Source organism: Pseudomonas sp. DCB_BI (assembly GCF_026240995.1).
In the GTDB taxonomy this organism is placed as follows: domain Bacteria; phylum Pseudomonadota; class Gammaproteobacteria; order Pseudomonadales; family Pseudomonadaceae; genus Aquipseudomonas.
The window spans coordinates 1-57,671 of the sequence record NZ_JAPFCG010000011.1; the positions used below are offsets into that span (position 1 = coordinate 1).

The 57,671-nt window shown below is 57.4% G+C and carries 51 protein-coding genes and 2 pseudogenes (1 of these 53 running past the window's edge); 20 read left to right on the plus strand and 33 right to left on the minus strand.

The window, feature by feature from the left end; all coding sequences use genetic code 11:
- The 3 genes from OO258_RS13350 to OO258_RS13360 all read left to right on the plus strand — a co-directional run.
- Positions 1-732: MFS transporter (locus OO258_RS13350; RefSeq protein WP_266024392.1), on the plus strand; the 732-nt coding region annotated here is incomplete at its 5' end.
- Positions 714-1,394, plus strand: a complete 681-nt coding sequence (locus tag OO258_RS13355; protein WP_103469100.1) for a type 1 glutamine amidotransferase — start codon at positions 714-716, stop codon at positions 1,392-1,394. The genes OO258_RS13350 and OO258_RS13355, both read left to right, overlap by 19 nt.
- A 142-nt stretch (positions 1,395-1,536) precedes the next feature.
- Positions 1,537-2,889, plus strand: coding sequence for an OprD family outer membrane porin (locus OO258_RS13360; protein WP_103469101.1), 1,353 nt, complete (start codon positions 1,537-1,539; stop codon positions 2,887-2,889).
- A 2,012-nt stretch (positions 2,890-4,901) separates the two neighbouring features.
- Here the strand turns inward: OO258_RS13360 and OO258_RS13365 are convergent.
- The 9 genes from OO258_RS13365 to OO258_RS13400 form a co-directional block, all read right to left on the minus strand.
- The gene (locus OO258_RS13365) at positions 4,902-5,357 is read right to left on the minus strand and encodes an Lrp/AsnC family transcriptional regulator (RefSeq protein WP_103469103.1); all 456 of its coding nucleotides are present in this window, start codon (positions 5,355-5,357) and stop codon (positions 4,902-4,904) included.
- A 10-nt stretch (positions 5,358-5,367) separates the two neighbouring features.
- Positions 5,368-6,882 carry an aldehyde dehydrogenase gene (locus OO258_RS13370; protein WP_103469104.1) on the minus strand — a complete coding sequence of 505 codons (1,515 nt, stop codon included), beginning with the start codon at positions 6,880-6,882 and terminating at the stop codon, positions 5,368-5,370.
- Positions 6,883-6,951: 69 nt separating this feature from the next.
- The gene (locus OO258_RS13375) at positions 6,952-8,403 is read right to left on the minus strand and encodes an APC family permease (RefSeq protein ID WP_103469105.1); all 1,452 of its coding nucleotides are present in this window, start codon (positions 8,401-8,403) and stop codon (positions 6,952-6,954) included.
- Positions 8,404-8,472: 69 nt separating this feature from the next.
- On the minus strand, positions 8,473-9,210 hold the full coding sequence (locus OO258_RS13380) for a glutamine amidotransferase-related protein (protein WP_158664648.1): 738 nt from the start codon (positions 9,208-9,210) through the stop codon (positions 8,473-8,475).
- 147 nt (positions 9,211-9,357) lie between these two features.
- Positions 9,358-9,552, minus strand: coding sequence for a ferredoxin (locus tag OO258_RS13385; protein WP_103469107.1), 195 nt, complete (start codon positions 9,550-9,552; stop codon positions 9,358-9,360).
- Positions 9,553-9,565: 13 nt separating this feature from the next.
- Positions 9,566-10,726, minus strand: coding sequence for a cytochrome P450 (locus OO258_RS13390; RefSeq protein ID WP_103469108.1), 1,161 nt, complete (start codon positions 10,724-10,726; stop codon positions 9,566-9,568).
- Positions 10,727-10,788: 62 nt separating this feature from the next.
- On the minus strand, positions 10,789-12,168 hold the full coding sequence (locus OO258_RS13395; RefSeq protein ID WP_103469109.1) for a glutamine synthetase family protein: 1,380 nt from the start codon (positions 12,166-12,168) through the stop codon (positions 10,789-10,791).
- 62 nt (positions 12,169-12,230) lie between these two features.
- Positions 12,231-12,551 (minus strand): 4Fe-4S dicluster domain-containing protein, encoded by a 321-nt coding sequence (locus OO258_RS27690; RefSeq protein ID WP_103469110.1) that lies wholly within the window; start codon positions 12,549-12,551, stop codon positions 12,231-12,233.
- Positions 12,552-13,535, minus strand: a complete 984-nt coding sequence (locus OO258_RS13400) for an NAD(P)/FAD-dependent oxidoreductase (RefSeq protein WP_265978410.1) — start codon at positions 13,533-13,535, stop codon at positions 12,552-12,554.
- A 359-nt stretch (positions 13,536-13,894) separates the two neighbouring features.
- Between OO258_RS13400 and OO258_RS13405 the strand changes: the two genes are divergently transcribed.
- Positions 13,895-14,647, plus strand: a complete 753-nt coding sequence (locus OO258_RS13405) for an SDR family NAD(P)-dependent oxidoreductase (protein ID WP_103469473.1) — start codon at positions 13,895-13,897, stop codon at positions 14,645-14,647.
- A gap of 328 nt (positions 14,648-14,975) precedes the next feature.
- A complete protein-coding gene (locus tag OO258_RS13410) occupies positions 14,976-15,521 on the plus strand; it encodes a helix-turn-helix domain-containing protein (protein ID WP_103469112.1) in 546 nt (181 codons plus the stop codon).
- A gap of 84 nt (positions 15,522-15,605) precedes the next feature.
- Here the strand turns inward: OO258_RS13410 and OO258_RS13415 are convergent, their stop codons facing one another.
- From OO258_RS13415 to OO258_RS13425, 3 genes are all read right to left on the minus strand, one after another.
- Positions 15,606-16,382: an N-formylglutamate amidohydrolase gene (locus OO258_RS13415; protein ID WP_103469113.1), complete on the minus strand. Its 777-nt coding sequence runs from the start codon at positions 16,380-16,382 to the stop codon at positions 15,606-15,608.
- Positions 16,379-17,761: an aldehyde dehydrogenase family protein gene (locus tag OO258_RS13420; protein WP_103469114.1), complete on the minus strand. Its 1,383-nt coding sequence runs from the start codon at positions 17,759-17,761 to the stop codon at positions 16,379-16,381. The genes OO258_RS13415 and OO258_RS13420 overlap by 4 nt, the downstream gene beginning before the upstream one ends.
- A gap of 94 nt (positions 17,762-17,855) precedes the next feature.
- Positions 17,856-18,758 carry a type 1 glutamine amidotransferase gene (locus tag OO258_RS13425; RefSeq protein ID WP_103469115.1) on the minus strand — a complete coding sequence of 301 codons (903 nt, stop codon included), beginning with the start codon at positions 18,756-18,758 and terminating at the stop codon, positions 17,856-17,858.
- Between the two features lie 344 nt (positions 18,759-19,102).
- Here OO258_RS13425 and tnpA point away from each other — a divergent pair, with 344 nt between their 5' ends.
- From tnpA to tnpC, 3 genes and pseudogenes are all read left to right on the plus strand, one after another.
- On the plus strand, positions 19,103-19,423 hold the full coding sequence (gene tnpA / locus OO258_RS13430) for an IS66-like element accessory protein TnpA (RefSeq protein ID WP_103469116.1): 321 nt from the start codon (positions 19,103-19,105) through the stop codon (positions 19,421-19,423).
- On the plus strand, positions 19,420-19,752 hold the full coding sequence (gene tnpB / locus OO258_RS13435) for an IS66 family insertion sequence element accessory protein TnpB (RefSeq protein ID WP_146050472.1): 333 nt from the start codon (positions 19,420-19,422) through the stop codon (positions 19,750-19,752). Before tnpA ends, tnpB begins: the two co-directional genes overlap by 4 nt.
- A gap of 57 nt (positions 19,753-19,809) precedes the next feature.
- Positions 19,810-21,270: pseudogene (gene tnpC / locus OO258_RS13440) on the plus strand (IS66 family transposase); the annotation flags it as partial.
- A 295-nt stretch (positions 21,271-21,565) separates the two neighbouring features.
- Here tnpC and OO258_RS13445 read toward each other — a convergent pair.
- From OO258_RS13445 to OO258_RS13465, 5 genes are all read right to left on the minus strand, one after another.
- Positions 21,566-22,891, minus strand: a complete 1,326-nt coding sequence (locus tag OO258_RS13445) for a carbohydrate porin (RefSeq protein ID WP_232099759.1) — start codon at positions 22,889-22,891, stop codon at positions 21,566-21,568.
- A 111-nt stretch (positions 22,892-23,002) separates the two neighbouring features.
- Complete coding sequence (locus OO258_RS13450) at positions 23,003-24,322, minus strand: cytochrome c (RefSeq protein WP_103469118.1); 1,320 nt, start codon at positions 24,320-24,322, stop codon at positions 23,003-23,005.
- Positions 24,323-24,330: 8 nt separating this feature from the next.
- A complete protein-coding gene (locus OO258_RS13455; RefSeq protein ID WP_103469119.1) occupies positions 24,331-26,097 on the minus strand; it encodes a GMC family oxidoreductase in 1,767 nt (588 codons plus the stop codon).
- Positions 26,098-26,114: 17 nt separating this feature from the next.
- Positions 26,115-26,837 (minus strand): gluconate 2-dehydrogenase subunit 3 family protein, encoded by a 723-nt coding sequence (locus OO258_RS13460; protein WP_103469120.1) that lies wholly within the window; start codon positions 26,835-26,837, stop codon positions 26,115-26,117.
- Between the two features lie 241 nt (positions 26,838-27,078).
- Positions 27,079-28,107 (minus strand): LacI family DNA-binding transcriptional regulator, encoded by a 1,029-nt coding sequence (locus OO258_RS13465; protein WP_103469121.1) that lies wholly within the window; start codon positions 28,105-28,107, stop codon positions 27,079-27,081.
- 102 nt (positions 28,108-28,209) lie between these two features.
- Between OO258_RS13465 and OO258_RS13470 the strand changes: the two genes are divergently transcribed.
- Positions 28,210-28,542, plus strand: a complete 333-nt coding sequence (locus OO258_RS13470) for a heme-binding protein (RefSeq protein ID WP_103469122.1) — start codon at positions 28,210-28,212, stop codon at positions 28,540-28,542.
- 109 nt (positions 28,543-28,651) lie between these two features.
- On the opposite strand, the gene OO258_RS13475 is transcribed toward OO258_RS13470, so the two are convergent.
- Positions 28,652-29,425 (minus strand): IclR family transcriptional regulator, encoded by a 774-nt coding sequence (locus OO258_RS13475; RefSeq protein ID WP_103469123.1) that lies wholly within the window; start codon positions 29,423-29,425, stop codon positions 28,652-28,654.
- Positions 29,426-29,520: 95 nt separating this feature from the next.
- Between OO258_RS13475 and OO258_RS13480 the strand changes: the two genes are divergently transcribed.
- Genes OO258_RS13480 through OO258_RS13490 form a run of 3 tightly spaced genes read left to right on the plus strand, consistent with a single transcriptional unit; the run spans position 29,521 to position 32,377 of the window.
- Entirely contained in the window at positions 29,521-29,730 is a 210-nt protein-coding gene (locus OO258_RS13480) for a DUF1656 domain-containing protein (protein ID WP_103469124.1), read from the plus strand.
- Positions 29,727-30,608, plus strand: coding sequence for an HlyD family secretion protein (locus OO258_RS13485; protein WP_103469125.1), 882 nt, complete (start codon positions 29,727-29,729; stop codon positions 30,606-30,608). The genes OO258_RS13480 and OO258_RS13485 overlap by 4 nt, the downstream gene beginning before the upstream one ends.
- Positions 30,605-32,377 carry an FUSC family protein gene (locus tag OO258_RS13490; RefSeq protein WP_103469126.1) on the plus strand — a complete coding sequence of 591 codons (1,773 nt, stop codon included), beginning with the start codon at positions 30,605-30,607 and terminating at the stop codon, positions 32,375-32,377. Before OO258_RS13485 ends, OO258_RS13490 begins: the two co-directional genes overlap by 4 nt.
- An 11-nt stretch (positions 32,378-32,388) precedes the next feature.
- Here OO258_RS13490 and OO258_RS13495 read toward each other — a convergent pair whose 3' ends face one another.
- Positions 32,389-33,444, minus strand: a complete 1,056-nt coding sequence (locus tag OO258_RS13495) for an AraC family transcriptional regulator (RefSeq protein ID WP_103469127.1) — start codon at positions 33,442-33,444, stop codon at positions 32,389-32,391.
- 292 nt (positions 33,445-33,736) lie between these two features.
- Here OO258_RS13495 and OO258_RS13500 point away from each other — a divergent pair, with 292 nt between their 5' ends.
- From OO258_RS13500 to OO258_RS13515, 4 genes and pseudogenes are all read left to right on the plus strand, one after another.
- The gene (locus tag OO258_RS13500) at positions 33,737-35,164 is read left to right on the plus strand and encodes an APC family permease (protein WP_103469128.1); all 1,428 of its coding nucleotides are present in this window, start codon (positions 33,737-33,739) and stop codon (positions 35,162-35,164) included.
- Positions 35,165-35,200: 36 nt separating this feature from the next.
- On the plus strand, positions 35,201-36,082 hold the full coding sequence (locus tag OO258_RS13505) for a phytanoyl-CoA dioxygenase family protein (RefSeq protein WP_103469129.1): 882 nt from the start codon (positions 35,201-35,203) through the stop codon (positions 36,080-36,082).
- A 23-nt stretch (positions 36,083-36,105) separates the two neighbouring features.
- Positions 36,106-36,522 (plus strand): ester cyclase, encoded by a 417-nt coding sequence (locus OO258_RS13510; protein ID WP_177410017.1) that lies wholly within the window; start codon positions 36,106-36,108, stop codon positions 36,520-36,522.
- A 94-nt stretch (positions 36,523-36,616) separates the two neighbouring features.
- Positions 36,617-37,108 (plus strand): annotated as a pseudogene (locus tag OO258_RS13515) (flavin reductase family protein); the annotation flags it as partial.
- Positions 37,109-37,250: 142 nt separating this feature from the next.
- Here OO258_RS13515 and OO258_RS13520 read toward each other — a convergent pair.
- The 8 genes from OO258_RS13520 to OO258_RS13555 form a co-directional block, all read right to left on the minus strand.
- The gene (locus tag OO258_RS13520; RefSeq protein WP_197862837.1) at positions 37,251-37,475 is read right to left on the minus strand and encodes a helix-turn-helix domain-containing protein; all 225 of its coding nucleotides are present in this window, start codon (positions 37,473-37,475) and stop codon (positions 37,251-37,253) included.
- Between the two features lie 74 nt (positions 37,476-37,549).
- Positions 37,550-38,452 (minus strand): DoxX family protein, encoded by a 903-nt coding sequence (locus tag OO258_RS13525; protein ID WP_103469131.1) that lies wholly within the window; start codon positions 38,450-38,452, stop codon positions 37,550-37,552.
- A 12-nt stretch (positions 38,453-38,464) separates the two neighbouring features.
- Positions 38,465-38,977 (minus strand): GlcG/HbpS family heme-binding protein, encoded by a 513-nt coding sequence (locus OO258_RS13530; RefSeq protein WP_103469132.1) that lies wholly within the window; start codon positions 38,975-38,977, stop codon positions 38,465-38,467.
- A 64-nt stretch (positions 38,978-39,041) separates the two neighbouring features.
- The gene (locus tag OO258_RS13535) at positions 39,042-39,527 is read right to left on the minus strand and encodes a GlcG/HbpS family heme-binding protein (RefSeq protein WP_232099724.1); all 486 of its coding nucleotides are present in this window, start codon (positions 39,525-39,527) and stop codon (positions 39,042-39,044) included.
- 128 nt (positions 39,528-39,655) lie between these two features.
- Positions 39,656-40,843: an L-dopachrome tautomerase-related protein gene (locus tag OO258_RS13540; RefSeq protein WP_103469134.1), complete on the minus strand. Its 1,188-nt coding sequence runs from the start codon at positions 40,841-40,843 to the stop codon at positions 39,656-39,658.
- A 26-nt stretch (positions 40,844-40,869) separates the two neighbouring features.
- Positions 40,870-42,258 (minus strand): MFS transporter, encoded by a 1,389-nt coding sequence (locus OO258_RS13545; RefSeq protein ID WP_103469135.1) that lies wholly within the window; start codon positions 42,256-42,258, stop codon positions 40,870-40,872.
- A 61-nt stretch (positions 42,259-42,319) separates the two neighbouring features.
- Positions 42,320-43,522 (minus strand): mandelate racemase/muconate lactonizing enzyme family protein, encoded by a 1,203-nt coding sequence (locus tag OO258_RS13550; RefSeq protein ID WP_103469136.1) that lies wholly within the window; start codon positions 43,520-43,522, stop codon positions 42,320-42,322.
- A gap of 127 nt (positions 43,523-43,649) precedes the next feature.
- Positions 43,650-44,693 carry a LacI family DNA-binding transcriptional regulator gene (locus OO258_RS13555; RefSeq protein WP_103469137.1) on the minus strand — a complete coding sequence of 348 codons (1,044 nt, stop codon included), beginning with the start codon at positions 44,691-44,693 and terminating at the stop codon, positions 43,650-43,652.
- Positions 44,694-44,899: 206 nt separating this feature from the next.
- Here OO258_RS13555 and OO258_RS13560 point away from each other — a divergent pair, with 206 nt between their 5' ends.
- The 3 genes from OO258_RS13560 (at position 44,900) to OO258_RS13570 (ending at position 48,785) form a co-directional block, all read left to right on the plus strand.
- The gene (locus OO258_RS13560; protein WP_103469138.1) at positions 44,900-45,604 is read left to right on the plus strand and encodes a gluconate 2-dehydrogenase subunit 3 family protein; all 705 of its coding nucleotides are present in this window, start codon (positions 44,900-44,902) and stop codon (positions 45,602-45,604) included.
- Between the two features lie 86 nt (positions 45,605-45,690).
- Positions 45,691-47,466, plus strand: coding sequence for a GMC family oxidoreductase (locus tag OO258_RS13565; protein ID WP_103469139.1), 1,776 nt, complete (start codon positions 45,691-45,693; stop codon positions 47,464-47,466).
- 11 nt (positions 47,467-47,477) lie between these two features.
- Positions 47,478-48,785: a c-type cytochrome gene (locus OO258_RS13570; protein ID WP_103469140.1), complete on the plus strand. Its 1,308-nt coding sequence runs from the start codon at positions 47,478-47,480 to the stop codon at positions 48,783-48,785.
- 88 nt (positions 48,786-48,873) lie between these two features.
- On the opposite strand, the gene OO258_RS13575 is transcribed toward OO258_RS13570, so the two are convergent.
- The 4 genes from OO258_RS13575 to OO258_RS13590 form a co-directional block, all read right to left on the minus strand.
- On the minus strand, positions 48,874-50,118 hold the full coding sequence (locus OO258_RS13575) for an OprD family porin (RefSeq protein ID WP_103469141.1): 1,245 nt from the start codon (positions 50,116-50,118) through the stop codon (positions 48,874-48,876).
- Between the two features lie 153 nt (positions 50,119-50,271).
- Entirely contained in the window at positions 50,272-51,804 is a 1,533-nt protein-coding gene (locus OO258_RS13580; protein ID WP_103469142.1) for a UxaA family hydrolase, read from the minus strand.
- Between the two features lie 65 nt (positions 51,805-51,869).
- A complete protein-coding gene (locus OO258_RS13585) occupies positions 51,870-53,057 on the minus strand; it encodes an L-talarate/galactarate dehydratase (RefSeq protein ID WP_103469143.1) in 1,188 nt (395 codons plus the stop codon).
- A gap of 16 nt (positions 53,058-53,073) precedes the next feature.
- Positions 53,074-54,459 carry an MFS transporter gene (locus OO258_RS13590; RefSeq protein WP_103469144.1) on the minus strand — a complete coding sequence of 462 codons (1,386 nt, stop codon included), beginning with the start codon at positions 54,457-54,459 and terminating at the stop codon, positions 53,074-53,076.
- Positions 54,460-54,740: 281 nt separating this feature from the next.
- Here OO258_RS13590 and OO258_RS13595 point away from each other — a divergent pair, with 281 nt between their 5' ends.
- Entirely contained in the window at positions 54,741-55,778 is a 1,038-nt protein-coding gene (locus tag OO258_RS13595) for a LacI family DNA-binding transcriptional regulator (protein ID WP_103469145.1), read from the plus strand.
- Positions 55,779-55,790: 12 nt separating this feature from the next.
- Here OO258_RS13595 and OO258_RS13600 read toward each other — a convergent pair whose 3' ends face one another.
- Entirely contained in the window at positions 55,791-56,720 is a 930-nt protein-coding gene (locus tag OO258_RS13600; RefSeq protein ID WP_265978407.1) for an alpha/beta hydrolase, read from the minus strand.
- A gap of 15 nt (positions 56,721-56,735) precedes the next feature.
- Positions 56,736-57,671, minus strand: the 3' portion of a protein-coding gene (locus OO258_RS13605; RefSeq protein WP_265978406.1) for an OprD family porin. It continues 345 nt past the right edge of the window; 936 of the gene's 1,281 nt are visible here — the last part of the coding sequence; its start codon lies beyond the right edge, outside the window; its stop codon occupies positions 56,736-56,738.

Here is a 57,671-nt window from a genome sequence, read left to right on the forward strand (position 1 = left end):
GCGCTGGCTCATGCCACGCAGCAGACTGACCTGGATATCGGAGCGTTCTTCAACGCTGAGTTCGTGATAAGACATGGCAACACCCTACCGGAAAGGTCAGGTGTTGCACTCAGTTTTTGCCGCCGCCGTGCTTTCACCCACCCTACTGTCTGGTATCTGTCGGCCCTGTACTTTTTTTACATCAGCGGAACGCTTGGATTGATGTACTTTCTACCACAAATAGTTAAGCAACTATCAGGTACAGCTTCGGCAACTCAGGTAGGCTTGATCTCTGCAATACCCTACATCGTGGGCGGCGTATTTATGAACGCGTGGGCGAGACGTTCCGATCGCAAAAGTGAGCGCTACGCACATGCGGCGGCCCCATTGCTGTTAGTGATCTTGGCTTACGCAGCGATGATCAGCGGGCAACTTACAAGTACCGTAAGCATGTTGGGAGCACTGATCGTTGCGATCGTTGGAGTTTTTGCATTCAACGGGCCATTCTGGTCTATTCCTAGCCAGTTACTACCGAGAAAAAGTTCTGCAGCCGGAATAGCCATTATCAACTCATGCGGTGGTCTAGGTGGATTCGCCGGCCCATACCTCATGGGTTATTTGTCTAAAATAAGCGGCAGCAACCAACTTGGGCTTTCCATTTTGTGTGGTTTTCTAGTGGCAAGCACCATCATGCTGTTAGCGCTCAAAAAAAACAAACGATTGGGAGGCATCAAATGCGAGTCCATTTCCTAGCTCATATGCCAAGAGCTGGCATCGGCAACATCGAGTATTGGGCGCGTGAGCGAAGCCACACTTTAACTGGCACAAACTTGCACGAACAAATCATTTGGCCCAAACTATCTAGCTTTGACCTATTGGTGGTATTAGGAGGAAACCCAGAGGAATGCGAGGCCTGGCTCCAGGACGAGATCGAATTTATCAAGGAATCCATTCTAGCCGGCAAAAAAGTCCTAGGTATTTGCCTCGGTTCACAACTACTCGCTGAGGCACTAGGAGGGAAGCTGGTTCCTCATACGCACTCTGAATCAGGCTGGTTGCCCGTCTTGCTGAATGACGCTGGAACTCAGAGCAGGCTATTGAAAGGCGTGGCTAATAAAACACCTCTTTATTTTTTTCACCGGAATACCTTCATCCTTCCGGAAACATGTATTCTGCTTGGTTCAACAGAGGCATGTCGCAACCAGATTTTCTCGTGGAATGACCAGGTTCTGGGATTCCAAGCCCACCCAGAAATGCTACCGGAGACGATGGAATATCTCTGGAAACATAAGTCAACAGCATTACCAACTGGCGAACACAATAAAATGTCCGAAAAGGACTCTGAGGAACTGATGAAAATCATAGTCGCTCGTCAATTCATGTTCAGAGTTCTAGACAATCTCGTTAACGCCTAATCAACCCTCTTAAATACCCAGTAACGACAACTTCAGCTCTGCCAAAAACCATCCTTGGGCGAATAGTAAGGTGACCATCTTACACGACCAGCTAGCCTACGTTCGCCCAACATCATAAAAAGCAGGATATAGGGCTTGAAACATGCCATCTCGATATTCTCTACTCACAATATTTTCACTGTGCGCACCATTTGTTCAAGTTGCACTCGCTGCACCGAGTGCTGACAGTGAGGGTTTCTTGGAAGGGTCAAGACTCTCGTTGAACCTTCGTAATTTTTACGCAGTTCAACGTACATCGGGTACCACGCTGCTTAGTGTAAAGAAACCGTGGGGTGCCGAGACCACCCGTGATCGAACGACCTGGGTCCAGGCAGCGATGCTGAATTATTCTTCTGGATATACACTTGGGAAGATAGGATTTGGTTTGGATGCCAGCATGTTCAGTGCAGTAACCCTCGAGCGGGGTCATGGCGCGATTGCTAACGGTGCCGACCGAGTTCTCGTGGATAGCGACGGCGATGCGATTCCGACGTGGAGCCGCCTAGCTGTTGCGGACGTAAAATTCAAAGCCTCGAAAACGGAGATCAAAGTGGGCCGGATGATGGTCGACAATCCCATGCTACGCCCAAAAGACAACCGCGCCCTTCCATCCAGCTTTCAAGGCACTGCTATTTCGAGTAACGAATGGGATTGGTTGAAGATACAGGCAGGCAGCTTCGATAAAGCGATTCTGCGTACGGGCAGCAGATCCGAAGACCTTGCCTCATATTATGGCAACAGGGCGATCAAGGGTGATCGCCTGAATTACCTTGGAGCAACAGCCCGAGTTTACCCGAACCTTGACGTCAGCTTATTTGGCTCCAGGTTTGAGAATATGTGGGATCAAGGTTATCTCGGCATCACCCACAAGCTCGTCTCCAACGAAGGTTATTCCCTCAAGACTGCCTTCAGCTACTACCACACCCAAGACCAAGGCGAGATGCGGCTCGGGTACATAAAGAATGACGCATATAGCTTGGCCGTCACAGGAAGCCATGCTGGCCATAGCCTGACGCTCGCTTGGCAGCAGGTGATGGGCGACGAATATTTCGATTACGTGTTCGAGTCGACCAGCAACTACCTCGCTAACGCCCTGTTTTCGGATTACAACGGCCCCAACGAAAAATCTTGGCAGCTTCGATACGACTTAGATTTCGCCGTGTTTGGCGTACCTGGCCTGGCTCTGACCCTCTGGCATGCTAAGGGTTGGGACATCGACGGAACGCATTACAATGGCGATCGAAATGGACATGCCACAGGTTACAACGTCAGAGGCCTTGACGGCGCCACCCATGATGAGAACGGCTTACTCTTATCTTACGTGGTGCAATCAGGGCCATTGCAGGCATGGAATTTCAAGACGATTGTTTACAACCACCGTGGCTCCCCGGGACAGATTGATGGCAGCTACGACGAATTCCGCCTAGTAACCACGATCCCCATCAAGATTTTCTAACCTCCCTACAGGTTTGGCCGGGCCGCATCAAAAAGCCAGGCCAAACCTGCTTTTCTAAGGCTGCATATGATTTAGGCTAATGAGTCGTAAGCGTTCGGCCATGACTTGCCGTGGCGCTCACCTAAAACACTCGAGCCCGCAGTGGTGCCTCGATCAGCGTTTCGCAATGACGGCAGGCCCAATCGCCACGCTCGTGTTGCTCGATGGTTACCATATGCAGCTTCTAGTTCAGCTTCTCAAAGATGTCTTCGCCGATGCGCTGGACTTGGCTATCGCGAGCGCATTAGGCGATTCTCGGTTAGTTGCGAGCTACCGTGCGGGGAAGCTGCGGCGATTGAGACACACGCGGGCTGCTGGTAAGACTCAACTGGCGTGACAGGTGGTTTAACCGCCTTCAGTTCTGCTTCTGTAGCGGCAAATGCCCAATGCCTGGTCAATGGAACTTACCTTGGTTTACGCGCAGGGTCGCAAGCCGAACACCCATTCCTTCACGCCTCAGGACTTTCATTCGGCTCGCTCAGAACGTAGTGAGCGGAGAAACGCTGTGCGATTTGAACACACAAACGCAGCAATCAGCCGAACTTATGCTGCCTCGGTGCTGGCACGTACTTCCATCGGTGCGGTAGCGAGCCAAAACGCAACGATGCGTCTCACCCCGGATAACGTGGGCATAGCTGCTGGATCTGAGGTTGACCATGATCGATGCCCCGCCGATGGACAACTCGATCATCGCCGAGGCTCGGCTTAGTCGCTTAGGTGTTGCATTCAACCGAAACCAGCCGTTAGCGTATGTGTGTACCGCTCTCGATAAGGTGGCAGCGATCTGCGAATGACTTTGGGCAACGTGTTCAATATCATGCGAAGGGCTTTAGGCGAGCACTGGTCACCGCTAGATGTGCACTTCACCATGGCCGACCAGAGTGCGGGCACGATTATCAGAAAGCTTTTCATACCGAAGTTCGATTTTAACAGAACTCCAACGCCTTGATTTTGAACGCTTCGGATCCCCAGGTCCTTCTCATCGCTGAACAAAGCTTCAGTGTGTTGCGACTATCCAACTCGGTGCTCTTTACCGTGGACGTATGAGTCCGATTCGAAATCGTAGAGTTCATCCATACTGAAGTGCCACGCATCGAGCAGGTGACGAACCGCTTAGGGCTCAAGATCTGGACATTGACCCGTCAACTCAAAGATGAAGGGCATACCTTCTCCAGCCTATTCGACTCAGTACGCAAAAAGCTCGCTTGTTACTACATAGAAAACCCCAATGAGTATCTCAAGACACGTCGAGATTCTTGGCTATACAGAGAGTTCGAGCTTTACTAATGCTTTGAAACGATGGGCTGGGATTTCTCCAAAGCGTTGGATAGAGCGGGCCAGTGGCTTGCCATATATCGAAGGGCAACAGCCCTAAAAGCCATATACCCTCCATTGCAACTACACAAAGCATGATTGCCCTTACCGGTGAAGCAATAGCCATTATCACCAGAAACAGCCAACCTTTGATTGCATAAATAAGGGAGACAGTTCAGAAAATAGGCATACTATGTATTCTGGAAGATTGTCGCTCATGGTCAGGCATCGCCTAGTAATCGGTCGATAGCTGTAAGGCAGCACCAAGTTTGAGACAACTCAATGTGCGGAATCACAGTTCGTACGGTGGCTGGGCTCCCAGGAAACTGAACGACGCAGAACAACTCCGCAAACTATTTGAAACACGAGATGGAGACCGAGATCTCGATCGCCTGTTTGAAAAGACTCGACACGATCTCAATGAAGCAGTCCTGACCTGTCTACGATGGAGGAGAACTCTTGGTAGCGCCATTACGACCGCAGTCGCAATCGACTCGATTTATATCTCTTGGCGGTATCAATTCCCATACCGATCTTACAAATTAAGAAAAATCGAAAAGCATCGGAACCACATCGTAGCAAACGAGGGCTGTCTAAATAAATCGACTATGAATGCGACTGAGCCAAGAACAATTCCCAGCCTACGCAACTAATCACCACTATAAAAGCCCTTGGATACGCGAACTGAATGGCGAAGTAATCACCACATCAACATTTACGTAGGCATATTTTTTAATACTATCAAGTCTATTATCCAACTCTTCCAAGCTGGCTGCGCACGCACGACAATGGAACGGATAGTCACCGCCAACTGTATCAAAATGCGTAACATTCTTCATCTGCACTAGCATATTATAAACATTTTCCCTCTCACCTGCTTCTGGACGGATTCGTAAGATGGCTTCAACACCGAACCCCAGTGCCGCAATAGAAACATCCAGTGAAAACCTCCTAACCACACCATTAGTCAAAAGCCTACTTACTCTATTCTTACACGCATGTGATGATAACCCAACAATTTTGGAAAGCGCTTTGAGCTTAACATTACTATCAACAGACAGAGCCTTTATGATTAGCCGATCAATGGAGTCGACAGCAGCAGGTGAATTACTCATTGACAGCTGCTCAATTTTTAATATCCATTAGAGTCGTCTTAACTGAAGTGCACTCATCAAAAGCACGCATAGATTTATCTCGACCATGCCCTGACTGTTTTATACCGCCAAAAGGCGTCGTTAAATCGCATGTATTGTAGCAGTTAACATATACAACTCCAGCCCGCAATTTTTTTGCAATCTGATGAGCTTCAGAAAGCTTATCACACCAAACTCCTGCCCCGAGACCATAGGACGTATCATTGGCGACAGCGACCGCTTCAGTGGCACTGTCTACAGTTATTATTGATAAGACAGGCCCAAAAACTTCCTCCCTAACTATCTCCATGTCGTTCGATACATTGTCAAAAATCGTTGGCACAATATAAGATCCGCCAGTTTCCACAAATGCACGCTGCCCCCCTGTGATAAGTTGAGCACCACTTGTAACAGCCCGTTCTATGTAACCCATCACTCGATCAGCGTGGCGAGCATCAACCACTGCTCCTACACGAGTGGCAGGTGACAGCGGGTCCGCTGGCTGCATCATTTCGGCAACCTTCATCACTGCATCAACAACTCGCGAATGTACAGAACGCTCCACGATCAATCTTGAGGGTGCGATGCAAGTTTGCACCTGATTGCTGAACATCCTTTCTGCAACTATTGAAGCCGCCTTCTCGATATCCGAGTACGACGAAAGAATAATTGATGGACTCTTTCCACCCAACTCCAAGCTAACTTTCTTAAGATTACTTCTGGCGGAATACTCCATCAACAAACGGCCAGTTGCCGTAGATCCTGTAAAGAGTATTCCGTCAACATCATTATGCAAGGCTAGAGCTTTTCCCGCAGTACGCCCTAACCCCGGCACCACATTCAAGACCCCTTTAGGAACCCCGGCTTCAATCGCTAATTGAGCCAATCGAATGGCTGTCAGTGGTGACTGTTCAGCAGGCTTAAGGATTACCGAATTTCCCATTGCTAATGCTGGAGCGACTTTCCAAGCAGCCGTAAGTAAAGGGTAATTCCAGGGCACAATGGCCCCGACAACGCCTAGAGGCTCCCTCGTAATCATTCCCAAGTGTCCATCTGAGGTAGGTGCGATGTCCTCGTAGAGTTTGTCTATGGCTTCTGCGTACCATTGGAAGCACTGCGCGACGGCGGGGATATCAACGTTCCATGAAGAAGAAATTGGTTTTCCCATATCCATGGTTTCTAAAAGGGCTAGCTCGTCTTTGCGGGCAAGCACCAGATTCGCCAGTTTGTTTAAAATCTGTTTACGCATGATGAGAGGCATTCCGGCCCATCGCCTGTCTTCAAATGCAGTTCTAGCGCTTGCAACTGCAAGATCTACGTCCGCAGATTTCCCTGACGCGATACGGGCCAAAAACCGCCCATCAATAGGTGAGTAACAATCGAAAACCCCTCCGTCAAGGGCTTCAACAAACCTACCATTTATGAAACAACGACCTTCATACGGCTGCTGTCGCGCCTTATCATGCCAATACTGTGCATAAATCGGATGCCTAGCAAGTGCGTCCATGGTTTTCCCTTAATGGAGAGGAGCTGGATACGCCACCGAAGCCGTGGCTAACGGTGGCGCAGGCACAAGTCAACGCATAGCATCCAAAATCGCATCAAACCGTTTCGGTGCCTTTATTTTCATAACTATCCCACCAAGACTTCCTATAAGAAACGCAACTGCCAGGGCTACAATAATCAGTGTGTTTACCAAGCTCCCTTCCGAACCTGTGAGGGCTGACAAGTTCATCAGGGCTATATAAAGAAAGCCGCTAAGCGCCACAAATGCGAGACCTGGCGCAAATTTTGTTTTCCAAGCGCTTCCCAAGCCCTGGTGCCGTGCGAAATACAGAATTACCGACAAGCAAGCCAACACAACGATCATCATATAACCGAGCGTGCCAGCTGCGGCGCCAGTAGCATAGACTTCGGTTGCTGGGTCAAGACCGAGTAAAACTGCCGCTGCAATCAGAATAATTGACACGATAGTTTGAACAGCCGAGGCAACATATGGAGAGCAATGCACATCATGGACCCTAGCTAACTGTGCCATAAGAACACCACAAGAGCCCAACACGTACTTGTAGCGCGCTACGATGTTATGAATTGATATCACGACGGCAAAAAGACTTGTAATCAGGAGGAGTTGAGCTGCGTCCTTTGCGACATGACCTAAGTAAGTGGACACCAAATCAAGATACATGCCTTCAGGATTATGCGTCGCCACATCAACTACTTTATCCAGACCAATACCCGTTACAACACAGTAAAAGGAGACGCAATAGAGCAATGAGATAAACCCCACAGCGATATAGGTTGCTTTCGGAATAGAGCGCTCTGGATCAACCGCCTCCTCTCTATAAACAACTGTTGACTCAAACCCAATGAATCCGAAAATTGTAAATAGCAAGCCAAGGCCAGGTGATCCGGACAGTACCTCAGACACAGAAAATGGCTCGATCGAAAAACCACCGTGTGCCGTATTAATAATTACGGACAAATCGACAAACATAATAACTAAAATCTCCAACACCAAAGCCACACCAAGAACTTTGGCACTGAGCTCCACATTCCTATAGCCAAGAAACCCAACAAAACCGATGACCATTACAGTGAAGACCCACCATGGAACATGCATATCAGTCAACGATGAAAATGTATTGCTAAGTACGATCCCCAGATAGGCTTCAAGCGCTATCAAAACGAGTGTATATGAAAATACAGCCAGAGAAGCTGCACCCAAGCCAAATACTCGCCCCATTCCTTTCAGAATGTAAGCATAAAAAGCTCCTGCATTGTCGATGTATTTAGACATCGCAACGAATCCAACCGAAAACAGCAGCATGACAAAACCAACTGTTAAGGCATCAACCGGAGCCGCAATACCATTACCAAAACTAATAACGAGAGGACTTATACCAGCCATTACCGTTAGTGGTGCTGCAGTGGCAACCACCATCATTGCGATTCCGATAGGCCCCAAGTTCCCTTTCAGCTGTTTATTTCCGGGATCTTCAGAGCGCTCAACATTTGGTGAAGTCATTTCTTATTCTCCGTTAACGATATACGTAACATTCTTCACACATTTACGGAATTGTGAGTTGAGGCATCCTTACCCAATAGCGCGGTCGCTCGCGGCCCGAGGAATCACAAGGTGCTGCAGCCAGTTTATTAATTCAAGCGGCCGGTACTCAAACAGTGTCATGTCAACTCCGCAGCAAAGCTGATTCAAGCGAGGAGAATCTAATTCATGATTATAGCCTTCAATTAATGCTGCAATTTCCTCAACATTTTTAAGACTATCGAACGTCCCATCTGCAACTAGCGACTTTGCGCTTTCACGAAGGTATCCAGCTTGGTCCCTTCCCAAAAGTTCAGGATGGTATTGAACACCCCAGAATATCGACTTATCGAACTTGATTTCAGCAGCTTGTATGAACTTTCCATTTCGAGCCGTAACAACTGCACCTTGAGGCAACTCAATCACCTCATCGGAATGAAAGGAAAACTCATCGAATCGCAGGTTACGGCTCTTATGCATTGGGTGTTTCGTTCCGGCATCCGTGAGCTGGATACCAGCAGCGAATGGCGTCTCACATATCCCATAGTCTGCCCGGTTAGGACCCACCCGGCCTCCAGCAGCTGCAGCGGCGAGTTGTAACCCCCAACAAATACCGAAAAGCGGTACGCCGGACGCGAAAGCTTTACGCGCAAAATCCAACTGCCTGGCAGTACTCGGCTGCCCATCATAAATGTGTGAATTTGATCCGGTGAAGAGTATGCCGTCGTACAAATGCAAAGGGAGCGTTCGCACAGGATCAGGGTCCGCCGGAAATACGATTTCGATCACTATGTCATTGTCCATAGCCAAGAGCAGCCCAGCTATATGCTCGCTTGGGGTACACCCGGTGTACTCAGTGAACGACGCCCTATCTTCCCTGGTATTACCGTCACAAATCAAAACTCGGATAATCACCACGAACCCTGCCCCTCACTGTCAGGAAATTTTGATGGCCAATTCGGGACAGTTAGCGCAGGCTTTCTTTACGCTATCCTGTAGCTCTGACGGGACATCTTCAAAACCAGGCTTTACTTTTGCATAACCCTCGTCATCGATTTCAAATACTTCCGGAGCAAAATAAACACAACGTGCATGACCTTGGCAGCGAGCTTCATCAACTTGAACTTTCATAGTTAACCCCTCATCAAAAAGCGAGTTTCAGCGGACCGACCCCATGCCATTTTTCACTAGGGTCTGCAGGGCGAAACTCAGGTACGGCTCGCAGGAACTCTTCGATCCCTACAACGAGCTCACGACGGCCCAGGTTTGAACCCAGGCAACGATGGATACCACCGCCAAAAGCCAAATGACGATTTTCTTGGCGCCCGATATCAATCTTGTCTGGATCCGGGAAGATTTCTTCGTCACGATTGCCCGCGCCAAAGACCAACATGACGCGGTCACCTTCCTTGATCTCTTGACCTCTGATCACGGTGTCCTTCAGGCAGGTTCGCCCCATCACTTGAACTGGAGACAATGTACGGAGAAACTCTTCACAGGCCATGGGGATCAACTCGGGATTTTCACGAAGTTTGCGCTGATCCTCAACGTTATTTGCGAGGTGCCACAAACCGGCTCGAATGGACCATGCCGTAGTATCGAGTCCTGCCAGGAAAAGCAGATAACAATAGCGAAGAAGTTCGTCGCGGGTCAGTGGACGCCCATCCAACTTAGCCTTGCAGAGATAGTCCATCAGGGTCTGATTTTCACCTGGATCTTCCCATTTATCGAGAAGGTCCCCGAAGTATGCAAAGACATCTCTGCATGCTTGCTGAGCAACTTCAGGTTTTTCTACCCGCTCATAAATAATGTCATCGACCCATTTATCGAACTTTGGCCAGTCACTTTCTGGATAGCCAGCTAGACGACTAAAGATGATAGTCGGCAATGGTCGAGAATATTGATACGAGGCGTCAGCACCGCTACCTTTCTTAGCAAATTCTTCAGCCAAGCTTCGAGCAGTATCTCGAATTGGTTGCTCTAGTTTTTTGAGTTCTTGTGGAGTAAACAAAGGCAGCAAGATTCGCCGATAGGCTGTATGTTCTGGCGGATCAATGTCGATTGGAGGCAGCTGAATTCCTTCAGATACGGAAGGGACCATCATCGACGGGGCAACAGAGAATGCCTGAGGATCTTGCTCTGCGGCAAAGATATCGTCACTTTTGGTCAAAAACCAGAAACCGCCATAGTGCTTGCTGCGTCCAACTGGGCAACCGTTACGCAACGCTGCGTACGTATCAAAAATATTGTCTAGTGCTTCGCCATGAAAATCAAAATTTTCAGCAATTTTATTTACGTCGCTCATCCCATCATTCCTCGCTACTCTTTAGCCGCCGCCCAGATCGACGACGGCAGATATTTCCTAACTTAAATAATGCTCAGATACCGCTTAAGCTCCCAGTCAGTAATAAACGCCGCGTTCTGCCTGAGCTCCCATTTCTTCATTTGTACATAGTGATCAACAAATTCCGGGGTAAACATCTCACGTGCCGTCTCGCTCTGACTAAAGAGCCGCGCCGCCTCTTCCAGAGAAGTCGCAAGTGGATCTGCTTTCTCAGCGCTGACGTGATAAGCATTACCTAGGATCGGTTCATTCGGGTTTAGCTGTTTCTGTATGCCTTCCAGACCCGATAAAAGAATTGCCGCAACCACCAGGTGCGGATTTGTGTCAGCTCCTGGAATGCGGTTTTCGACACGTGCTGCACTACCTGCAGAAGTGATTGCGCGATGTGAGACGGTTCGATTATCGAACCCCCATGAAGCATTTCCGCCCGCCCAAGATGCACCCGCAGTACGCTTATAAGAATTGAGGGTGGGAAGAAAAATGGCGGACATTTCTCTTGCATGGCTGACCATGCCTGCCAAGAAATGCTTCCCAAGAGCCGAAAGTTGGCCTGGATCTTCTGGGTTTGCAAACAGCGACTCGCCGTTACCGTCTGCCAGGCTCATATGTACATGGCCTGAAGACCCTGCCCATTCTGCATTTGGCTTTGCCATGAAGGTAGCAACCAAGCCATGCTTAGCTGCAATCTCTTTGATGCCGTTTTTCACGAAAATCGCATCATCGGCTGCTTGGAGTGCATCGCCATATTTGATGTTGACTTCGTATTGTCCTGGTCCATGCTCGCTGTTTGTTGCCTCCAGCTGTATGCCCGCTTCGCGCATAAACTGGCGAACTTCACCCATGACATCGGAAGAACTCGAGTAATGAAGCATACTATAGCAGTGCCCACTTTTTCGGGCTGGCGCGATATTTTGCCAATTATTATCTGCAATATCATCAGCGCTGCCTTCAATTAGATAAAACTCAAACTCATAAGCCGCAAAGCACTGGTAGCCCATGTTTTTTGCTTTAGCAATCGAACGCTTTAAAATGCCCCGCGGGCAGAGAAATAACGGCTTGCCGGCAGTTGTATAAAAATCACAAATCACTGAAGCAGTTCTAGCCTGCCAAGGCACAAGAGATAGGGTACTGAGGTCTGGAATAAAACAAATATCAGGATAGCCTGAGTCCCACCCTGTATAAGACAGGCCATCAACCAACGTGTCAGTTACATCCCATCCAAACAATACGTTTGAAGCCTGAGTTCCGGTAACGGCGACTCGTTCCAGAAAATACTCAGCTCCAACTTGCTTACCTCGCCAGACACCATCAATATCAACGGCTCCAACCCGAATCGTATCGATGTTATTTCGTTCAATAAACTCACGGACTTTCAGGAGATCTTTATTGTTGTCTTTGTTCATTTTGCATGTCCTGTTCAGATTCCGACTGAGCACTAGCACAACTCAGCTATTAGTTTTCTACCTCAACCATGATGCCTTGGGTGATCACTCAGGATTTTTCCAATCTTTTGCGACCCCTTCGGGCTACCTATCACTTCCCCTCTACCAGGTAGAGGTTCTTCAAAGAACTGTCGAGCTTCAATCAGATCTGAACTATCACTCGACATATCCACGTAGTGAATTGCCTCTACCGGACATACGGACTCGCAAGCCCCGCATTCAGTACATTCGTCCGGCTGAATCCATAGCCGGCTGTTCGCTTCATAGATGCAATCTACTGGACATACGTCGACGCAAGCTTGATCACGACTTTGTATACAAGCATCTGTAATTACATAAGGCATTTAGCTCACCTCATTTGTACTATGGCCAGGTAAAACCGACATTTCAGGAGAAATCGCAGCTGCAGCATGGTTCACAGCGATAGCTGCCTCTCCAAACCCAACAGCAATCAACCGAACCTTGCCTGGATACTCACTTACATCGCCAACAGCGTATATGCATGGCATATTGGTTTCCATATCCTCTTTAACAGGAATCCTGAAACCATCGATATTGATTTTCCACTCAGCAATTGGGCCCAGATCCGAATGAAACCCAAGCGCAACAATAAACTTGTCAAAAGAAATAATTTCTTTACTTTCATTGTTAGCACCCGTGATTTCCAAGAACTCGAGTCCTTGCTCCTCGTGGTAAGCGACAACCTCGCCTGGGGCGATGACTCGCACACCTTTTTTGTACATCTCCTTGACACTCGCCTCGTGAGCTCGGAAGCGTGCGCGACGATGTATAACGGTGACTGACTTAGCTCTTTCTGCCGCCGCATTTGCCCAGTCGACAGCACTATCACCACCGCCCGCGATGACTACGTGTTTGTTGTCTAACGCTGAGAGCTCTGAAATGAAATGCATTACGTTTGAAGAGTGAACACCCTCCAATGCAGGTAGAGAGCGCGGCGTGCATTTTCCTAGTCCGGCGGCAAGTACAACTGCCTTTGTATGGTAAGTCTCACCGAGGTCGGTCTGGAGTACATAGCCATCACCTTCCGCTACCAGATCGACAACCAGTTCACCGAGATGCAGTTCATATTCTTGCCGCCGCGACTGCTCAAGCAGATTCGAAATGAAATCACTGCCTTTGATGGCAGGGAAACCCGCTACATCATGGATCAGCTTTTCAGGGTACATGGTTGCCACCTGCCCACCAACCTGGGGCAACCCGTCGAACAAGGCCGTTTTAAGGCCCCTGAAACCCGCGTAGTAGGCGGCATACAACCCAATCGGGCCCGCGCCCACAATCACTAGATCGAATTCCTTGGAGTTGCTCATAATCCGGCCACCCTTTTTGTCGTTGTTTTGTGTATCCTATTTGGAAACATGTTTCACGACAAGACTTTTTTGCCGGCTTTGTAGCATATTTTTTTTCCCTCCAATAATCAGTCAGTTAGCCCACATCGCCGTATTTTTGCCAGCTCTAGCACAGCAATCCCCATGCGAATACCTCTCATTTGCGCATGGTATCGACCGTTTCTACTGACCCATTGCTCCGCAAAGCGCGTGTTGACAGAACACACCAGGTTCTATAAAAAGAAACATGTTTCCACACTGGAAACACCAATAGCTCAACTCCGGCATCCCTGGATCATCTGAGCTTGTGAATGCAGAACAACAATCAAGCGGGAGTGGACATGGTTAACTACGATTTCTTTGGCAAAGTGGCAGTTGTGACTGGAGCAGGTGGCGGTATGGGTTTGGCTCTGTCAAAAAAAATGCTCGAGGCAGGCGCCTCGGTACTAGCAATTGACGTCAAAGACATGCCTGAAGAGCTGGCCAGCTTTGACAAGGTCCTGTTTGCAAAAGGCGACTTGACCGACCCACGCTTCGTCAACGAAGCAGTTGAAAATGCTTATCATCGATTCGGCCGCATTGATTACCTGGCCAACGTCGCAGGTGTACTGTGGTTCGGTAAGGATGTGTCGCTGCTTGATATCGATTTGGATGTCTGGGATCAGGTCATGGACATCGATTTGAAAACCCTGGTGCATACGATCCGAGCGACTGTTCCCTACATGCGGAAATCAGGCGGCGGCTCAATGGTGCACTTCTCCACTGTCCAATGCTTGCGTGGCGACACCGCTCCTCAAGACGCATATGCAGCCTCTAAAGCTGGTATCCCAGCGATCTCCAAATCAATTGCAATGCAGTTAGCCGCTGAAGGGATTCGCTCCAATACTATTTATCCAGGTATCACCCATACCCCTATGCAGGCACGCTGGGATTCACCTGAGAAGCTCAAGAACGCAGCTGACTATGTCCCCATGGGTAGGGTCGGTGAAGCCGCCGACATGGCGAATGCAGCTATGTTCTTGCTATCTGACGCATCGGCTTACATCACTGGCACAGACTTGATTGTCGATGGCGGTCTTATGCTCAAGTATTAAAAGGTACTTGTTCGGCCGTCAAGGCGCGGATTGACTGGGCGGGGGCTGAAGCAGCCCCCGTCTTTTTGTAACATTTTAATTTAAAAAATTTTATTTTTTATCAATACGTTAGCATTTGAGTATGACTGCTCGGTCACTGTTCAGTAATCCACACCTCCCCTCTAGCCTGCACCGTTTCGATGCAATTTGCCCGCTGCATTCGATGCTTGACGCATGGGGCGACAATCGAGTTTCCTAAATGGAATAATTTGTAGATTTAGGAAATCCTGTGCTATAAAGCTCACATTTCAGCGATTTTCGCTAGGCATAATTGAGTAGGAACATTAAGGTGTCTATTGTCAACCAGATCCGTGAACAGCGTAACCTGCGAGGCATGAGCCTTCGTTCATTGGCTCGAGAACTCGGTATTTCAGCTTCGCAAATGTCCAAAATTGAGACAGGTAAAACTAAGCTTACCGTAAGCGTCGCACTTCGGATTGCCGACATTCTCAAAGTCCCTGCATCGAATTTTCTATCATCAAGCAAACCGAAAGCAACCGGCAGGCGTACTATTACTCGAAACAACTCCGCCGAAGTACAGTCCACTCAAGGCATGCGACTTGAAAGCCTCTGTGCCGACTTCAAAGAGGATCACAATCTTTACTGGAAGGTCACAATCACCGCCAAATCTTTTGAAGAAGTTGGTGGTTGGCGTCAGCATCCAGGTCAAGAGTTCATTTTCGTAATTAGAGGTAAACTCCAACTGCTGAGCGAGTATTACGACCCAATTATTTTGAACGAGGGTGAGAGCGTTCTGTTTGACTCAGAGCAGCCCCATGCGTACGTAGCCCCGGAAGGGACCGTGGACGTGCTAATGATCAATAGCATGGTTTAATCCAGACGTCTGAGAGTTTTGTGCTTGACAATAAAAAAAGCGGAATCAATAAATTGACCCCGCTTCTGACAACATTGCGTTAGCTTACTTAAACTCTGATGCGGAACGTATAATTGCTTTAGCAAGTACTGCAGACATCGATTCCAACTTGGCTTTCGTATCAATTAGGTCGTTGCGCACCTCAATGTACGCGTTTGCGACCCCGATTGATAAACCATGCCGATCGAGCGTAAACCAATCACTGTCCTTGAAGCTATATGGTTGGTTTTCATCGACACGATAGACATCCTGCTCTGCGATTTTTTGGAGTAGATTAGCAGGGAATGCTTCACTATCACGCCACATCACGCCAACTTCGCACGAGCGAAATTTATTATACCAGACCGGCGTGAATGAATGAATGGAAACGGCTACTTTAGCCTTTGATAAAGTGCCCTCCATCCAACTTGCAATCGCGCGCTCTAAAGGCCTGCGCGCGATATCTTCACGAAGCTTTCTATCACGCTCAGTTATATTTATGTTAGCCGGAATCGGGATGCCGCCCACATCTAACCTAATGCAGTCGGGATCATCAAACTTCCTATTGTAATCCAAATACAAGCGTGAATAATTTGCAACAACTGCAGTCGCGCCTAATCGCCTGGCAACACTCAGCGTCAGTTCTTTCGAACCTAAATCTTGTCCATAATGCGTGGCAAATAAAGCCTCAGGCAAACCTAAGTTATTCCAAGCAGACGGTACCGCGCTACCACCGTGTTCGCAGATCAGGACAATTTCCGCATTTGCGCCTCCTGGAATTATTTCTACCGCAGCATCAACATAGCGCGCGAGTATGTTGGGCTCTAAAGCATCAATACTCATGACAGCTTTCTCACGTGGAAAGACTTAGCATCCATCACTCCTAACAGCCCCTCTTTACCATTTCCTCGTCCGATACCCGAGTTTTTCAGCCCGCCCCAAGGCAAATAAAGGTCTGCATGATCGCAACGGTTTACAAACACTGTTCCTGCGTCAACTTTATCAGCAATGCGCAATCCACTTTCCTGATCACGCGTCCAGATTCCAGCCGTCAAGCCAAACTGACTGTCGTTCATGAGACGAATAGCTTCGTCATCATTGGCAACGACTTGAACGCAAGCGATTGGACCAAATGTTTCCTCTCGCATTACTTCCATGTGAGAAGTGACACCCGTAAGGAGAGTCGGCCGCACGTAAGCAGATTGGTCTGCTACATCCAGGTCAAGCATGGGGCTCTCAAAAGATGCAGCGCCCATCTGCACTGCTTGTTTAATCTGATTTTTGATAAACTCAGCCGCCGAAGCTTTTACAACAGGTCCGACAGTTGCTCTGGCGTCATTTGGGTTTCCGATCTGATATTTGAGCATTTCGTTGCGGAAACACTCGATGAAATCGTTTTGAATATTGCTATCCACATAGATCCGCTCAACCGAACAGCATGACTGGCCTGCATTTGAGAAACAACCATCCGCTAGCTCAGCCACAGCAAGCTCAATATCTGCGTCCTTACGAACATAAGCCGGATCCTTGCCACCCAATTCCAGATGGACATGAGTCAGTGTTCCTGCAGCTGCAGCATGAACTGAAAGCCCACCGCTAACAGAGCCAATAAAGTTAACTCCTTTCGCTCGCCCGGACTTGATGATGCTATCGACTTGGCGATGTTCAAGTTCGAGAACCTGCAGAACGCCAGCCGGTCCATTAATAGCTTTATAGGCCTCTCTGACTATACGCCCTACTTGAGTCGTTTGAGCAGCATGCTTCAAGATAACTGTATTGCCACCCAAGATTGGCGTTACGATCAACCAAGGTAACAATCCTACAGGATAGTTCCAGGGGGCAATCGAAAGATGTACGCCTTGTCCATACCGTCTCACGAATCGGGTCACTTGCTCGTCACTTGGGTATCGCTCGTCCAAGAGTTCTTCAAGAGCCTCGATCTGCGCCAAAGTCACATTCTTAAATCTAGGCGCTTCGTTAGCTTGACCGGCTGGCCGCCCGATCGATACACATACAGCCTTGGCCAGCTCATCCGACCGCCGAATCAGCTCATCTGCCAGCGCAATTACCAGGTCTGCTCGTTCGCGCTTGGAGGAGAATCGCCAAGACTGGAATGCTTCCTCTGCCGAATTTAAGGCTGCAGCTACCTCGGTGTCATTAGCAGTGTTACCTGACAGAAAAGGCATTCCATCGATAGGCGAAACGATTTTGTAACTAGACATAGGATTTCCTCATTTTGTTTTTGTTTGTACATTGAAAATCGTAGACATCCATCAACGCGCTTAGCGAGGCCGTAGACTCTCACCGAGCGAGCACTCAATACGGCAATGTAGCTGTTACTAGATAGCTGTAATTGAATAATACAGATCTATCACTTTTTTGCCTTACTGGGGCCCCCACCTTGGTTTCAAGCCAATTTCTGATTTCACAGCTTCGACTAAAATCGTCTTGAATGTCACCATCTAAACCTAACTGCCACGCAATATCTTGACGACTAGAGTCTTTGTGCAGAACTCGCAGCGCCTCAATGTAGCCCTTGAATTCTTTCCCACCCAAAAATAAATTTCTATTTGATATCAGCGTTTGATCGTACATACCCAATACATCTGCCAGAGTATTTAAACTGTACTCTGGGTGAAACTGCGCACCCCAAAAGCAGCCATTTTTATATAAAATTTCCGCCGCCTGAACTTCGCTAATCTCGTTAGTAGCCGTAACACTCATGCCTTCGGCCTGGCGTGTGACATGATCCGAATGAATTGCTAAAGCATCAAAGGAAGTTTTACGCCCTTTATGCATAGGATGTTGAGCGCCTAAATCTGTGAGAGATACTCTGCGAGCGACTCCTACTTCTGGCCCGCGATGATTCAGTTCTACTTCGCCGCCAGCAGCCACGTTAGCCACTTGAAGCCCCCAACAAGATCCGAAAAACGGAACCTGCGAATCAAAGGCACGACGCGCAAATTTTATTTGGCGTTCCACTTCGGGAGATTGGTTATATACATTCAATGATGAACCAGTTAGTACGATACCCTCATACCTATCAAAGTCGAGCAGCGAGTTTTGATCGCTATCCGGTAGATTCAAGATGTCTACCTGAATATTTGAGCTCAGTGATTTGATCACTGAAGCGTACTGCTCGCCTTGCGTCTCTCCCGTTATCGATCGGTACCACTCACGAGCGAACTGCACATTCCCTTCAGCCACAAGGATTTTCATTCCGATACCTTCTGTGTGGTCGTACACCACTCATCAATATCCAGCTTCACCGCCAGCGGCACCTGTAACTTCTCGCGTCGCCGGCGTATCCAAAAATACCTCGTGTTTCCTTATACGAAACACGCGATCAAAAGTCAACACATCCGTAGGAGCTGCCGGTCGGGCAACGAAGCAACCACACTGAAAGGCTGGCTTTTGTAAACCGGTGTTTACATGAAGGAGCTGGAATGCAGCCCGTAGCTGGTAAGCATCCGGCGAACTCACCTTCCGAACTCCTGCGTTAAGGGCGATGGTGTCCGCATATTTTTAAGCGGACGCGATTACCCGTAATCGCCAGGATTTCCATGCGCCAACGAAGCTCTTATCCCAAACCATTCAAGGCCCAGGTCGTTCAGGAATGTCTGCAACCTGGCGCAACTGAGTCCAGTGTCGCCATCAGCCACGGCATCAATGCCAACGTCATCCGCAAATGGATGCCGCTCTATCGAGATCAGCCCGCGACAACCTCGCTACCAGCATTCGTCCCGCTGAAGACCGCCCCTAAACGGCCAGCCGAAGTGTCAGTGGTCATCGAACTGCCCATCGCCGGGCAATTGATCACGGTGAAATGGCCAGTCTCAGATCCTGAGGGCTGCGCGCAATTTATCCGGGCTGTGGCCCAATGATCCGCATCGATGCGATCTGGCTGGCCACCGAGCCGATGGATATGCGCGCTGGCACCGAAACCGCATTAGCCCGGGTGATCGCGGTGTTCGGTGCGGCGAAGCCGCACTGCGCTTATTTCGCCAATCGCCGGGCCAACCGGATGAAAGTGCTGGTACACAATGGCGTGGGTATCTGGCTTGCCGCGCGGCGACTGAATCAAGGCAAGTTTCACTGGCCCGGCATTCGCCATGGTTGCGAGGTCGAACTCGACAGTGAACAACCCCAGGCGCTGGTACTGCGGTTGCCGTGGCAGCGAGTCGGCTTAGGTGGTGTGATCAGCATGCTTTAATCGCCGGCCATTTGACCTGTCTGCTTGTCGTTGGCCTTCCCGCTCAACCTCGACCAGATGCCCCCGGAACAGTTTCGTGACTTGGCGGCACAGGCGTTGCAATTGCAGTCCCAAGTTGAGGCGATGAGCAGGAGGATCCAGAACGATGAAACCATCATCGAGCAACTCACTTACGAAATCGCCCTTCTTAAACGCCACAAGTTTGCCAAGCGCAGCGAGTAGATCAGCCCAGCGCAAGGCAGCTTTCTGGATGATCTGCTCGACACAGACCTTGCAGCTATCGAAGCAGAGCTGAAACGGCTCCTTCCAGCTTCGCCACAAGCCGAACCACGGCAATCCCTGAAACGTGCGCCATTGCCGCCGCAGTTTCCGCGCACCGTGATTCGTCACGAACCCGTAAACACTCAGTGCGCCTGTGGCTGCCAACTTCAGCGCATTGGCGAAGACGTCAGCGAGAAGCTGGATTACACGCCGGGCGTGATTACCGTCGAGCAACACGTGCGTGGTAAGTGGGCTTGCCGCCAGTGCGAAGCCCTGCTCCAAGCGCCGGTGCTGGCGCAGGTTATCGACAAAGGTATCCCGACCGCAGGCTTGCTGGCCCACGTAATCGTGGCCAAGTTTGCCGATCACTTGCCGCTGTACCGGCAGGAGAAAATCTTTGGCCGTGCCGGGCTGGTAATAGCTCGTTCGACCTTGGCGCAGCGGGTTGGGCAAACCGGCGTGCGGCTCCAGCCGCTGGTCGATGCACTGAGTGAAGCCATGCTGAACCAGGGCGTGATTCAAGCCGATGAAACACCGGTGCAAATGCTTGCGCCAGGCGAGAAGAAAACGCACCGGGCCTACGTCTGGGCCTACAGCACTACGCCATTTTCGGCGCTAAAAGCGGTGGTTTACGACTTCAGCCCAAGCCGTGCTGGCGAACATGCGCGTAACTTCCTAGGCAACTGGAACGGTAAGTTGGTCTGCGATGACTTCGCAGGCTACAAAGCTGGTTTTGAGCAAGGCATCACTGAAATCGGTTGCATGGCCCACGCCCGTCGCAGGTTTTTCGATCTGCACGTGGCGAACAAAAGCCAGTTGGCCGAACAGGCGCTGCACTCGATCAGCGGTTTGTACGAGATCGAACTCCAAGCGCGAGACATGAGTGATGATGACCGTTGGCGAATACGGCAGGAAATGGCGGCACCGATAATCAACAAACTGCATGACTGGATGTTGGCCCAGCGCGACCTGGTGCCCAGCGGATCAGCTACGGCGAAAGCCTTCGATTACAGTCTGAAACGCTGGGTAGCGCTGACGCGCTACCTGGGCGATGGGGCTGTGCCCATCGACAACAATCAGGTCGAGAATCAGATGCTGCCATGGGCACTTGGACGCTCGAACCGGCTGTTTGCCGGGTCGCTGCGCAGTGCTAAATGGGCAGCTGCAATCATGAGCCTGATCCAAACAGCGCGTATGAATGGGCATGATCCGTATGCCTATCTCAAGGATGTGCTGACGCGGCTGGACAGTGGCAGACAAACGGGTTCGATCACTGTAGGCAAGCGAGCCGACCTGCCGCTTGTCGACAGCCGCAGGCTGCGGATGTTTCCGGTGAACGACTCGTTGGCATGCATCGTCCAGTCGGCAAGCCCTGCCGATGTCGATACCGTCATCGCGGACGGCCGCATCGTCAAGTGCACAGGCCAGTTGATTGGACTGGATCTGGCAAGCCTACGCGCCTAGGCCACGGCCGGCGCCCAGCAGTTGTTGTAGAAAGGCTGACGGGCAAAGCTTACCTCTGTCCTGCGCCTTCAGCACGTGATGATGGAAATCAGAATGTCGCCTGTACCTTCAACCCACCGACCCAGGCATCGTCCACCTGCCTCACCCCGCCTGGGTGCCGGACGAATTGCAGGTTCGGCCTCACCGTCAGCCACTCGGCCAGGTGAATACCGTAGTTGAGCTCGGCGTTGTACTCGATTTGCTGGACCGGCAGGTAAGCCGGGTCATCGTAATCCTCGATACCATTGGCCGAATTGGTCAGCGCCGCATTCTTGCGGTACGCCGGGTTCACATGCACCTCGGACACTGCAAGGCCGATGTCATCCTGCGGCCGTGCCGCGAACAACCCCTTGTACACCGCGCCTACCGACACATAGTGGTCGACCTTGCTGGTCTTCTTGTCATGCACCGTGGCCATGGCGAACAGGCTCAATCCGCGTGACGCATCGCTTGCCTCACGAGTAACCTGCTGCATTGCGCCCAGCCACAACCCGTGCTTGCTCGAGGCACTGCGATAAGCCGCGCCACTGATCACGGCCGGCTGACCGTTGCTATCTTTGAGCACATCCTTGGCATCGGAGGTGCTGTAGTAATAGCCGGCGCGGTACTCACCCGGCAGGCCGCCGATACGCGGCTGCCACACCAGTTCCACCGGCAGTACCGCACCTTCGGTGCCGCTACCACTGAGTTTGAAGCCGTTGTCGTTCTGGGTGTTGGACGGGTTCTGTTCATACGCACCGATTTGCGCGAACAGCTCGGGGGTGAGCTGGTACTTGATCCGCAGCGCCCATTGGGTGATCGGCCAGTTGTACCAGATGCCACCCCAGTTGCCGACCTGCGAGCCGCAGAAGGTCAGGTTCTGGAAGTTGCAGTCAAAGCTGTTGAAGTCCTCGCCTTCGCCGAAGCGGCCAGCCTTGATGTCCAGGCGTCGGTCGAAGAACGCCTGCTGGTAGTACAGCTGGGTCATGCGCCAGTGCGAGCCACGCCCCCAGACTTCCTGGGACGAGCTCAGGGTGCCGACACGCGGGTCACCGACGCGGTCGTTGGAGATGTTGTCGCCGTTGCGGTCAGCCACGGTCAGCTGAAAGCGGGCGTCGTGCCAGCCGAGCAGCTTCTGCAGGTCGAAGCTGGCGCCGAGCGAGTACTGGTCGCTGTAGCTGGCGCTGCGGTCCTTGTTGTAGCCGCCGCCGAGGTTGGCGCCGAATTCGCCGACGTAGGCGAATTCGAAGTCGATGCCTTTTTCGGCCAGGGTGGTGCGGGTGCCGTTCCAGTCGCCCAGGGCCCAGGGGGAATCGCTGGCGAAGGGATCGGCGGCGTGGGCCGTTTGAGCGCAAGCCATGGCGACCAGCAGTACGCGGTATTTGAAAGTAAACATCATGTTCTCTTTGTTATTGGTGTGGTGCCTGTCAGGGCCCTATCGCCGGCAAGCCGGCTCCTACAAGATCTGGAGGAGCCGGCTTGCCGGCGATAGGGCCGGACCTGGTATTTACTGAACGCTGGCGCGCATCTGCTGCGGCAAGTCGAGCTGCTTGCGCATCTCCGCCACCTCCTCCGCCGTCACTGCCGGCGCACTGTTGCCCCAGCTGTTGCGTGCAAAGGTGAGAATGTCGGCAATTTCGACGTCGCTGAGCTTCCAGTCGAACGCCGGCATCCCCGCACCGGTGACGTAGGTATGGGTATGCACCGCCCGCGCTCCGCCCAGCACCACGCTGGTCAACGTGTCGGTGTTGTCCGCGAGGATCGCCTTGTTGCCGGCGAATCCGGTGATCATGTGGCTCACACCCTCGCCCGCCGTGCCGTGGCAGGCCGAACAATGCACCTCGTAACCCTGGCCACCACGCTGCATACGGGCATCATTACCGGCCAGCGCTGCCGGTGCTGGCTGCGGGTTGCCGGGCAACGATTTGAGGTACACCGCAATGGCGCGCAGGTCCTGGTCGGTCAGGTGCTGGGTGGAGTTCTCGATCGCTTCGGCCATCGGCCCGCTGGCCACGGCAACGCCGTCGCTGCCGGTCTTCAGGTAGTCGACGATCTGCTCGACACTGCTGTCGCCCAAGCCCTGGTGCGGGTCGTTGGTGATGTTCGGCGCGAACCAGGTGCCGAGGAGGTCACCTTGAAGCGCCTGGGCAGCGATTGGCCCGCCCAGGGCGTTGCGTGGGCTGTGGCAGGCGGCGCAGTGGCCAGCGCCATCGACCAGATAGCGGCCACGGTTCCACTCGGGGCTTTGCGCCGGGTCCAGGACATACGACTTGTTGTCGAAGAACATCCAGTTCCAGCCCGCCATCAACAGGCGCTGGTTGAACGGGAAGTTCATGCCGACCAGTTCGTCGACCTTGTGCGCCTTCGGCTCGAGCGTGCTGAAGAACGCCCACAATGCGCGCAGGTCATCGTCGCTCATGCGCGTGTAGTCGGTGTACGGCATGGCCGGGAACAACAGGCCATGGCGGCCCTGCCCTTGACGCACGGCATTGAAGAAGTCGCGCTGGGTGTAATTGCCGATGCCGGTTTCACGATCGGGGGTGATGTTCGACGACTGGATGTCACCGAACGGCGTGCCGATCACGTAGCCACCGGCAAAGTCGCCGCTTTTGGCCGTGTGACAGGCCGCGCAGTCGGCGCCGCGCATCACATACTCGCCCTGCTTGATCAGTGCCGCGTCAGTGGACTTGAAGTCGCTCAGGCGCACACTGTCATCGGCCACCTGCGAGCGCGCGGTGGAGTTGGCCTGGATCACCAGGCCGAGCATCACGGCGCCGGCCAGGGCCACCACGCCGCCGCCGATCAGGGCGGTTTTCTTGTTGATCATGACAGGCCTCACACCAGGGAACCGGGGTTGTGCTGGTACTTCTCATGGATCGCCCGCGCCGTACGGATGGCCAAGGCGCCCACGGTGCTGGTGGGGTTGTAGCCGGCGTTAGTGGGGAACGCCGAAGCGCCGACCACGAACACGTTGTGCGCGTCCCAGCTCTGCAGGTAGGTGTTGACCGCACTGGTACGCGGGTCTTCGCCCATGACCATGCCGCCCTGGGTGTGGTTGGAGTTCTCGTCGTACGGGCTCCACGCCTTGGCGGCCGAGTTGAAGGTGTGCACGTGCTTGGCACCCATCTTCTTGCCGATGTCGACGGCGCGCTGCTCGATGAAGCGGGCCATGTTGCGGTCGTTCTGGTTCCAGTCGAAGGTCATGCGCAGCAGCGGCGTGCCCCAGCGATCCTTGTAGTTGGGGTCCAGCGACAGGTAGGCATCGCGGGCCGGCATCGAGGTGCCCTGGCCGAAGATGATCCCGTAGTTCTGGTAGTTGTCTTTGTAGGTCTGCTTGAAGCCCTTGCCCCAACGCGGGCTGCCCGGAGGCAACAGCCCTGCCCGGCCGATCGGCATGCCCTCGCGGGAAACGGTGAGCAAGCCGGCACCGCCGATGAAGTCGAGCTGGCTGTGGTCGAAGTTGTCGCCGTTGTAGTCGTCCACCTGGATGCCCAGGCCGCCGGCACCGATGAACGGGTTGAGAGTCTCGTCCTCGAACCACACGTGGGCGCCTGCGCAAGTCTGGTAGTTGTAGGCGCGGCCGATGGTGCCGGTCTGGCTGACCGGATCGTACTGCTTGCCGATGTCGCTGAGCAGCATCAGGCGGGCGTTGTCGTAGGTGAACGAGCACAGTGCGACGATATCGGCAGGCTGAATGACCTCGCGGCCCTGCTCGTCGAAGTAACTGACGCCGGTGGCGGTCTTGCCGTCTTCGGCCTTGTGGATTTTCGTCACATAACCCTGGGTGATCAGGGTGAAGTTCTTGCGCCGCATCAGTGCCGGGATCACGCAGGCCTGGGGCGAAGACTTGGAGTAGTTGCCGCAGCCATGGAACATGCAGTAGCCGCAGTAGGTGCACGGCGCCATGCTCACGCCCAGCGGGTTGACGTAGGCCGCGCCAACGTGAGCTACCGGGATGTAGAACGGGTGCAGGCCCATCTGCGCGGTGCTGTCACGGTACATCTGCATCAGCCGCGAATCCTTCAGCGCAGGCGTCGGGAATTCGCGGCTGCGCGGCCCTTCGAACGGGTTGCCGCCGGGGCGGATCTCACCGTTCAGGTTGCCGGCAATGCCGGAGATGCCGGCGATGCGTTCGAAGCGATCGTAGAACGGCTCAAGATCCGCGTAGGTGATGCCCCAGTCCTGTACCTGTTCCAGGCCCTTGAGCTTGCTCGCGCCATAACGCTCTAGGGTGGCCGAGCGCACACGGAAGTCCCACTCGGAGAAGCGCCAGGCCATGCCGGCCCAGTGGAAGCCCGCACCGCCCACCGACTTGCCCATCTGGAAGGCTTTCAGCTCGCGGGTCGGCACCGCGGTCTGGCCGGAGTGGTTGCGGAACGTCAGGGTGTAATCGCCCGGCTGCAGCAGCAGCTCGCGGCGGATGGTCCAGCGCAGCTCGTCGGGGTCGACGGCAGGCGGGGTGTCGGTGGAAGTGTCGAGCCACGGGCCGCGGTCGATCGCCACCACTTCCAGCCCGGCGCGGGTCAGTTCTTCGGCCATCAGCGAGCCAGCCCAACCCAGGCCGACGATGACTACGTCAGCTTTTTTACGTGTAATTGCCATGTTGGTTTCCTCTGGCCTCAGCTCACCGGGATCAGGCTGATGGGCGTCAGGCCCAGGTCCTGCCCGCGACGATCGATGTACTGGCGGTAGTCGTAGCGAGCGCCGGGGAAGCCCACCAGCTTCCAGCCGACCATGCCGCGGTTGCCGCCGTAGAGCGGGTCGGCGAAGTAACCTTCGCGCACGCTCAGCAGCAGGAATTCGAACAGGCGGCTGCCGCTGCCGGCGCCTTCCCAGTCCAGGCGGCCTTCGTCCAGCTGGCGCAAAATAGCGTCCATCTGCTCGCCGTCGAGTTCGGCGAAGGCGCGGCCGTGCAGCTGGCGGGCGTGCTGGTCGATGAACGCAAGGCCGGCCAGGGTGTAGTCGCGGCGGCTGCGCAGGCTGATGGTCAGGCCCATCAGCGCAGACTCGTCGGCCTGCAGCGGGCGCTCCAGATACAGGTCCTTCGACTCGCCATAGGGGCCGCTCATCTGCGCGTCGAGGTAATCCACGCAGCCGGCTTCGCTGGCCGAAGCACCAAGCTCGTCATGGGGAATCAGGCGGTCGAACACGGCAGTCAGGGTGGCACGGGCCTGGCCTTTGAACACATTGCCCTGGCCGCCGCTCATCACCGGCGATGGCAGCATTTCGCGGTTCAGACCGGTTTCCGGCGGCACCGACTTGAGTTCCACTGCGCCGACCTTGGCCAGGCCAGCGGCGGCGAACAACGCACCCATTGAACGCAAGGCGTCCCTACGTTTCATGGAGTTCTCCTTATCGACAATCACGGGGATCCGTGCGGCAGGTCGCGGAATTTCGGGCGCGCAAAGGCACACGGCGAGCACAGACAGGCTCGTCAGGGGCGATGGGGATCTGGGCGGATGAACGAAAAACGCGGTGTACTGGGGAGTGAACCTGGCAACCTGCCGATCACAGCGGGGCCAGTCTATGGCGCGACATAACGCCGCGCCATCGAAGCGTTGACGTGTTTACGTCAAAATAGCTTCAACACGTGGCAGGCGGGAGGGTCTCGTCGATCACCATACGCAGCTGCGGCCACACCTGTGGCGGTGCGTCCAAGTCACCGTTGGCGTACAGCAGTTGCTGGATGGCGGCTTCGGCCTGCCCTTCAGGGTCCTGATCGAGCACCAGCGACAGCAGCCCTGCGCGGAGCATGTCGGCATGCTGCGCAGTCGCCTCATGGCTGATCCAGACCAGCCGCCCGGCATGGCCGGACAGCGCCTGGTGCACACCCGTCGAGCCGCTGCCGGTGGTGTACAGCCCGACCACCCCAGCATCCTGAGCCAGATACTCGCTGATCGTTGCGGCATTGAGCTGGTTGTCGTCGAAGCACTCCACCGGGCCGAGCACCTCGACTTGCGGCGCCCGCTCGGCCATGACCTCGAGAAAGCCCTGTACACGCTGCTGATGGGCGCGATAGAGCAATGAGTTGGTGACCAGCAGCACACGGCCATGGGTCGGGGCAACCCATTGGCTCATCAGCCGCCCGGCAGCGCGGCCGGCGACATGGTTGTCGATCCCCGCGTAGATCACCCCTTCCAGCCCGGGCAGGCTGCTGGTTACCAGTATCACCGGCACGCCGGCAGCGACCTGCGCACTAAGGGCTTCACGCACCTGTGGGGTGTCCTGGGCAACCACGATCAACCCCTGGCGCGGCACCCTGGGCTGGTTGATGAGATCCAGCAGTTGCTGAGGATCGCGTTCCTGCCAGACATGGCGCTGCAGCACCAGCCGCGAGCGGTGCATCTGCGCCTGTTTGACAAAGGCAGCCGCCAGGCGCCGGTAATGATCGGTGGCGCTGTCTACCAGCAGCAAGTCGAAGCGCAGCAAGCCATGCAGCGCAGAAGGCAGCAGGCGTTTGAGCCCCAGCGCCTGGGCTGCCTGCAGCACCTTGCGACGTTTGCTGTCGGAAACGCTGCCACGCTCGTTCAACACACGGTCGACGGTACTCAGGCTGACGCCGGCCAATTGGGCGACATCAGCCATGCCTTGGCGACGGTCAATCTTGTCCACCTAGAAACATCCAGTAACCAAAGGTGCGGAGTCTGCCATGCCTGCTAAAGTTTCGCCTACTCCGCTTTCCACTCCTACCCGCGCAGACTTGCGCCGTTAGCGTTGAATGCCAGCCACATCAACCGACGCGACATCCAGCCCCGACGCAACAACCAGCCATCCAGCGAGAACTTGCCGTCCCCAATCACCATTACCCCGGCAAACACCACCATCAGCAACATCACGTATTCCCAACTGCCCCCGCCCGGCGACGCCCAGGCATACCAGTGCATCGCGGTGACCGACGCCAATGGTTACCGGCCGGCCTTCAAGCGCATGGACGGTGCCGCCCCAGGCTACATCGAGGCGGTGATCAAGAAGGCCAACTCGGCGTCAAGGGCCTGGCTGGGGCCGCTGTTGTGGCAGACGACGATCATGCGGATGGCCTTCGGCTAGAACGAGCTGTACCACGCCTAACGGAAGCACACTTACCCAAGCTCCGCTGGTTACGGGAGTTCTAAAAAAACTTAAAGTGACTGGGTGACTCAGCCACTGCAAGCGCTGGTCACCCCGTGCAGGCGATTTCTTTGCTCACTCCAGCTTTACAGTGAAGCAATTCCCGGATGTAAATTTCCCGATTTTTTTCAAAACGGAAGGTCGGGATAGGCATGGAAATAGCGAACCGACCCAACACTGTGTCTAGGGCAACGGCAGTCGTGGTAATCCCTTCCATTAGCTCGCCGTGGTCACATGACACGCCAGTATCTCGAATTAGGCCCACTTGCTTGAAGATTTTCGCAACCGAACCCGAGTCAGGTTCCCTGCTGCCCTGGCCTTGAAACAAGACACCTAACTCTTCGTCGCTATACAAGGCCATAATCGCCCGACCAGCAGACGTACCATAAAGCGGCTTATCCAGTTGGCCTAACCGGGGCATCACTAGCAGCTCTCGGTCAGCTACAACTCGATGCTCAATCACCAGCTGCAATCCATTGGGCCTCGATAACACAACGGTCTCGTCAACTGCTTCGCTTAGCCGATGTAACCATGGTCGAAGGACAGTGATTCGATCTGCGTGAGCGTAGGTAACGAGTCTCAAGAGGCCTGCACCCAGGCGAATCCCGCCAATACCCTCACTTCGAATCATTCCCTCCTCTTCAAGCGCACCGACGATCCGTTGCACAGTCGAGCGAGGTAGCCCTACCTCCTGAGCAATATCCCCAAGGCTCAGACCATCAGGTTTTTTCCCTAGTAAATACATGATCTTGGCAGCTCGAGCGATGACCTGAATTCCGCCGCCTTTCTCTTCGTTTCCGCCTTGTTGATTGACTACGTCCATCGGCACCTCCAATTTTCGAGCACTGTACCACATTGCGGTACGAGGCAATTGACGATACAGTTACCGTATTGTGGTACACGCCCTGAGAGTGATGCATGCTTCGAGAATTTTCAGTTGCCGGCCTCCTGGTCAGCCCGATGGTGTTATGCGCCCTCATCGCGGGCGGGTTAACGGTGATCACCCAGTTGCTGGTTCCTCACACACTGCTCAAACACTGGACGCTCAGGCGTTCATGGCTGGGGCTTTCGCTATTCGTCTGCTACGTCGCAGCAACAGTGGCATTCCTGGACGGGGATCTGAAATGAACGGCGCATTGCGAGTCACCATGACGCTATTGATTGCAACGGCAACCGTTTTTTCGGGGGCGTGGGTATGGAATCACTATCGCCAGTCACCTTGGACACGCGATGGCAGAGTGAGAGCTGATGTGGTGATCGTTGCACCGGACGTCGCGGGTTGGGTCACCAAGCTCCATGTGAGAGATAACCAAATGGTGAAGACAGGCGATGTGCTTTTTGAAATCGATGAGGCTCGTTATCAAGCCACCCTGGATGAAGCAAAGGCCAAGATGGAACACTCCAAGCATGCTTGGGAACTTGCTCGAGTTCAAGAACGACGGCGTGTCCCTCTCGCTAAGATCAACGCCATCAGTGCGGAGGATCTAGACAATGCACGATCACAAGTTTTGATAGCGAAATCCGCCTATGAGATTAGCAAAGCACAATGGGAGACAGCTCGGATCAACCTTGCCCGCACACGAGTGACAGCCCCTGCTGACGGAACTATCACAAACGTCAAACTGCAAGAGGGGAACTACGTTACTCAGGGCGGCCCAGCATTTTCTCTAATCAAAGACGGCTCGTTTTACGTCACCGCCTATTTTGAAGAAACTAAATTGCCCGGCATCAGCGAGGGGGATGCTGCTGATGTGAGGTTGATGAGCGAAGGTAAGCCGCTTAAGGGGCACGTGATAAGCATCGCAAAAGGGGTAGCGAACTCGAATACGCAAGCTGATCCGATGCTATTACCCCAAGTGCAGCAGGCCTTTAACTGGGTGAGACTGGCACAGCGTATTCCTGTCGATATCAAACTCGATTCAGTTCCCGATGGGACACGATTAAGCGCCGGGATGAACGCTTCGGTGAAGCTTTCGCCATCGCTTTCGCGAGTCGTGAACTTATGAAAGCGATCCTGACTCATTACTTGCAACCCAGCCTGCGCAGCGTCCTCTTTGCAGCCAAAGGGCTGTCAGCAGTCACATTGGCACTCGCTGTGTCGATGAGCTTGGATCTCGACAAGCCGTTTTGGGCCATGGTTGCGTCGATGATGTTGCAGGCTCGGCCTGAGACAGGGTTAGTGATCGAGAAGGCTATGTGCCTAGTGATCGGCTCAACCCTCGGAGCTTGTGTTGCTGTGCTCATCCTGAACAACCTATTGCCATATCCCAGCCTTGCGATCGGCGCGTTGACCGTTTGTGTTGCGATCACATCTGCAGTTGCCTCAACGGAGCGCCACGTAAATTTCATCTTTGGCACGGCTCTAGTATCCGTAACCGCCGTCCTTATCGTGATGTTTGCCATGGCCGACCCCACCATCACGACCAGTGAGTCGATTTTTCTGGTGGTTCGGGCACGCCTGACAGAGGTACTTGTTGGGGCGAGCTGCGCGACATTAGCCAGTGTTTTTTTCTTTCCCTTCAAGGTTGAAGCACTGCTTACCGGCCACGCCCGTCGTCTGCATCTGGCATGCTTAGGGTACGCCCAAACGCTCGTTCATACCCCTGAAGATCAAGCGACGCTTCATAAGGAGCGCACTGAAATAATCAGCTTGGTTACGCAGATAAATGATGATTCAAACGCAGGCAGGTATGAACTGGCGAACAGCGTACCAAGGGCACTGCGGATGTGCCAAAACGCGCTCACGCTAGCGGCCAGTGGCCACACAGTTCAGCGTTTGCTCAGTGAGCAGGATGGCGCTACCAGCCAGGCCTTCACAGACATCACCGAGTTATTTGCGAAAGAACTGACCAGAGTTTCTGAGCTTGATTCCAACAGCCAAACTATTGGGCTGAGAACGCTACTAGAGAAAATGCAGGTTGTTGCTGAGGAGTGGCTTGACGCCGGTCTAAACGATGCATTTCAAGCATTCACCGGTGCACTGCTGAGCATACTCGAAGCTACTCAATCCTCTCCCAATGGCGAGCCGTGCTCTCATCCAGGTAAACGCTTGAAGCGTCATCGTGATTGGCACGCGGCTGCAAGATCAGCGACTCGGAATAGCCTTGTTTTCATGGCAGCGGCGACGCTTTGGGTATCGTCGGATGGGCCTGCTACACTGATCATGATGATGGTTCTTCCAACGCTCTTTTCGCAAATGTTCGCTGCAGCTCCAGCGCCGACGTTGATCGTGCGGAGACTTATCGTCGGAGTGGCATTAGCGGTGCCTATTGTCGTTTTGATAGTGCTGCCACTGCTTGCCCAGGGCCCGAATCATTTCCTAGCGCTGATGGTGGTTCTGGCCGGGCCACTTTTCCTAGGCCTTATGGCAATGACCTCACCTGCTCTGACACCCTATGGTCTTGGCTTCTGCCTTACCTTTGCGGTAACCATACAGCCGAGTAATTACATGACGTTCGCGGTGGATCAGTCCCTAACTACCGACTTAGGTATCGTAGCTGGCCTGGGACTACTTTTTGTTGGATTCTCGCTAGTAGGCCCGCCAAAGGGGCTTTGGCTACAACGGCGAGTGGTGAAAACATTGGAAAGGGATCTCAGGGTGATGCAGTCGATGGGTAAATCCCGCTCCTGGCTGAATCGACGAGCAGGGGAAAGGCTTTCTTATCTCAGTGCCTATGAGCCGGCGTCATCGCAAGGGCAGGAGCTCACAGCTCTCGGATTTTCCCTGTTGGAAAGAGGCCACATTCACTCGAGGCGTAGGACTGAAGAAGAGTGAGCTGATACCTGCTATTCCCCTAAGGATTCGGCGTAGCGAGCTTGATCCCTCCAGCGTTTCGGCGATTCACCAGTCCAACGATTAAACGCATGGGTGAAACTAGACGTCTCTGTATATCCAAGAAGCTCGGCGAGCTTCGATATGTTGATCGCAGTCTTTTCGAGGTAGTAGTAGGCCATCTCCTTGCGTACCGAGTCGAACAAGCCCGAAAAAGTTTGCCCTTCATCCTTGAGTTGACGAGTCAGCGTCCACACGGGAATCCCCAATCGGTCAGCAACTTGCTCAATACGCGGCACTCCTCCTGGAATCGAATCGATGATCTCAGAGCGTACTCGCTCGGCTGTCGTTAGCCGAACTGAGCCTGCGACCCGCAGTACACCAAAACTCTGCTGTGCGATCAAAAGCAGTTGCGGGTCAGCCCCAGGCATCGCTCGGGAGAGATCAGAAGCATTGAGGATGATCGCATTCGACGACTGTTCGAATCGCACGTCTGTCCGAAAAGCCTTCTGGTGATCCTGCCAGCACTCCGGCCTAGCATGACTGAAGTGAACCTCCAAGGGTGCCCAGCGCTCACCTAAAGCCCTACGCATCACATTGAAGACGTTCCCAAGCGTCATCTCAGCATCGTGGCGGCGACTGATGATAGTGCTGTCCAACAACCCATACTCCAGGCGAACTTTGCCCTGGAAATGATTGACCTTGAAAAAACTACGGCTCTGAAACTCGGGGAAAAATCGGCTCATGTTCAATAAGGCATCACCGAGTGTTGCAGACGAAAGCCCAACATATCCCCATAACCCCAGGTACTCGGGACGGTACTGATTACCCAGCCAGAGACCGAAATTATCGTTCTCCGTTAACGTCGCCGCCGTATCAACAGCCTTGAGAAAGGCCGGCAGCGAAATGGGTTGATTAGGGTCACCAAGCACGTCCGGATTTATCGCAGAGCGCTCGAATATGTCTTCAGCCTCTGCGCCCTGAAGGCGCAGGAAAGACGCGAATCCAGAAACCACAGCCCCCATCACGGTCGCGGGTCTTGAGGAATCTTGAGCAGTGGATCGGTACATTCAGACCTCCATCGTTACAGAGCCAAGCATTCCTGACTATGCAACTCGTATACCACCCCACGTAAGCCCAACCGGACAAGGCTCCGGGAATATCGAGGGGACAAAAGCGCACCATCCCCGTGCTCGATGCGCTATTTCGGTTCATTGGCTTGTGGACTGAAGACAACGAGTTGTCATATCAAAACAAGTTTTACTGGAGGGGATTTCTCGATACTGACATCAGCGTCGTGGCAGGCATCCAGCCTCTGTCCATGCACTCATGACCTGATAGCTAAAGATTGAGGAGGCTCCCATGGGAGAGGTTGAGAAGCAAAAATTAAAGGGGTCGCTTGGCGTCACCCCCATCGTGATGATGGTCGTGGCCACCGCAGCCCCCTTGACCGTGATGGTCGCCAACACACCGCTGATGGTGTCGCTGGGTAACGGCATCGCCGCTCCGGTGGATGCATTCATCGCAACCGTGATCATGTTTCTCTTCACGGTAGGCTTCGTTGCGATGTCCAAGTACATCTCCAATGCGGGGGCGTTTTATGCCTTTATTCAAAAAGGTCTGGGACGCTCAGTAGGCTTGGGTTCGGCGACCCTCGCCGTGGTTTCCTATGCCCTCATCCTTGTCGCGCTGCAGGGCTATATCGGCTACACGTCCGCCGCCGTTGTGAACGACTTCTTGGGAGTATCAGTACCTTGGTGGGTTTACTCCCTCATGGCGGTTGGCGTCATCGCTTGCCTAGGTTATCGAGATATTGAACTGAGCTCTAAGTTCCTCGGTATCGCCTTGGTGTTGGAGATCGCCGTCGTCATCCTGGTTGATATCGCAGTAATCCTCGATAAAGGCCCTACCGGTCTGGAGAGCGCATCCTTCCATCTCGACAACATCATCTCGGGCTCCCCAGGACTGGGAATTCTGTTCGCCATTTTCAGTTTCATCGGTTTTGAGTCCACCGTCATCTACCGAGAGGAAGCTAAAGACCCCGACCGTACAATCCCGCGAGCCACCTACACAGCGGTGCTTCTGGTTGGAGCATTCTATGTGATTTCAATGTGGTGTGCGGTCAGCTCTATCGGCAAGGACAACATCACAGCGTTCTCTGAGGCACACGGTGCTGATATGTACCTCGCAGTCACCGAGCACTACTTCGGCGTCCTCTTCATGGACGTGATGCATGTGCTGCTGATCACCAGCCTGTTCGCCTGTGCTCTGTCACTACACAACATCGTAGTGCGCTACAAGTACACCCTTGGAAGGTTCGGTGTACTGAATGACCGTTTTTCCAGCGTCCACCCGGAGCATGGCTCCCCACACGTTTCGTCAATCGTACTGTCACTCTTCAGCGTCATCGCCTTTGCCCTACTGATAGCCATAGGTGCTGACCCGGCAAGCCAGATCTATGCATGGGGTGCCATGGCCGGAACACTTGGCTATATGGCCATCCTCTCTCTGACCTGCGCGGCGGTGGTGGTGTTCTTCCGGCGGGAGCAGGTTCGGGGGCAAGTCTGGAAGACCCTCATCGCGCCTTCAGCAGGTCTGCTGGGCATCCTGGGATGCCTTTGGGTCGCCGTTTCCAACTTGCCCGATCTCATAGGTGGCGATAGTGCAAAAACGGTTTCGATCTTTGTCGTCTCGTTTCTCCTGGCCACCTTCGCCTTTGGCTTCTGGGTAGCGGAGCGTTTCCGAACCCGACATCCCGTTCGCTACGAGGCACTGCGCCAGTTGGCGTAACCCAGTCCCTTCACTGCATTCAAAGAGGAAATCAAAATGCTCATTAACCGCTTGCCCAATACCGCCACCATCGAAGAAGTCAGTAATTCCTTGAAAGAGCATGGGTACGTCGTGATCGATGAACTCGTGAGCGCTGATGTCATGGACAAGGTCGCCGCTGAGATGGGCCCGTACATCGACACCACGCCTTTCGGAGAGGATAAATTTGTAGGGTTCTCTACCCAGCGTACCGGCGCAATGATCCTCCGCTCGGAAACCTCGCGTGATCTGATCATGAATCCTTTGGTGGTTGGGGTGGCTGCTAGACACTTGAGTAAGGCTTCAACCTTCCAGTTGCACCTGACACAAGTGATCTCTGTACATCCGGGTTCGCCCGCCCAGGTGCTGCATCAGGATCAGCTGGCCTGGGACTTTTTCCAGTTCCCGAACGACTACGAGGTTCAGTGCAATACGCTGTGGGCGATGACGGATTACACCGCCGAAAACGGTGCTACTCGTATCGTTCCAGACAGCCAGTTCGCCGGGCCTGGCCAGAAGTACTCTCCGACAGCTGGCATTCCAGCGGAAATGAAGAAGGGCTCCGTCTTGCTCTACACCGGCAAGATCTACCACGGCGCTGGTGAGAACAAGAGCGACAAGGTTCGCCAGGCCTTGAACATCACCTACGCGGTAGGCTGGGTACGCCAAGAAGAAAACCAGTATCTGGCCACCCCACCAGAAGTAGCTCGTACTCTCCCTGACGATTTGCTGAAGCTGATGGGCTACCAGTGTGGATGCTTCGCCATGGGCTATGTCCGCGATTTTGAAGACCCGCTCGCTTACCTCAAGGGCAGTACCGAGCGTCGCTCCTCGGGCTTCAACGCCTTGAGTAGTACAGCGAACTCGAGCTCGGCTGCATATGCAGACTCTCTCATCTGATCACTCACTGGAAGGACTACCTCATGAGCACTATCGCCGAAACTGCCATGGCATTCTTTGAAGTCTGTGAGTCTGGCAAAGGATGGAAGGAGTGCCGCCATTACTGCCACGACGGCGCTGTATTCAACGTTCAAGCTGAGTCTCTTGAGGCGATGAAAACAGTTGAAGCATATAGCGACTCGATGCCGCATCTTCTCGAAATTTTGCCGGACGCACATTACGAACTGGTCAACGTTGCGACTGATGAAAAGCGTCAAACCGTTATCGCGTTTGCTCGGTTCTGCGGGACTCACACTGGTATCAATGAACCTGTACCAGCCACCGGCAGACCAGTAATTTCGGACTACGTTTTCGTCATGAGGTTGAAGGACGGCAAAGTGGCCGAGGTGACGAAGGTGTGGAACGACAGCCACGCGGGTAAGCAACTGGGCTGGGCGTGACGAAAAGCCTCCAGGCGCATCCCACGATATGCACCTGGAGGCCCGCCATGGATAAATTGTGCCAACAATATCAGCAGCGCGAAGGAACACGCCGATGCAAAGCTCGCCAGTAACCAAACTCAAGTATCCCCCCCAAATAGATCCCCGCGCATTTAGAAATGCGCTTGGTAATTTTCCAACTGGGGTAACCATCATGACCGCAGTTCTAGCAGGCAGAAAGGTGGGCGTTACGGCGAACAGCTTCAGCTCCGTATCGTTAAATCCGGCCCTCATCTTGTGGAGCATCGACAAGCGCTCCTCTAGCTATGAGGTATTCAGCCAAGCGTCTCATTTCGCGGTGAACATCTTGGCCGCCGAACAAATCGACTTATCTAACAGATTCGCCAGAAGTGGTGAGGAGAAGTTCGCCGCAGTCGAACATACCTGCGGGGCCGGGGGAGCCCCAGTGTTCTATGGGTGTTCTGCTCATCTTGAATGTGAGCTTTTTGGCCAAATCGATGCAGGCGACCACCATGTCATCCTTGGACAAGTCGTTGCATTCACCGATCACGGTAGAGCCCCCTTGGTGTTCCACAAGGGAGCGTACATTTCCTTAGCATCTGGATGAGATTTGTTGATTCCTTTTAGTCTTCAGGCCTCTGGAAAAACACACCTCGATGTATGTCGCCGGCCACACGCCTTTGGGACACGGCCGTTTTAACATGGTGCCTCGCCAGCAAATTTTCATCTCACCGAATGACGATCAACTTAATCAGAGCAAAGCGCAGCAAGCCATGCAGCGCAGACGGCAGCAGGCGTTTGAGCCCCAACACCTGGGCTGCCTGCAGCACCTTGCGACGCTTGCTGTCGGAAACGCTGCCGCGCTCGTTCAACACACGGTCGACGGTACTCAGGCTGACGCCAGCCAGTTGGGCGACATCCGCCATGCCTTGGCGACGGTCAATCTTGTCCACCTGGAAACATCCACTAACAAAAGGTGCGGAGTCTGCCATGGCTGTGCAAGTTTCGCCTACTCCGCTTGCCTTCTCTACTCGCGGGGACTGGCACCCTTAACGTTGAATGCCAACCACATCAAGCGACGCGGCATCCAGCCCCGACGCAACAACCAACCATCCAGCGAGAACTTGCCGGCCCCGGTCACCATCACCCCGGCAAACACCACCATCAGCAGCATCACGTACTCCCAGCCGCCCCCGCCCGGCGAAGCCCAGGCATAGCCCCGGCTCCACTCACCGCCGAAACCGACCGTAGCTACCAGGAAATACACCAGGCTCACAAATGCCCCCAGCCGTGCGAACAACCCCAGCCCGACGCTGACGGCACTGGCAAACTCGATGAGCCCGCCCAGCACCACGAAGTACGCCGCGACCTCACCCAGGCCAAAGCCCTGGAAGCCCGTCTCCAAGCGATGGAACCAGCCCAGCCCGGCGAAGATCTTCTCGGAACTGTGGCACAGCTCGTTCAGGCCGAAGTACATGCGCACGATCGTCGCCTGCCACAACAGCAACCCCAGCCAGGCCCCTGGCTTCTTGCGATCACGACGCAGGTCGCCGAGCACGCAGTCGGCGAACTGCAACAGCAACGGCACGGCGGCGATGCTCGCGACCCAGACCATGACAAGTGCATCGTTCATCGCCGCCACGCGCCAGGCAATCAGGAACGGCAGCAACGACAGCAGAAAGCCCGGGGCGAACGCCCTGGGGGTGATCAGCGCCGCACTGAACAAGGCGACGCACATCCACAGCGTGCTCGACCAGGCGGCGAAATCTGGCAACGTATGGTTGCCCCAACCACAATAGAGGGCGGCCACCAGAGTCGCCGCCAGCCCGGCCACGCTGAGTGCGTTGGGCATGCGCGACGGCTTGAGCAGACCGTAGTCGTTGGCATAAGCGCCCTCGACCACATCAAGGGAACGTACAGGACTGTTCATCACGAACCTCGATCAAGGGTGGCTGACAGGCAGGGTTTTCTCGAAGGCACGCGCAAGCTCCGTGGCCATGCGTTGCTCCTGGTCATCGCTGGCACCGCCGGCCACGCCCAAGGCACCGACTGCCTGGCCCTGCTGGCGGATCACCACCCCGGCGACGGCGGGCAGGATCCCGGGAATGCTGCCCAGCTGCAGGTTCTTCTGCCGCGCCAGGTCGTAGAACACCACGGTGTCGACGTCGTTGATCGCCGCCGAGTTAGCCTTCTTGATCGCCGCCTCGATGCAGCCTGGGGCGGCGCCGTCCATACGCTTGAAGGCCAGCAGGTAACCATTGGTGTCGGTCACCGCGATGCACGGGTGAGTGCCTTCGGCGCGAGCCTTGGCCACGGCGCTGTCGAGCAGCGCTGCCGCGCCGCCCAGGGACAGCTGAGTGGTGCCACGCAAGGCAGTGCCTTCACTGGCCTGGGCCCATGGCGCAGCAAACAGAGTGAGGCCAGCCAGGAGCAGGCGCCGGAAATAAACGTTCATCTGCAATTCCTTTTCAATCGATCCAGATTGGCCCTCCGCGCATTCGCACAGAGGGCCACGGCCATCAGCGGAAGGTCGCCGCCACGTCTTCGGCGAGTTTCTGCTCGGTCAGGTCGGTGGCACCGCTTACGCCAACGCTGCCGACCACATTGCCACCGTGCTTGACCACTACCCCGCCCACTGCCGGCAGGATGCCGGGGATGGTGCCGATGGCCAGGTTCTCTTTGCGCGCCAGGTCATAGAACGTGATGGTGTTGATGGCAAAGCGCGCTGCCGAGGTGGCCTTGGCAATCGAGGCCTCGACGCAGCCGGCATATGCACCCTGCATACGGGTGAAGGCCAGCAGGTGGCCGTCGGCATCGGTGACCGCGATGCAGATCTTCATGGCCCGGCTGGCGGCCAGCTCGGTGGCTTGCTGCGTCAACTGCAGGGCAGCGGCGGTGGACAGGTTTTCCTGGGCCACCACCGTCGGCGCCGGGCTGGCGGCCTGGGCAGAAGTCGCCATGGCAAAGGCAAGGGACAAGGCGGCGATGGTCATTGTTGTTTTCATCGGTACATCTCCTGGTTGGTGCCCTGTGCGTGTTTGCGCAGGGCTGGCTGAATGCGGGCGCAGGGGCGCCCTGCTCGCGAGCCGCAGGGGCTCGCAAGTGCATCAAGTGGGTTAATGGGGTAAGTGGATCAGCGGGCGACGGTGGTCAGCGGCTTGCCGACCACGGCCGGGACTTTCTCGCGCCCCCCCAGGGCTGCCGGCAGTTGCACCTTGTAGATCATGAATGGCCGCACGATCGCGTCCTGGCCGCCAGGACCACGGTTGGAGGCCAAGCGCGCACTCTGCGGCACCGGGATATAAAGCTCGCGCTGGTCGGAAATGATCATCGCATCCGGGTTCCACAGCCGCGGGTCTTCGGCGACCACGCGCAGCGTGCCGTCCGGCGCGTACACCGACACGCGCGGCCGGTCATACTCGCCCAGGTAGACGTTGCCGGCACTGTCCATCGCCGTGCCAGTCAGCGGGCTGGTGTCATGCACGAACTCGACCTGCTTGCCCAGCTCCGCTTCGCTGATCCGCGTGTCGCGCAACGCTGCGGTCGGCACCCGCCACAACGGCCCGCTCAGCGGCTGGTAGTACAGCCATTGGCCGTCGGGGCTGATCTCGATAGGGTCGGAATGCACCTGGTGATCGCTGCCGTCAGCCAGCAATAGCGGCTGGCCGTTTTCACCGATCGGCCGGCGTTCGGGCGCCATCTGCGTCGACGGATGCCCGGCCAGGCGGCGCACGGCTTCACCGGTTTTCAGGTTGACAACGATGATCGCGCCCAGGCCCGAGTCGGTCACATAGGCATGCTCGCTGTCCAGGCGCAGGTCGTTGAGGTGGGCGCCGGCCGGCAACACGCTGGCGGGCAGGCTGATGCTGCGCAGCAACTTGCCGTCGCGGGTGTCGAACTGCAGGATCTTCTGCCCGGGGTTGATGCCTTTGGGCCCGGCATCCTCGCCCTGGTCGATGGCCCACAGGGTGTCGTCGTCGAAGATATGGATGGTGTTGATCTTTACCAGCGCTGCAGCACTCGGCTTGCCCGGTGCCCAGGCATTCCACTGCCCGCCCGGGAACGGCTTGAGGCTGCCGTCGGGCAGCACCTCGGCGATCGACGGGGTTTTCTCGAAGCCTGGCCAGCGCGGCAGGCCGACGAACAGGCGACCACCGGAAGTCAGTGCCACGGCGTTGCACAGCCAGTCCAGGCGAGCGACCTCGGTCAGCGGCTGGCCGCTGGGCGGCAGGTCCTGCGCCTGTACCAGCGGGGTGCAGGCAAGGCCGAGGGCAAAACCGGCAATGCGCAATGCGCGGGAGGTACGTCCTGATGTATTCATTGTTATTGTCCTTGTCAGTAATAAAGTCAGCGCGCAGTAGCAGGCTTGAGCGATGGCGCGGGCCGGTCGCGGTCTTGCGGGTTCGAGTTGTCGTCGGGGCGTTGCAGCGGGCCGACAATGAGCAGGTAGCTGACGAACGCACCCACGGCATTCAGCGCGACATACACCAGGGCACCATTGAACGAGTGCATCGACTGCACCATGTAGCCGATCACCACCGGGGTGACGATGCCGGCCAGGCTGCCAAAGGTGTTGAAGATCGCGCCATTCATGCCGATGCTGTCCTTGGGCGAGACATCGGCGATGATCGCCCAGCCCAGCGCGCCCACGCCCTTGCCGAAGAACGCCAGGGCCATGAACAGCACGATCAGCAGGTTGGTTTCCACGTAGTTGCACAGGATCATGCTCATCGACAGCGCCATGCCGATGAAGATCGGCAGTTTGCGCGCCAACGTCAGCGACATCCCCTTGCGCAACATCCAGTCCGAAGCCATGCCGCCGGTAATCCCGCCCACAAATCCGCAGATGGCTGGCACCGCCGCCAACAGGCCGGCATCCAGCAACGACAGCCCGCGCTGCTGCACCAGGTACACCGGGAACCAGGTGAGGAAGAAGAACGTCAGCGTGCTGATGCAGAACTGCGCCAGGTAGATGCCGAGGAACATGCGCTGGCGCAGCAGGCCACGGGCGCGCGTCCAGGTGTCGCGCCAGCCCTGCCCTGGCGGCCGGCTGCTAGCGTGCTCGCGCAGGCTGGCCCCGCCCAGGCGCATGGCCTCGAGTTCCACCGCCGTCAGCGTCGGGTGCTCGACTGGCGCCTTGATCCGGCGAATGAACACCACGCCCATGGCGACGCCCGCCACGCCCATCACATAGAACACCCACGGCCAGCCCCAGCGGGTCGAGACCCACGCCAGCAATGGTGTGAACACCACCGCAGCGAAGTACTGGGACGAATTGAAGATCGCCGTCGCGGTGCCACGTTCGGCCGTGGGGAACCACATCGAGACGATCTTGCTGTTGGCCGGAAAGCACGGTGCCTCGGCAGCGCCGACCAGAAATCGCAGGGCGAATACGGCGACGAAGGCCAGGCCCACCGGCATCATCGCGACAGTGCCAATCAACCCGGTGAACAGCGACCAGGCGACGATCGCCAGCCCCAGCACGCGAATGCTGCCGAAGCGGTCGATGGCCAGGCCACCCGGCAGTTGCAGGAGCATGTAGGCCCAGGCGAAGGCCGAGAACAGCCAGCCCATCTGGGCATGCCCCAGGCCCATTTCATCGGCCAGGCTGGCGCCGGCGATGGACAGCGTGGCGCGGTCGCCCTGGTTGATGATCATCATCACGAACAGCAGGGCAATGACTTCATGGCGCCGGTGTTCGGCGATGAAGCGGCGCAGAGAATGTATTTTTTTCATTGTATTCTCGATACCGGTTTGCAAGCGCGAGCAACCTGGGAGGCTGCCGCGCAGCAATCAGTCAGCAGTGGGTTTCACGCACGATCGCATCGGTACGCAGGCGCACTTCAGGCCGCAGTGCCGTGCCCAGGCCAGGCCGTTGCGGTGCCAGGGCGAAGCCGCCATCGATCTGCGGAAGCTGGGTAACCAGTTCGCCATACCAGCTCGACAGCGATGCCCGCACCACTTCCTGAAGCACGGCCGTGGGCGCATGCAGTCCAAGGTGCAAGCCGGCGAACAACGCCACCGGGCCGGTGCAGTCGTGGGGCGCCAGCGGCTTGTTGTAGGCCTGCGCCAGCGCGGCGATCTTGCGCGCTTCGGTGAAACCGCCGCACCACACCAGGTCGAGCATCAGGTAATCGAGGCTGTCGGCCTTGAGCAGGTCACGGTAGGCCGTACTGCCGCCCAGGGTTTCGCTGGCGCAGATCGGCACCCGGGTACGCTTGCGCAGGTCGGCCAGGGCCTGGGCGTCGTCCATCTTGCACAGCGGGTCTTCCACCCAGTACACGTCAAAGGCTTCCAGCGCCTGGCAGATGCGCAGGGCTGCCGTGGTGTCCCACAGGCTGTGCAGCTCGCACATGATCTCGATACGGTTGCCCACCGCCGCGCGAATCTGGCGGAACGCTTCGCAGCCCTTCTGCACCTCGTCCAGGCTGATGGTGTTGGCCCCGGGCTGGCGGGCGAACTGGTCGAACGGCCAGATCTTCATGGCCGTGTAGCCCTCCTCCACCAGGCTGATCGCCAGGGCGCCGGCGTCGCGGCTGAAGGCCAACTGATCGTCATAAGGGCCCTGGGCGCAGTCGCTTGCGCTGATCTCGCGGCGGGCACCCTGCTGGGTGTTGAATTCGTAGCCGGCGCAGGTGTTGTACACCCGGATGCGCTCGCGGCAGGCACCGCCGAGCGCTTCATGGATGGGGATACCGTGGCGCTGGCCCTTGAGGTCCCACAGGGCGATGTCCACAGCGCTGGCGGCGCGGATTTCGGCGCTGGCGCTGTGGTAACCGACGTAGGGCGTGGTGAGTTCCAGGGAGATTGCTTCGATCTGCCGTGAGGCGCGGCCGATCAATCCTGGGGCGATGAGTTCGTGGATGGCCGCCTCGACGGTGGCAGCACCACGAAAGGTTTCGCCCAGGCCGATCAGGCCTTCATCGGTTTCGATCTCCAGCCAGAGCAGCTTGGGGCGTTCGGGCAGGCGCAGGGTTCTAACACAGGTGATCTTCGACATTGTTCTTGTCCTGAGTCCATTCCAGCAAATGGTATCGTTACCATTTCCGCTAAAAAACCTAGCGCATCCAGAAATACAGGACAAGAGGATTTAGAAAAAAGTTTGCCGAAGCGTGAAAATGTTAACGTTAACTTTCCAGCGTCTGAGTGCTCTCGCGCTGCACCAGGCTGAAGCCGATATCAACGGTCGCGGGCGATTGCGCATCGCCGCCCAGGCGCTCCAGCAACATCCTGGCGGCCGTGTCGCCCATCAGGGTGCCGTCGATACGTACCGTCGACAAGGCCGGGAAGGTGTGCGCAGCGAAGGCCATGTCACCAAAGCCCATTACCGCCAGTTGCCCGGGCACCGCGATGCCGCGGGCGGCCGCTTCGGTCAGCACGCCCTGGGCAATGGTGTCGGAGGTGCACACCACGGCGCAAGGGCCTTCGCTATCGACGGCGGACTGCTCGAGCAGCACGCTCAGGCCTTCACGACCCTGGGCCAGGGACGGCAGGCCCTGCCAGGTCTGGCGCTGGACGTCGGTGATGCCCTGCTCGGCCAGGGCCTGGACGAAACTGTCGGCACGGCGCAAGCCACGCGGGTCGTCAACGGCCAGCAGGGCGAAGCGTCGGTAGCCTTGGCCCACCAGCTGCCGCGCCACCTCGCGCCCGGCCTGTTCGTGGGAAAACCCGACCAGCATGTCGATCGGCTCGGCAGACAGGTCCCAGGTTTCCACCACCGGCACGCCAGCCGCGCGCAGGCGGTTGCGGCTGAGGCTGGTGTGCAGGGTGCCGGTGAGGATGATGCCGTCCGGGCGGCGGCTGAGGATCACCTCCAGCAGCTCCTGCTCCTGCTCGGTCTGGTAGCCCGAGACGCCCAGCAGCACCTGGTAGCCAGCCTTGATCAGGCGCTCGTTGATGGCCTGGAAGGTGTCGGAGAAGATCGGGTTGGTGACCATCGGCACCACCACCGCCACCAGCCGCGTGCGGCTGGACTTCAGCGCGCCGGCCAGGCGGTTGTGCACGTAACCGGTCTGCTCGATGGCCCGGCGCACCTTGAGGCGGGTCGGTTCGCGCACGGTGTCCGGCTGGTTGAGGTAGCGCGACACCGTCATCGGCGCGACGCCGGCCAAGCGCGCCACATCGCTCAAGGTGACTGCCGCACGCACCTGCCCTTTGCCGTCTGAAGCCATACCCGCCCTACCCCGTGGATGCACCGTTGCTGAAGTCGGGCAAGAGTAGCCTGCGACAATCTTGAAGGAAACCCGTCAAAACAGTCATGGCGCGGGCCGTCGCTGCGCCCCTAGACTCGCCCCGCCAGCCACAAGGCCGGCCCCATAACAATAACGCACGCGTCGCCAGTGCCCCTTGGCCGACGCACGTCCTGAGGATGATGGACATGAATCGACGTGAAGCCCTGATCTCACTCGTTCAAATCAGCGCCCTTGGCGCCATCGGCAGCGCCAGTGCCGGCGTGCTCGCCAGCGACCGCCCGCGGGCCAGCGGCACCCACGCCGACGCCCTGCCCCAACCGCCGAAATCCGGCGCCCTAGCCTACCTCACCTCAGACGAAGCCCGGGAAGTGGCGGCCATCTTCGACCGCCTGATCCCCGAGGACGAACTGGGCATGAGCGCCAGCCAGGCCGGCTGCGTGGTGTTTATCGACCGGCAACTGGCCGGGCCCTACGGCCAGGCCGCCAGCACCTACCGCCTCGGCCCCTACGTGCAGGGAACGCCCGAGCAAGGGCCGCAGTTCAGGCTGACGCCTGCGCAGCGCTACCGCGATGGCCTGGCGCGGCTCGGTCAGTACTGCCAGCAGCAGCATGCCCGGCCGTTCAGCGGCCTGACCGGTGAACAGCAGGATGCACTGCTGCGAGCGATGGAAGCCGGTACTGCGCCCCTGGATGCCGACTTCTTCGCACTGCTGCTGCAGAACGTGCGCGAAGGCTACCTGGCCGACCCCATGTATGGCGGCAACCGCGACATGGTGGGCTGGCGGCTGATCGGCTTCCCCGGCGCCCGCTACGACTATCGCCCGTATCTGCACAGGAAAGGCCTGCCGCTCGACCTGGAGCCGGTGAGCCTGCTCGACCGGGCAGGCTGAGTCCACCCGGACCTTCCCCCCAATTTTGCGCGAGGCAGCCCCGTGGCCCTGCCGGCCCCCGCCTGCGCGCGCCCCAAGGAATACAGATGAAAACGACAAGAGCCAAAGCGGACGTGGTGGTGATCGGTCTGGGCTGGTCCGGCTCGATCATCGCCGAGGAACTGGCCCGGGCCGGACTCAAGGTGGTGGCCATCGAGCGTGGTGCCTGGCGCGACACCGCCACGGACTTTCCGCCCTCGGTGGACACCGACGAACTGCGCTGGGCCACCCGCAAGGAAATCCTCCAGCCGCCGCGCCTGGAGACCTACACCGTGCGCAACCACGCCGGCCAGCAAGCCCTGCCGGTGCGCGAGTGGAGCAACCTGACCCTCGGCAACAACGTTGGCGGCGCCGGTACCCACTGGGCCGCCGCGTCCTGGCGTTTCAACCCGTTCGACTTCGAGCCGTACAGCAAGACCGTGGAGCGCTACGGCAAGCAGCAACTGGTGCCGGGCCTGCAGGTGCAGGACTGGGGTGTGACCTACGCCGAACTCGAACCCTTCTACGACCGCTTCGAGCGCATCGCCGGCACCAGCGGCAAGGCCGGGGTAATCGAGGGCCAGGTGATGCCCGGCGGCAACCCTTTCGAAGGTTCACGCAGCCGTGAATTCCCGACACCGCCACTGGTGCCCAGCCACTGGAATGACATCTTCACCCACAAGACCACCGAGCTGGGCTACCACCCCTTCCCGGTCCCCGCCGGCACGATCTCCCAGGCCTACGTCAACCCGCTGGGCGTGCGCATGGGCCCCTGCACCTATTGCGGCTACTGCCAGCTGTTCGGCTGCGGCAACTGGTCCAAGAGCAGCCCCAACGCCTGCGTGGTGCCGGCGCTGATGCGCCACCCGAGCTTCGAACTGCTGACCGAAACCGAAGTACTGCACATCAACAAGTCCGCCGACGGCAAGACCGCCACCGGGGTCAGCTACATCGACAAGCACGGCATGCAGGGTGAACAGCCCGCCGACATCGTCATCGTCGCCGCCTACCAGCTCGACAACGTGCGCCTGATGCTGCTTTCGGGCATCGGCGAGCCCTATGACCCGCGCACCCGCCGTGGCGTGATCGGGCGCAACTACAGCTTCCAGACACTCTCCTACGCCTACCTGTGGTTCGAGCAGGAGCACCTCAACCCGTTCATCAACACCGGCTGCCTGGCCATCCAGATCGACGACTTCAACGCCGACAACTTCGACCACAGCGGCCTGGGCTTCATTGGCGGCGCGGGCATCCAGTCGCTGTCCAACAGCGGCCTGCCGATCGGCATGGCCGGCGTGCTGCCCAAAGGCGCGCCGACCTGGGGCAAAGGCTGGAAGCAGGCCTTCCGGCACAGCTACCAGAACTGGGCGATGATCCAGGGCCAGGGCACCAGCTATGCCCACGAGGACATGTACTTCGACCTCGACCCGACCTACAAGGACAACTACGGTCGGCCACTGATGCGCATGACCTTCGACTACAACCTCAACGACAAGCGCTCGGGCGAGTTCATCCGCAAGCAGTGCGATCGGATCGCCCAGGCCGTCGGCGGCCAGCACATCGAGTCCTACAACTTCGCCGCCGACCACTACACGCCGTTCCGCGCCAACGACTCCTCACACACCAATGGCGGTGTGGTGATGGGCACCGACCCGCGCACCAGTGCCCTGAACCGCTTCCAACAGTGCTGGGCAGCGCACAACGTGTTCGTGCTCGGCGCCTCGTCGTTCCCCAACAACGCCGGCTACAACCCCACCGTGACCATCGGCGCCCTGGCCTTGTGGACGGCCAAGGCGATCATCGAGCAATACATCAAGAACCCCGGCCCGCTGGTGCAGGCGTGAAAGGAGCTGCCATGAAGACCAAGACCTTGCTGGCCAGCTGCATCGCGCTGGCGCTGGCCGGCCTCGCCGCCGCCGTGCTGCACAGCAACGACAGTGCCGCTGACAACGTCGCCGATGACCAACTGACTGGCGCCGACACCCTTGCGGTCGACCCTGCCGCCGTCGCCCGCGGCGCGTACGTTTCGGCCCAGGCCGACTGCGCCGCTTGCCACACCACGCCAGGCGGCGCTCCATTCGCGGGCGGCTACGGGTTGCAGACGCCCTTTGGCGTGATCTACTCGACCAATATCAGCCCCGACCCGCAGACCGGCATCGGCCGCTGGACCGAGCGCGACTTCTTCCGTGCGGTGCGCCATGGCCAGCGCAAGGACGGGCAACGGTTGTACCCGGCCATGCCCTACAACGCCTACGTCAAGATCAGCGACGCCGACCTGCACGACCTGTGGGCGTACATGCGCACAGTGCAACCGGTGCAGCAGGCGCCCACGCCCAACACCCTGGCTTTCCCGTTCAACATTCGCCAGACCCTGCTGGGCTGGAATCTGCTGTTCTTCGACAACACCCCGTTCGTGCCACAGCCCGAACAGTCCGCACAATGGAACCGCGGGCGCTACCTGGTTGACGGCGCCGGCCATTGCGCGGCCTGCCATACGCCGAAGAACCTGCTCGGTGGCGACACCGGTCGTTACCTGCAGGGTGCCGAGCTGCTCGACAGCTACGCGCCGGAGATCACCGGCGACCGTTATCGCGGGTTGGGCAGCTGGAGCGCGGAGCAGATAGCGGTCTACCTCAGGACCGGGGCCAACCACCAGGCGATCGCCTCGGGGCCGATGGGTGAAGCGGTCGAATTTTCCACTCAGCACCTGAACGACCAGGACCTGGCTGCGATCGCCGAATATCTCAAATCAGTCGACGGCTCGAAGACCACCCCGCCACCCGCCATTGCCGCCAGCGAACCGATCATGCAGCGCGGTGCGCAGGTGTACGAGCTCAATTGCATGGCCTGTCATAATGTCAGGGGCGAAGGCCTGCCCGGCATGGTCACGGGCTTTGCCGACAACCCCGGAATCCGCACACCCAGTGGTGCGAACCTGGTGAGCACGGTGCTCAAGGGCGGCCAGGCGGTGGTCACCGAAGGCAACGTCACCGGGGCCGGCATGCCTTCATTTGATTGGAAGCTCAGTGACAGCGACATCGCCGCCGTGCTGACCTATGTGCGCAATAGCTGGGGCAACGCCGCCCCCGAGGTCGAGGCTCAGGCGGTAGCTCGCACACGGGAGCACCTTGGCCTGCAGCCGACGATGAAAAATCATTTCTGAGTCCGCCATTGAAAAAAAGGCCGGTAAAAGACTTTACCGGCCACACCGCCAATACCCGGCGGCTACTCCTCGTACATGACTTGAGCAATCAGAACAGCGGCAAGGTGTAACTCACGATCAGCCGGTTCTCATCGATATCGCGTTGATAGTTGGAACGCAGCGCCGCGTTGCGCCACAGCACGTTGACGTTCTTCAGTGGCCCGGACTGGATGGTGTAACCCAGGTCGGTGTCGCGCTCCCACTCGCGCCCTTCCCCGGCGAAGGTGGCCGGGTTGGCATGATCGGCATGGTTATATCGGGTCGAGAACGTAAGTCCCGGAATACCCAGGGCGACGAAGTCGTAGGCATAGCGCAGCTGCCAGGTGCGCTCGCCGGTTTCCATGAAGTCGGCGGCCATCATGTAGTTGGTCAAGTAGGCGTCGGTGCCGACTAGGTAAGGCATGGCCGTGGAGCCGGACAGGCCCTGGTAGGCGACGCCGAAGGTGTGCCCGGCTTGGCTGTAACTGAGCAGCACATTGAGCGTGCGGTTGTCGACCGGGCCGGCCAGCGCCTCGCCCTTGTCGTCGCTTATGAAGTAGCGCGCATCCAGGGCCAATTTGCCAGGGCCCAGCGCGGTGCTGCCGAGCAGGCCGAAATAATGTTGGCCGTAGATCTCGTCGAGCTCACCGTATTGGTAGCTGAGGCTCAAGTTGGGGTTGACCACGAAGTCCACACCGCCCATGCGAAAGTCGTCAGCCTCGGGCGTGCCGCTGAAACGCCGGTTCTTATTGACCAGGCTCATGGCCTCTGTGTGGGAATAGTCACGCTTGGTGGTGCGGTCGATCTGCGCGTAGGTGAAAGTCAGGCTATCCAACTCTTTGGAGGTGAGCACACCGCCCTGGAAGGTCTGCGGCAGGATGCGTCCGGTGCTGGAGGCGATGGTCGGGTACTTGAGCAGCTGGGTGCCGATCTTCAGTTCGGTCTTCGACAGCCGCGCCTTGGCGGTGATGCCGAACTTGCTGTACTGGTCCGGGGCGCGACCGTCGTCGCCGACCGGCAGCAGGCCAGTGCCGCTGCGGCCAGGGCCTGAATCGAGCTTCAGGCCGAGCATGCCGAGGGCATCGACGCCGAAACCGAGGGTGCCGGGGGTGTAGCCGGAGCGGAAGTCGAGGATGAAGCCTTGGGCCCATTCTTCGCGCTTGGAAATGCCCGCGTCTTCGCGGAAGTCGCGGTTGAGGTAGAAGTTCTGGGCTTTCAGCGAGGCCTGGCTATCTTCAAGGAAACCTTGGGCGTGGGCCGGGAGCGTAGCGGACAGCAGGATGGCAGCGGGCAGCGTCTTGTTGTTTTTATGCATGACAGGTCCCTTGGCCGGGTTTCGCACCGGCCATTGTTGTTGTGATTTTCCGAGAGGGCCCTTTCGCGGCTAAAGCCGCTCCCACAGGGACTGTGCAGCCCCTGGGATCAAGGTGAATCCTGTGGGAGCGGCTTTAGCCGCGAAGAGGCCGGGTCAGGCGAGCACGCCTATCTGCCACGGGCAGAATTCATCCTCGCCCAGGCCGTTGAGTTCGCTCTTGGTTGCCTCCCCCGAGGCATGGGCGAGCAGGCGCTCGAAGATTTCCTGGCCCATCTGGGCGATGGTCTTGTCGCCGTCGATGATCTGCCCGCAGTTGATGTCCATGTCGTCGCTCATGCGCTGGTACATGGGCGAGTTGCTTGCCAGCTTGAAGGTCGGCGCCGGCACCGAGCCAAAGCACGAGCCGCGGCCGGTGGTGAAGGCGATCAGGTTGGCACCGCCGGCGATCTGGCCGGTGGCCGAGACCGGGTCGTAGCCGGGAGTGTCCATGAATACCAGCCCGTGGGTCTTCACCGGGTGGGCATACTCGTACACGTCCATCAGCGGCGCGTTGCCGCCCTTCTTCGCGCCGCCCAGGGACTTTTCCAGCACGTTGGCCAGGCCACCGGCATTGTTGCCGGGGCTGACCCGGCCATTGATCTGGGTATCGCGGCCGCGGTTGTACTCCAGCCACCACTCGATGCGCTCGATCAGCTTTCGGCCCACCGCCGGGGTGGCGGCGCGGGCAGTCAGGGTGTGTTCGACACCGAAGATTTCCGAAGTCTCCGAAAGGATCGCGGTGCCGCCATGGCGCACCAGGATATCCACCGCCGCCCCCAGCGCCGGGTTGGCCGAAAGGCCGGAGAAACCATCTGAACCACCGCACTGCATGCCGATCATCAAGTGCTCGGCGGACACCGGCTCGCGCCGCGCCTGGTCGGCCTTGGGCAGCATGCCTTCGATCAGCGCGATGCCCTGGTCGGTGGCGCTCTTGACCCCGCCAACGTCCTGGATCACCAGCTTCTTCAGCATATCGCCTTCCACGAGCCCTTCCTGCTCGAAGAAGCCATGGATGTTGTTGCGCTCGCAGCCCAGGGCAATTACCACCGCGCCCACGGTGTTGGGGTGTTTGATGTAGCCAGCGATGGTGCGCCGCAGCAGGTCCATCGGCTCGCCGGTCATTTCCATGCCGCAGCCGATTTCGTGCACATAGGGCACCACGGCATCGATGTTGGGGAAGCCGGCCAGGCGGCGCTCGTCGAAGTGGTTGGCGATCTTGCGCGCCACCGTGGCGCCGCAGTTGCCAACAACGAACACGCCCAGGTAATTGCGCGTGGCCACGCGGCCGTCCTCGCGGACGATGCCTTGGAAGGTCGCGCGCTGTTCGGCCGGCAGCAGGTCGGTGGGGATGTAGTCCAGGCCGTAGCGGTAGTCGCGGTCGGTTTCGCCGAAGGCGATGTTGTGGCTGTGCATCCAGGTGCCAGGCGGCAGGTCCTCGGCGGCATAACCGATCACCGTGTTGTACTTGAGCACCGGCTCGCCCTTGGCGATCAGCCGGGCAGCGACCTTGTGCCCCAGCGGCACGGCTTGCTGGGTGGTGACACCTTCACCGGTGATGGCGGTGCCGGCAGGGATTTCGATACGCGCGACCACGACATTGTCGGCGGCATCGAGGCGAATGACTGGACTGACTTCACGGTGACTCATGGTGTTTTCCTGTGGGTGTTGTCACCCATGGCGGTGGCGACACAAGCGCCACCGCCATGGCTTGCTCAAGGGCGTTTGCCGAACTCGATGCTGTGCTGGGTCCAGGCCAGGGCCTGTTCGCTGAGGGAGAAGCCCAGGCCCGGGCGATTGGGTACCCACATGCGGCCTTCACGCAGCTCCAGGCGCTCGTTGAACATCGGCTCGAGCCATTCGAAATGCTCCAGCCATGGCTCTTCCGGGTACGCCGCGGCCAGATGCAGGTGGATTTCCATGGCGAAGTGCGGCGCCAGCTTCAGGCCCTTGAAGCTGGCCAGACTCATGATCTGCAGGAACGGCGTGATACCGCCGACCCGCGGCGCATCGGGCTGGACGAAATCGCAGGCGTTTGCGGTGATCAGCTGGGCGTGCTCGTTGAAGCTGGTGAGCATCTCGCCGGTGGCGATGGCAGTGTCCAGCGATGCGGCCAGGGCGGCGTGGCCCTCGACGTCAGCACTGTCCAGCGGCTCCTCGATCCAGGTCAGGTCGAACTGTTCGAGCTTGCGGCAGAAACGCTGGGCGGTGACGCGGTCCCATTGCTGGTTGGCGTCGACCATCAGCGGGAAGCCTTCGCCCAGTTGCTCGCGCACCGCCTGCACGCGATTGAAGTCGATGCTGGTGTCCGGCTGGCCGACCTTGATCTTGATGCCGCCGATACCATTGCCACGGGAGGTCTGTACGTTTTCCAGAACCTTTTCCAGCGGCGTCGACAGGTAGCCGCCGGAGGTGTTGTAGCACTGCACCGAGTCGCGGTGAGCGCCCAGCAGCTTGGCCAATGGCAAGCCGGCGCGCTTGGCTTTCAAGTCCCACAGGGCGATGTCGAACGGCGCGATGGCCTGGGTGGTCAGGCCGCTGCGGCCCATCGAGGCACCGGCCCAGAGCAGCTTGTTGTAGAGCTTGGCGATGTCGTTGGGGTCCTCGCCCAGCAAGGTCGGGGCAATTTCCTGGGCGTGGGCGTACATGCCTGGGCCACCGGCGCGCTTGGAGTAACCGAAGCCGATGCCTTCATGGCCTTCGCGGGTGCGGATCTCGGCAAAAATGAACGCGATTTCGGTCAGCGGCTTCTGCCGCCCGGTCAGTACCTTGGCATCGCTGATTGGCGCGCCGAGCAGCAGCACGGTGTACGACAGCTTGATCCAGGCGATGCTGTCAGTGGTCGCTGGCCCAGGTTGCAGGGCGGCGATCTTCGGGTCGATGTAGACGTTGCTTTCGATCATGGCGTGGTCCTCTGAATCACTGAGCATTGGCCGGTTTGCCGGTCAGGTCGGAGAGCTGCAAACGCTGGATGCGGCCGACGATCACCAGGTAGGAGAACGCCGCCAGTAGGCCGTGGGCGCCGACATAGATGAGTGCGCTGTTGAACGAGCCGCTGGAGTGCAGCAGGTAGCCGATCACCACCGGAGTGACGATGCCGGCGGTGTTGCCCAGGGCGTTGAACACGCCGCCGGTCATGCCGATCATTTCCCGCGGCGCGGTGTCGGCCACCACGCTGAAACCGAGGTTGCCAAAGCCCTTGCCGAAGAACGCCAGGCTCATCACCGCAATCACCAGCCACTGGGCATCGACGTAGTTGCACAGCATCATGGTCGAGCTCAGCAGCACGCCGGTGATGATTGGCGTTTTACGGGCAATGCTCAGAGACTTCGTGCGGCGCAGCAGGTAGTCAGAGAAGAAGCCCGACGACACCGCGCCGATCAGCCCGCACAGGGCCGGAATCGAAGCGACAAGGCCAGCCTGGAGGATGTCGAAGCCACGCTCCTTGACCAGGTAGATCGGGAACCAGGTGACGTAGAACCAGGTGACCGCACTGACGCAGTACTGACTGATGAACATGCCGATCAGCATGCGGCTCTTGAACAGCAGGCCGACTTCCGCCAGCGAGCTGCGGCGCTTTTCCTTGGGCAGCGAGGCCTGGGCTTCGAGGTCGACCAGCGCTTCACCCTTGCGCAGGTAGTCGAGTTCCTCGCCATTCATCTTTGGGTGGCTGACCGGCAGGTAGTAGTTTTTCCACCAGATCGCGGCGATGCCGAAGCCGACGATGCCCATGACGATGAACACGTATTCCCAGCCGAAGGCGTAGCACAGCCAGCCCATGAACGGGGTGAAGAACGCCAGCGAGATGTACTGCGCACTGTTGAAGATGGCCCCGGCCATGCCCCGCTCTGCCGACGGGAACCAGGACGCGATCACCCGCGTCGAGGCCGGCCCCACTGGCGCCTCGGCCACACCCAGCAGAAAGCGCAGAGCCAGCAGCAGCGGCACGATCATGCCGACGAAGTGCACCAGACCCATGCACACGGTAAATGCCGACCACACGCAGATGGCCAGGGCCATGGTTTTCTTCGAGCCGAAGCGGTCAGCCAGCCAGCCGGAAGGGATCAGGAAGATCACGTAGGCCCAGCTGAAGATGGAGAACAGGTAGCCCATTTCCACCGAGCTGATGCCGAGCTCCTTGCTCATGTCGGAACCGGCCACCGACAGGGCGGCGCGATCACCGCTGCTCAGGGCCAAGACCATGGTGATCAGGGCCAGGATCAAATAACGATAGCGGGTAGCCGTGGTGGACGCGGCCACGGCGCCAGGGGCAGGCCCGGCGGCGTAGGTGTCGTGGTTGTGCATCGCGGTAGCCTCATTGTTTTTATTGGCGTCGTGCAGGGCCTTGCACCGGCACCTGCTTCGGATTCTGGCAGCTCGCAGCCCTTTTGAAGAGCTGATTCCGACCAATGACAGCGTTATCAAATGACAGCGCTGTCATTAATCCTAGGCCTGAGCTGGCGGGCTTTGCAAATCGCTGTTCGCAGTGAATTCCCATGCATTGGGAATTAGCAGGAAATGCAAAAAAACGCGCGCCGTTCCGGTAGAATCGGCAATATGCTCAAAGCTCCCGTCCAGAGGCCCCCATGCTGGAAACGCCCGCTACCGTCGCTGATCCGAAACCACTGCTGGCTGCCCCTGCCACCCTCGATGACGTGGCGAAGATGGCCAAGGTCTCGCCCATCACCGTTTCCCGAGTGATCAACCGGCCGGAACTGGTGTCGGAGAAAACCCAGAAAAAGGTGCGCAATGCCATCCGCAAGACCGGATATGTGCCGAACATGCTCGCGGGCGCCCTGGTTTCGCAGCGCAGTCGGCTGGTCATTGTGGTGGTGCCGAACATCGCCAACCGTGCCTTCGTCGACACCATCACCCAGCTCGGCCAGCGCCTGGCCACGGCACGCTACCAGTTGCTGCTGAGCCAGTCAGACCTGGCAAACAGCAGTGAAGCGGAACTGATCGATGCGATACTCGCCCGCCGCCCCGACGGCATCGTGCTGACCCGCCAGCTGCAAAGCCCTGAAGCGCGGGAAAAGCTGATCGCCCGTGGCATTCCGGTGGTGGAAACCTGGGAGCTGGCGCAGGACCCGATCGACACTGTGGTCGGTTTTTCCCACGAGGCCGTCGGCCAGGCCATGGCCGAGCACATCATCGAACGCGGCCACTGCCGCGTCGGCCTGGTCTGGAGCGACGACGCCCGCGCCACCCGACGGCGCCAGGCGTGTACCGATACCCTGCGCAAGGCAGGCGTCAAAGTGGTCGCCTGCGAGCTCGAAGCCGTGCCGGTGGATATGGGCCACGGCCGTGAAGCCATGGCCCGGCTGCTGGCGGCCAAGGTGCCGATGGATGCAGTGATCTGCAGTATCGACCTGCTCGCCCAGGGGGTCATGGCCGAGGCCCAGGCCAACGGCCTGCGGGTGCCTCAGGACCTCGCAGTGATGGGTTTTGGCAACCTGGAATTCGCCGCACACACCCATCCGCGCTTGAGCACGGTGAATGTTGACGGCGGGCGCATTGGCTTGCGTACGGCAGAGTTGCTGCTGCAGCGGATCGAAGGCAGCCTGGGGCGTGGGGAACAGGTGGAAGATGTGGGCTTCAACCTGGTGGTTCGCGAAAGCACCTGAGGGCTGCGCGCGTCAATCGCCAGCCCAGCGCTGCAGCTGCGCCGCCATGTGATCCCAGGCCTGTTCGACTTCGGCCACCCCGAATGCCCGCAGGCTTGAGTGCACCATGCCCTCGCCCACACAAGCACGGGCCGCCACGCCCGCCGCCGCCAGCGCATCGACATAGGCCAGCCCGTGATCGCACAGCGGGTCGACTCGCGCCACCAGCACCAACGCCGGTGCCAGCCCGGAAAAGTCTTCAGCTTCCAGCGGCATGGCGCAGGGGTCATTACGCTGCGGCGCTGCGGGCACGAAGCCTGCCAATGACTTCATCAACCCCGCCACCGTCATCATCGGCGCCTCGGCCTGTTCGCGCATCGATGGCAAGTGCTGCCGAGCCGTCAGCACCGGATACACCAGCAACTGCCCCCGCGGCTGCTCCAACCCGTCACGGCGCAATGCCATGCACAAGCCCGCAGCCAGCGTGCCACCCGCGCTGTCCCCCGCCACCATCAGGCACGCCGTGCTGAGACGGGGGTCGACAACCCCGGCCCGTAAACCGAGCCATGCGTTCAGGCAGTCCTCCAGCGGCGCCGGATAGGCATGCTCCGGCGCCAGCCGGTACTCCACGGCGACGATCGCCAGTGGCACCCGCCGCGCCAGGGCATGGGCAAACCAGTCATGGGTGTCGAGATTGCCCAGGTCCCAGCCGCCGCCGTGCAGGTACAGCAGCGTCGGCCACCCCCCGGGCGGCACTGCGCCCGGGGGGGTGTAACAGCGCAGGCGCAAGCCCTCCAGGTCGATATCGGCAACCTGCCAGCCCGCCGGCCGCGGCGGCGTGCAGGCAAGGCAGGCAGCGAGAAAGGCTTCGCACCGGGCCGCCAGGCTGCCGTCATGCGGAGCGAAGCGTTGGCTGTTGTCGATGTAGGCCTGCATGGCAGGGTCGAGCGGACGGGATACCACGGGCAATCCTCCAGGTCAGAGCAAAGGCAAGGTGTAGGCGATGATCACCCGGTTTTCATCACGCCGGCCGGTGGCATCGCCCTGCAGTTGGACGTTGCGCCAGCGCAGCGCCAGGTTCTTCAGGGGCCCGCTCTGGATCACGTAGGTAATGTCCACATTGCGCTCCCATTCGCTGCCGTCCTCGCCGGCCACCTTGAAGTTGTCGCCCTTCAGGTAGCGGGCGAATGCCGTCAGCCCCGGTACACCAAGGGCAGCGAAGTCAAGGTCGTAGCGGGCCTGCCAGGAGCGCTCTTGGGCGCGGTCGAAGCGCAGCACCTGCACGGCGTTGGCCACCCCGGGCAAGTCGGTGTCGTGGATGAACGGCAAGGCACTGTCGCCAGCGTTGTACTGGTAGCCAAGGCGGAACGTCTGGGCACGCAGGTTGGCGCTGAGCATTGCCGAAGTCATGCGGCTGTCGAGCTGGCCGGCCTTTTCGCTGCCGGATTCGCCGGTGTCGAGGTAGTTGAGCGTGCCGGAGAGGTTCCAGTCACCGGCCTTGAGGGTGTGGGTGCCGGTGTACAGGGTTTGCTGGTAGACATCCGCCAGGCGGCCGGTCCATACCCCCAACGAGGTTTGCGGCGTGGCGCGCCAGGTGCCACCGAGGTAATCGAAGCGGTCGCTGAACACGCTGTAGTAGTTGCCCACCTGGATATCCCGGGCCCCGGCGAACTCGCGCTGATTGACCTTGCGCATTTGGCCCAGGCCGATATCGACGTTGTCCAGTTCGCGAATATCCAGCATCGCCCCTTCGAAGAACTGCGGCAGCAGGCGTGCGTCGCCAGAACTGACCAGCGGAATCTTCGGGAACAGCCCGCCCACCTTGAGCTCGCTCTTCGAGTACTTGAACTTGACCGCCGCCGTGGCCTCGGAGAACTCGTCCACCGAGCGCGGGTCGGCATTGCGCGGCCCGCC

What these genes read in the sequence shown, in the direction of transcription:
- OO258_RS13355 (WP_103469100.1), top strand. Translation starts at nt 714, where the DNA reads ATGCGAGTCCATTTCCTAGCTCATATGCCAAGAGCTGGCATCGGCAAC.
- OO258_RS13360 (WP_103469101.1), top strand. Translation starts at nt 1,537, where the DNA reads ATGCCATCTCGATATTCTCTACTCACAATATTTTCACTGTGCGCACCA.
- OO258_RS13365 (WP_103469103.1), bottom strand. Translation starts at nt 5,357, where the DNA reads ATGAGTAATTCACCTGCTGCTGTCGACTCCATTGATCGGCTAATCATA.
- OO258_RS13370 (WP_103469104.1), bottom strand. Translation starts at nt 6,882, where the DNA reads ATGGACGCACTTGCTAGGCATCCGATTTATGCACAGTATTGGCATGAT.
- OO258_RS13375 (WP_103469105.1), bottom strand. Translation starts at nt 8,403, where the DNA reads ATGACTTCACCAAATGTTGAGCGCTCTGAAGATCCCGGAAATAAACAG.
- OO258_RS13385 (WP_103469107.1), bottom strand. Translation starts at nt 9,552, where the DNA reads ATGAAAGTTCAAGTTGATGAAGCTCGCTGCCAAGGTCATGCACGTTGT.
- OO258_RS13390 (WP_103469108.1), bottom strand. Translation starts at nt 10,726, where the DNA reads ATGAGCGACGTAAATAAAATTGCTGAAAATTTTGATTTTCATGGCGAA.
- OO258_RS13395 (WP_103469109.1), bottom strand. Translation starts at nt 12,168, where the DNA reads ATGAACAAAGACAACAATAAAGATCTCCTGAAAGTCCGTGAGTTTATT.
- OO258_RS27690 (WP_103469110.1), bottom strand. Translation starts at nt 12,551, where the DNA reads ATGCCTTATGTAATTACAGATGCTTGTATACAAAGTCGTGATCAAGCT.
- OO258_RS13400 (WP_265978410.1), bottom strand. Translation starts at nt 13,535, where the DNA reads ATGAGCAACTCCAAGGAATTCGATCTAGTGATTGTGGGCGCGGGCCCG.
- OO258_RS13405 (WP_103469473.1), top strand. Translation starts at nt 13,895, where the DNA reads ATGGTTAACTACGATTTCTTTGGCAAAGTGGCAGTTGTGACTGGAGCA.
- OO258_RS13415 (WP_103469113.1), bottom strand. Translation starts at nt 16,382, where the DNA reads ATGAGTATTGATGCTTTAGAGCCCAACATACTCGCGCGCTATGTTGAT.
- OO258_RS13420 (WP_103469114.1), bottom strand. Translation starts at nt 17,761, where the DNA reads ATGTCTAGTTACAAAATCGTTTCGCCTATCGATGGAATGCCTTTTCTG.
- OO258_RS13425 (WP_103469115.1), bottom strand. Translation starts at nt 18,758, where the DNA reads ATGAAAATCCTTGTGGCTGAAGGGAATGTGCAGTTCGCTCGTGAGTGG.
- tnpA (WP_103469116.1), top strand. Translation starts at nt 19,103, where the DNA reads ATGCGCCAACGAAGCTCTTATCCCAAACCATTCAAGGCCCAGGTCGTT.
- tnpB (WP_146050472.1), top strand. Translation starts at nt 19,420, where the DNA reads ATGATCCGCATCGATGCGATCTGGCTGGCCACCGAGCCGATGGATATG.
- OO258_RS13445 (WP_232099759.1), bottom strand. Translation starts at nt 22,891, where the DNA reads ATGTTTACTTTCAAATACCGCGTACTGCTGGTCGCCATGGCTTGCGCT.
- OO258_RS13450 (WP_103469118.1), bottom strand. Translation starts at nt 24,322, where the DNA reads ATGATCAACAAGAAAACCGCCCTGATCGGCGGCGGCGTGGTGGCCCTG.
- OO258_RS13455 (WP_103469119.1), bottom strand. Translation starts at nt 26,097, where the DNA reads ATGGCAATTACACGTAAAAAAGCTGACGTAGTCATCGTCGGCCTGGGT.
- OO258_RS13460 (WP_103469120.1), bottom strand. Translation starts at nt 26,837, where the DNA reads ATGAAACGTAGGGACGCCTTGCGTTCAATGGGTGCGTTGTTCGCCGCC.
- OO258_RS13475 (WP_103469123.1), bottom strand. Translation starts at nt 29,425, where the DNA reads ATGGACGTAGTCAATCAACAAGGCGGAAACGAAGAGAAAGGCGGCGGA.
- OO258_RS13480 (WP_103469124.1), top strand. Translation starts at nt 29,521, where the DNA reads ATGCTTCGAGAATTTTCAGTTGCCGGCCTCCTGGTCAGCCCGATGGTG.
- OO258_RS13485 (WP_103469125.1), top strand. Translation starts at nt 29,727, where the DNA reads ATGAACGGCGCATTGCGAGTCACCATGACGCTATTGATTGCAACGGCA.
- OO258_RS13490 (WP_103469126.1), top strand. Translation starts at nt 30,605, where the DNA reads ATGAAAGCGATCCTGACTCATTACTTGCAACCCAGCCTGCGCAGCGTC.
- OO258_RS13495 (WP_103469127.1), bottom strand. Translation starts at nt 33,444, where the DNA reads ATGTACCGATCCACTGCTCAAGATTCCTCAAGACCCGCGACCGTGATG.
- OO258_RS13500 (WP_103469128.1), top strand. Translation starts at nt 33,737, where the DNA reads ATGGGAGAGGTTGAGAAGCAAAAATTAAAGGGGTCGCTTGGCGTCACC.
- OO258_RS13505 (WP_103469129.1), top strand. Translation starts at nt 35,201, where the DNA reads ATGCTCATTAACCGCTTGCCCAATACCGCCACCATCGAAGAAGTCAGT.
- OO258_RS13510 (WP_177410017.1), top strand. Translation starts at nt 36,106, where the DNA reads ATGAGCACTATCGCCGAAACTGCCATGGCATTCTTTGAAGTCTGTGAG.
- OO258_RS13525 (WP_103469131.1), bottom strand. Translation starts at nt 38,452, where the DNA reads ATGAACAGTCCTGTACGTTCCCTTGATGTGGTCGAGGGCGCTTATGCC.
- OO258_RS13530 (WP_103469132.1), bottom strand. Translation starts at nt 38,977, where the DNA reads ATGAACGTTTATTTCCGGCGCCTGCTCCTGGCTGGCCTCACTCTGTTT.
- OO258_RS13535 (WP_232099724.1), bottom strand. Translation starts at nt 39,527, where the DNA reads ATGAAAACAACAATGACCATCGCCGCCTTGTCCCTTGCCTTTGCCATG.
- OO258_RS13540 (WP_103469134.1), bottom strand. Translation starts at nt 40,843, where the DNA reads ATGAATACATCAGGACGTACCTCCCGCGCATTGCGCATTGCCGGTTTT.
- OO258_RS13545 (WP_103469135.1), bottom strand. Translation starts at nt 42,258, where the DNA reads ATGAAAAAAATACATTCTCTGCGCCGCTTCATCGCCGAACACCGGCGC.
- OO258_RS13550 (WP_103469136.1), bottom strand. Translation starts at nt 43,522, where the DNA reads ATGTCGAAGATCACCTGTGTTAGAACCCTGCGCCTGCCCGAACGCCCC.
- OO258_RS13555 (WP_103469137.1), bottom strand. Translation starts at nt 44,693, where the DNA reads ATGGCTTCAGACGGCAAAGGGCAGGTGCGTGCGGCAGTCACCTTGAGC.
- OO258_RS13560 (WP_103469138.1), top strand. Translation starts at nt 44,900, where the DNA reads ATGAATCGACGTGAAGCCCTGATCTCACTCGTTCAAATCAGCGCCCTT.
- OO258_RS13565 (WP_103469139.1), top strand. Translation starts at nt 45,691, where the DNA reads ATGAAAACGACAAGAGCCAAAGCGGACGTGGTGGTGATCGGTCTGGGC.
- OO258_RS13570 (WP_103469140.1), top strand. Translation starts at nt 47,478, where the DNA reads ATGAAGACCAAGACCTTGCTGGCCAGCTGCATCGCGCTGGCGCTGGCC.
- OO258_RS13575 (WP_103469141.1), bottom strand. Translation starts at nt 50,118, where the DNA reads ATGCATAAAAACAACAAGACGCTGCCCGCTGCCATCCTGCTGTCCGCT.
- OO258_RS13580 (WP_103469142.1), bottom strand. Translation starts at nt 51,804, where the DNA reads ATGAGTCACCGTGAAGTCAGTCCAGTCATTCGCCTCGATGCCGCCGAC.
- OO258_RS13585 (WP_103469143.1), bottom strand. Translation starts at nt 53,057, where the DNA reads ATGATCGAAAGCAACGTCTACATCGACCCGAAGATCGCCGCCCTGCAA.
- OO258_RS13590 (WP_103469144.1), bottom strand. Translation starts at nt 54,459, where the DNA reads ATGCACAACCACGACACCTACGCCGCCGGGCCTGCCCCTGGCGCCGTG.
- OO258_RS13595 (WP_103469145.1), top strand. Translation starts at nt 54,741, where the DNA reads ATGCTGGAAACGCCCGCTACCGTCGCTGATCCGAAACCACTGCTGGCT.